Raw genomic sequence first — 57,671 nt, 5'->3', positions numbered from 1 at the left:
GATGGTCATCGTGAAGGTTGGTGTTTATACCATTTAGGCTGTAAGGGGCCTGAAACTTACGGGAACTGTTCCACATTACAATTCTGTGATGTTGGCGGTGTCTGGCCTGTGGCAATTGGTCACCCTTGTTATGGCTGTAATGAGGAAAATGTAGGCTTTCACAAAGCGATCCATCAGTTGGCGAGCGTGGAAAACCCAACACCACGGGTGGATAAACCGGATGTCAATAATCGTGAAGGTGGCCAAATTTCATCTACTGCTGTGGGATTAATCGGTGGTGTTGTCGGGTTAGTGGCTGGCGTCAGCGTGATGGCGGTACGTGAATTAGGCCGTCAAAAACGCCAACAAGATACTGACTCACGGGGAGAATAACCGTGAATAGACGAAATTTTCTGAAACTCTCCGCGGGGGGAGCATTACTTGCGGGAAGTTCACCCAGTTTGGCGGGGCCTGAAAACCGTCCGCCGATTCCCAATTCTTTGGGAATGCTATATGACTCGACCCTGTGTATTGGGTGTCAGGCATGCGTGACAAAATGCCAAGATATTAACCATCCGGAACGTAACCCGGTCGGGGAACAAACTTGGTCAAATAATGACAAACTAACCCCTTATACCAACAATATTATTCAGGTTTGGAGTAGCGGAACAGGCGTTAATAAAGACCAAGAAAAAGACGGTTACGCCTACATTAAAAAACAATGTATGCATTGTGTTGACCCTAACTGTGTGTCGGTTTGCCCTGTTCAAGCCCTGAAGAAAGACCCAAAAACTGGCATTGTTCATTACGATGCCAGCGTATGTACCGGCTGCCGTTATTGCATGGTGGCGTGTCCTTTTAATATTCCGAAATATGCCTACGATGACAAATTTGGCGCAATTCATAAATGCGAGTTATGTAACCAAAAAGGTGTCGAACGTTTAGATAAAGGCGGCTTACCCGGTTGTGTTGAAGTTTGTCCAACGGGCGCGGTGATTTTCGGAACGCGAGAAGAATTGCTCGCGGAAGCCAAAAAACGCTTAACACTCAAAGTGGGTGATGAGTACGGTTACCCACGACAAACCTTACATAGCAATGACCCGAATGTCATTAAAGTACCGAAATATGAGGCTCATGTTTATGGCGAGCTCGAAGGCGGTGGCACGCAAGTTATTGTTCTTTCAGGTGTACCCTATCAAAACCTTGGGCTGCCTGAGTTAGAACAGTTGTCCACAGGAGCCCGTTCTGAGTATGTGCAGCACACGCTTTATAAAGGCATGGTACTGCCATTGGCCGCGTTGGCTGGGTTGAGTTTCTTGGTGTATCGCAATACCAAGAATGACAAACACGAAGGAGATGACTCAAATGACGACGCATCATAAAGAACAGCCGCTAGGCGGGCGTTTAGTCAGTTGGCCAATCATGGTATTTGGGCCCTTAGTGCTGATTTGTGTCATCTTGATAGTTAAACGTTTAGTCTTCGGCCTAGGTTCAGTTTCTGACCTAAATGGTGGCTATCCTTGGGGAATTTGGATTGCTTTTGACTTACTGATTGGAACCGGTTTTGCTTGTGGTGGTTGGGCGCTGGCTTGGGCAGTATATGTATTTAACCGCGGTGAATATCATCCGTTAGTGCGTCCCGCACTATTAGCCAGTTTGTTCGGTTACTCTCTCGGTGGGTTGTCCATCACCATTGACGTAGGTCGCTACTGGAACTTGCCTTACTTTTACATTCCTGGTTTCTTTAACACCAATTCGGTGCTGTTTGAAACTGCGGTTTGTATGACGATTTATATTGGTGTGATGGCATTGGAATTTGCCCCCGCACTGTGTGAACGTTTTGGTTGGAAAGTTTCGTTAAAACGCTTAAATAAAGTGATGTTTTTCATTATTGCGCTAGGAGCGTTATTGCCGATGATGCACCAATCATCAATGGGTTCATTGATGATTTCGGCAGGGTATAAAGTTCATCCTATTTGGCAAAGTTATGAAATGCTGCCATTACTCTCATTACTAACCGCATTCATTATGGGCTTTTCGATTGTCATTTTTGAAGGGTCATTACTCCAAGCCGCATTACGTGGGCAGGGCGCAGATGAACGACCACTGTTTGTTCGTATCACTCGTATCTTGCAGGTACTGTTAGTACTGTTTTTGGTCTGTCGTTTTGGGGAGCTGATTTATCGAGATAAATTGCACCATATCTTCAATACCGATTTCTACGCCATGATGTTCTGGATAGAAACCGCATTAATGGTTTTCCCATTGATTATTTTCCGCATGCCATCACTAAGAAATGATTCACGGTGGTTATATGCAAGCGGTTTAAGCATGTTGATTGGCGCTGCCATGTGGCGGATGAGCTATTCCCTCGTTGCATTCAACCCCGGAGGCGGATACGACTACTTCCCAACAACAGAAGAACTTTTAATTTCAATAGGTTTCGTGGCAATAGAGGTATGCGCTTATATCTTATTGATCCGCTTATTACCTGTTATTCCAGCATTGAAAAAAACAACGATGAGCCATTCAGAGGCCCGAGGTAAAGCATGAGCCAACGTATAACAATAGACCCAGTCACTCGTATCGAAGGTCACTTACGCATTGATTGTGAAATTGAAGATGGAAAAGTCACCAAGGCTTGGGCTTCAGGCACGATGTGGCGCGGTATGGAAGAGATAGTCAAAGGGAAAGACCCCCGTGATGCTTGGATGATTATGCAGCGTATCTGTGGGGTTTGTACTACAGTGCACGGTATTGTATCGGTACGCACCATTGAAAGTGCCTTAAATATTGATGTCCCTGTTAATGCGCAGTATATCCGTAATATGATTCTAGCCGCGCATACCATTCAAGACCATATTGTTCATTTCTATCAATTATCTGCGTTAGATTGGGTGGATATCACCTCTGCGCTGAATGCAGACCCCAATAAAGCGGCCGAAATCCTAAGAGGCGTTTCGACGTGGCCACTGAATAGCCCAGAAGAGTTCACACGAGTTCAAGACAAAATTAAAAAACTGGTTGCCAGTGGGCAATTGGGTATTTTTGCTAATGGGTATTGGGGGCACCCAGCGATGAAGCTGTCGCCTGAGGTAAACTTAATTGCCGTGGCCCACTATTTACAAGCCCTTGAATGTCAGCGAGATGCTAACCGTATTGTGGCGTTATTAGGCGGGAAAACACCGCATATTCAAAACCTTGCAGTTGGTGGTGTGGCAAACCCTATTAACCTTGATGGTGTCGGGGTTCTGAACCTTGAACGTTTGATGTATGTGAAATCCTTTATTGACCGTTTAGGGGATTTTATTGAGCAAGTGTATAAGATTGACGCAGCGGTGATTGCCGCGGGCTACCCTGAATGGCTCGAAGTCGGTCAAGGCGCGAAACATTACATGTGCATGCCTGAAATGCCAATGGATGGTAAAAACGGGAGCTTCCTATTACCGGGCGGTTATCTTGAAAACAGCGATTTTAGTACTTATCGCCCCATTACTAGCCATACAGACGAGTATTTGATCAACGGTATCAAAGAAAGTAGCAAACATGCATGGTACAAAGAAAATGAACCTCAAGCACCGTGGGAAGGTACCACGAACCCAGATTACACCGGTTGGGATGATGACGGTAAATATTCATGGGTAAAAGCACCGACTTTCTATGATAAAACCGTCGAAGTGGGGCCATTAGCAGACTTACTGTGCAAACTAGCGGCAAAACACGAGCCAACGGAAAAACACTTTAATGATGTGGTAAACCTGTATCAAACACTAACGGGCAACAGCATTCGTGTTGATCAACTGCATTCAACATTGGGGCGGATTATCGGACGTAGTGTTCGTTGCTGTGTATTGAATGAAACCTTGTCAATTCAATGGCAAGCGCTGGTGGACAACATCGCAAAAGGGGATCACACCACCTTTGTAAAACCAATTTTCCCAGAAAATGTCACTATTAAAGGTGTTGGTTTTGGTGAAGTACCTCGAGGTTTGTTATCCCACTGGGTGGTTATCAAAGACGGTAAAATTGAAAATTACCAAGCGGTAGTACCTTCTACTTGGAACTCCGGCCCTCGTAATTTCAATGATGAGCCGGGCCCTTATGAGCAAGCATTGGTAGGAACTCCCGTTGCTGACCCATCTAAACCCCTTGAGGTGGTGCGAACCATTCACTCATTTGACCCTTGTATGTCTTGTGCGGTGCACATTGTTGACCCTGAAGGTGGCGAAGTCACTAAGGTTAAGGTGCTGTAATGCGTATTTTAGTCTTAGGTGTTGGCAATATACTGCTCAGCGATGAAGGTATTGGGGTACGCATCGTTGAGGCTTTAGAACAGCGCTATCATCTACCTGAATGCGTAGAAGTACTTGATGGCGGAACGGCAGGAATGGAGCTAATTGGCCCAATGGCGGATAGAGACCATTTAATTATTGCTGACGTCGTGTTATCGAGCCAGCAGGCTGGCTCGATTTTAGTCTTGCGCGATGACGAAGTTCCTGCGTTATTTACGCGTAAAATCTCCCCGCATCAACTCGGTTTATCAGATGTGCTATCGGCTTTGCATTTAACCGATGAATTCCCACAGAAGCTAACATTAGTGGGTGTTGTGCCTGAATCCCTCGAACCGCATATTGGTTTGACAGCAACTGGGCAGGCCGCTTTAGAGCCTGCTTTACAAAAGGTCATTGAGGTTTTGCGAAGCGAAGGCTTGGAAATCATAGCAAAAGAAGAGAGTTTGCATGCCGGATGAAATCTTAGGTTATGACACTAACCCTCGGCCTCTGGTGGAGGCCGCATTTACGCGCGTTGCTGAACAATCAATGCATGATTTGTCATTTTTGCATCCAACGATGCCAGTGCATGCCAGTGAATTCTCACTGTTTGACGGGCAATGGGTGGGCGTGGTGATCACGCCATGGATGCTCAGTGCGATTATTCTACCGGGGCCTGAACAATATTGGCCTCACCGCGTGGTCGGTGACAAGGTTGGGTTAATTCTTCCCTATGGTGAAATGACGTATACCGTGGGTGAATTAGACGGTTTAACTCAATATGTTGCTTGCTCATTAATGTCGCCATTAGAAAAGAAAATGACACCGGAGCAAGGTATTCACCTAGTGGATGATTGCCAGCGAATATTGCTATCGCTCCCAGTGAGTGACCCAAATATTCCTCAAGCACCTGAACGCAGGGCATTGTTTACCCGTCACTTAAGGGGGCAGGATGCATGAGATTTCGTTATGCCAAAGTACGATAGAAATTATTGAACAGCAGGCGAAAAAAAATGCAGTTAGCCGAGTCACTGGTGTTTGGCTTGAAATTGGTGCGCTCTCTTGTGTTGAAGAGAGTGCATTTCGCTTCAGCTTTGATGTCGTTTGCCGTGGTACGGTTGCAGAAGGCTGCCAGCTCCACATCATTTACTCGCCCGCACAAGCATGGTGTTGGGATTGCAGTGAAACGGTGGAGGTAGACAGCCACCAATCGGTTTGTCCACGCTGTCAGGGGCTGAACCTGAAAGTTGTGAGTGGAGAGAGTTTGCGCATCAAAGAGTTGGAAGTGGAATAGCTTTTGGAACTGACTTTGAGGTGTATCAACCAGGCTCAATAGATTATGTATTAATCTAATTTAACAATTTAGCGGTTGGGAGTGAAACTTATGTGTAGTACTTGTGGATGTGCATCGGGAGAGCGAAAAATTGAGGGGGATGACCATCATCATGGTCACGATCATCATCACGACCATGACCAGCATCATGGTCACGACCACCACCACGATCACGACCATCATGACCACCACCATGATCATGAATCTCACGGGCAAACAGTGATTATTCATCACCATTACTATCATCAAGGTGATGTGCATAACCATTATCACCAATATGAACCCGCACCTGCTGAAAATAAATCTAAAAAGCATAAACACAAACATAAGCATAAACATATTTATCAAACGGCAGAGGCGAGTTTTAAACCAGCTGGGGAACACCATGACCTTGATTATGGTCACGGTGAAGCGGGTACCCATGCACCGGGGATCAGCCAAAAGCGCATGCTACAAATTGAGATGGATGTATTAGATAAAAATAACCATCTGGCAGAACATAACCGCGAGGATTTTAACCAGAAAAATATTTTGGTATTGAACCTCGTTTCTAGCCCAGGTTCTGGTAAAACGACCTTACTCACAGAAACCTTATTAAGACTACGTGACAAAATCAATTGTGCAGTGATTGAAGGTGACCAACAAACCACTAATGATGCACAACGGATCCGCGAAACGGGTGTGCCTGCGATTCAAGTGAATACAGGAAAAGGCTGTCACTTAGATGCACAAATGGTACACGATGCAACGGCACGTTTAGATTTAGCAGATAACAGCCTGTTATTTATCGAAAATGTTGGGAACCTCGTGTGCCCTGCCAGTTTTGACTTAGGGGAGCGCCATAAAGTGGCGGTGCTGTCGGTCACGGAAGGGGAAGATAAACCTCTCAAATATCCACATATGTTTGCGGCAGCAGATATTATGTTATTGAATAAAATTGACTTATTGCCATACCTGAATTTTGATGTCGATGCGTGTATTGCCAATGCCAAACAGGTGAACCCCAATATCCAAGTTATTCAAGTGTCTGCGACACGTGGCGAAGGGATGGATGCATGGCTGGCATGGTTGGAGACACAGCTATGTGCTTAGGTATTCCGGGCAAGATAGTTGCAGTTGGTGAAGATATTCACCAACTCGCTCAAGTGGATGTTTGTGGTGTAAAACGCGATGTTAATATTGGCCTAATTTGTGAAGGCGAAACCACTGATTTATTAGGCCAATGGGTATTGGTGCACGTCGGGTTTGCCATGAGTATCATCAATGAAGAAGAAGCACAATCTACCTTGGATGCCTTAACCGCGATGAGTCAATTAGACCATGAAGTTGGTGATTTTAGCAGTTTAAATGCAGGAGCAACAGATGCAGTACGTCGATGAATTTCGCGACCCTGTTCTTGCAAAAGCGCTATTGGCGCATATTCATCAACGGGTGAATGAAATACCTCAAGCGAAACGACGTCCATTACAACTCATGGAAGTCTGTGGAGGCCATACCCACGCGATTTTTAAGTTTGGTATTGACCAGTTATTACCCGCTGAAATTGAATTTGTTCATGGACCAGGTTGCCCTGTGTGCGTTTTACCAATGGGACGAATTGATGGCTGTATTGAAATTGCACAGCACCCAGAGGTTATCTTTTGTACTTATGGTGATGCAATGCGAGTGCCGTGCGAAAAGGGCTCTTTACTTGACGCCAAGCGTAATGGGGCGGATGTCCGCATCGTTTATTCACCGCTAGATGCTTTGGCATTAGCAGAGCAGCATCCCCATCGCCAAGTGGTTTTCTTTGGCTTAGGCTTTGAAACCACCATGCCGAGCACCGCAATCACCTTGCAGCAAGCAAAACGCCGCCAACTAGCCAATTTTAGTGTGTTCTGCCAGCATATTACGATTATTCCCACCTTGCGTAGCTTACTTGAACAACCGGATGTGCGTATTGACGGTTTTTTAGCGCCAGGGCACGTGAGCATGGTGATTGGCGCGCATCCCTACCAGTTTATTACCGAAGACTTCCATAAGCCTTTGGTTGTCACAGGGTTTGAACCCCTAGATATTTTGCAGTCATTAGCCATGTTAATTGACCAAATCGCCGATGGCCGTTGTGAGGTAGAAAACCAATATAAACGCATTGTGGCTAATGAAGGCAACCTGTTAGCACTTAAGGCGCTAGAGGAAGTTTTTGAACTCAAACAAACCAGTGAGTGGCGCGGATTGGGGGAAATTGCAGGTTCAGGGGTTCAATTAACCCAAGCTTATCAATTTTTTGATGCCGAGAGGCGTTTTCAGGTACAGCCCCATAAAGTGGCGGATGACCCGCAAGCGCGCTGTGGTGAGGTTTTAACAGGGCGCTGTAAGCCCAGCGAATGTACGTTATTTGGGCGTCGTTGTACGCCACAAACTGCTTTTGGTGCATTAATGGTTTCTTCTGAAGGTGCCTGTGCAGCTTATTATCAATATCGTCGGGAGGCATAAATGAGTCGTAATGCTAACAATGTAGTGACGATGGCTCACGGAAGTGGTGGGCAGGCGATGCAGCAATTAATTGAACAGTTATTTTTGCAGGCGTTTGCAAACCAAGCATTGAATGAGCGGGAAGACCAAGCTCGGCTAGCATTGTCGGAAATGACCGTATTAGGCGATCGTTTGGCATTCAGTACCGATAGCTATGTCATCGACCCGATTTTTTTCCCCGGAGGTAATATTGGTAAATTAGCCGTTTGCGGCACAGTGAATGACGTCGCAGTCAGTGGTGCTATTCCCAAATACCTTTCTTGCGGTTTTATTTTGGAAGAAGGCTTTCCACTTTCTGAACTTACCTCAATTGTGGAATCCATGGCGGCAACGGCAGCGGCTGCGGGTGTGGATATTGTGACCGGCGATACCAAAGTCGTGCAGCGCGGGGCGGCAGACAAAATTTTTATCAATACGGCCGGTATTGGTGTGATCCCGAGCAATATCCAGTGGGGAGCTCAGCATATTCAAGCGGGGGATAAAGTGATTGTTAGTGGTACGTTGGGTGACCATGGTGCCACTATCTTAAACCTACGCGAACAACTTGGGTTAGAAGCGGAGCTTTGCAGTGATTGTGCAGTATTAACGCCATTGATAGCACCGCTACGTGAAATTGACGGCGTTCGGGCATTACGAGACGCAACTCGTGGTGGTGTAACGGCAATCCTACATGAATTTGCCCAAGCTAGCGGCTGTGGAATTGCTGTTAATGAAGGCGATTTACCTGTCTCTTCTGTGGTTAGGGGGGTGTGTGAGCTATTGGGCTTAGAGCCGTTAAACTTTGCGAATGAAGGCAAATTAGTGATTGTGGTGAAACCTGAAGCGGAAAGTGCGGTGATTGCTGCACTACACCAACACCCATTAGGGAAAGATGCAGCCACGATTGGTTGTGTGACTGAGCAAAAACAAGTCAAATTGGTTGGGATCTTCGGTACATCAAGGTTATTAGATTTACCCCACAGTGAGCCTTTACCCCGTATTTGTTAATTGAAAATGCCCTATAGATAAAACCTATAGGGCGTTCAAATCTATTAACGTCTTAACATACCTTTATCGATAATAAACTCGATAATGGTTTCTAAGCCGACTTTTTTCTTTAAGTTAGTAAACACATAGGGCTTTACTGGGCGCATTCTTGCGGTATCGGCTTCCATCACTTCTAATGAGGCGCCGACATAGGGTGCAAGGTCAATTTTGTTAATCACCAATAAATCGGAATGAGTGATCCCCGGGCCGCCTTTACGTGGGATTTTTTCGCCTTCAGCAACATCGATAACATAAATAGTTAAGTCTGCCAGCTCTGGACTAAACGTCGCGCTGAGGTTATCGCCGCCGCTTTCCACAAACACGATATCAAGGTTTTTATGGCGCATGGCTAACTCTTCAACTGCCGCTAAATTCATTGATGCATCTTCACGAATAGCGGTATGAGGGCAGCCACCAGTTTCAACACCAATAATGCGATCTGCATCTAATGCTTCGGCACGGGTTAAAATTTTGGCATCTTCTTGGGTGTAAATATCATTAGTGACAACGGCAATTTGGTAAGTGTCGCGCATGGCTTTACATAACACTTCTAATAATGCGGTTTTTCCTGAGCCGACTGGCCCACCGACACCAATTCTTAAGGGTTGATTATATTCTTGCATAGCATTTTTCTCATGAACGAAAAAGTCGTGTGTATTGGGTTTCATGCCGACTACTGGCAATAATTTGTGCAGGTGTAAAACTGCCAATATCGTCTATTGGCCAGATTGCCGATTGCGTAACCACTTCGGGTATGCGCTCAGCAAGGGTAAATAAAATATTTTGCCCTGCGCTTTGCCCTAAAGGGATAAGCTTAACACCGGACATCACCGTGTTTTCTAGCCAACCCCATGCATACGCGGTGCACAATTTTTCAACGTCAATCTGCCAATTTACTGCGGCGAGAGCGAAAGCCATTAGCTGGGTTTGTTTCACGCAGGTTTGCAGGTTAGCATCCAGTTCAATACCTAGCTGAGGAAGTAGTCGGGCAAAAGCAATTCCTCGTTGCCGTTCTTCTTGACGCAATTCTTTGGTTTCACGGCTGGCAATCATAAATTCACACCAATATTTCACCGCTTCAATATCACCAAGGGAAAGGGAAGTATGAATTTGCCGTAAAACAGGGAGTTCCAATGTCGCAATGGCATGGGTCATTTGTGCGGTTAGCCAGCCAGCAAGGGTATCAGGTGTCGTTACCCAGCCTTTTTCAATCGCCCATTCTAGGCCTTGTGAATAGGTAAATGACCCAACAGGTAAAGAAGGGCTAACTAACTGGTATAAGCGTAGATCTGCTAACATAGGCAAACTCCCTGAACCCGATTAGTGGTGGTGATCATCGTGGCCGTGATGGTGGTGATGACCACCTGATGAGCCGCCATAGGCCCCTGGTTCTGGTTGGTATTTTTCTAAACCAACACTGACGGTAGCGCCTAATCCACGGGCCATATCATCTAGCACATGGTCATGAAAATAACGGCACCAGCCCGCTTCAATTTGCAATGGAACATGGCGGTTACCTAAGTGATAGCAAACACGAGCAAGCAACAGAGCGTCATCACTGTAAACCGTAGAAACTTGCTCTTTCGCGGCTTCGATGGTGACTAACTCGCCGTCTTCAGTGGATAAAACATCGCCTTCCTTCAGGATGGTTCCGCGCGGCAAAAATAGCCCCGCTTCTTGCCCATCGCTTAAAGTGACTTTTAAACGGCTTTTGGTGCGCTCATCCATGGTTAAGCACAGGGTTAACGCGGTTGGTGAATGCGGTTGTGGAGCAACCACTTTAATAAATTTTTTCATTCTCAGGCTCTTTTAATTAGGGGTCAGAATAAAAAGTAACGTTGTGCCATTGGTAACTCAGTCGCTGGTTCACACACTAGTGGGATGCCATCGGCTTTGACAATATAAGTTTGTGGGTCAAGTTCGATGTGCGGCACATAACTGTTGTGAACCATTGAGGTTTTGCTAATGTTTCGACAGCCTTCAACCCGGCCAATTTTGCTCTGTAGGCCTAATTTTTCAGGAACACCTGCTTCAATACCGGCTTTTGACATAAAAATCATCGAGGTATGGTATTTTGCTTTACCTAACGCCCCAAACATCGGGCGGTAATGTACTGGCTGTGGCGTCGGGATTGCCGCGTTAATATCGCCCATTGGCGCATAGGCGACCATTCCCCCTTTCATGATAAGGGCAGGTTTGATACCAAAAAATGCAGGGTCCCATAACACGATATCAGCTAATTTGCCGATTTCTACCGAACCGACTTCATGGGCGATACCGTGGGCGATAGCGGGGTTAATGGTATATTTCGCCACATAGCGTTTGATACGGTTATTGTCGCTATCGAGAGTGTCGCCTTCTAACGTCCCACGCTGTAATTTCATTTTATGAGCGCATTGCCAAGTACGAGTAATCACTTCGCCAACGCGTCCCATGGCTTGTGAGTCTGAAGACATCACAGAAATTGCACCCATATCGTGTAAAATATCCTCCGCAGCAATGGTTTCACGGCGAATTCGAGACTCAGCAAAAGCCACATCTTCTGGAATCGATGGGTCTAAGTGGTGGCAAACCATTAGCATATCCAAGTGCTCATCAACGGTATTGATGGTGTATGGCATCGTTGGATTGGTCGACGCTGGCAGAATATTCGGTTCCCCAACGGATTTGATGACGTCAGGGGCATGGCCACCGCCAGCACCTTCGGTATGGAATACGTGGATCACTCGCCCTGCAATAGCTTTCACGGTTTCTTCATAAAAACCGCCTTCATTCAGCGTATCTGAATGGATAGCCACTTGCACATCCATTTCATCGGCCACATTCAAGCAGTTGTGAATAGCCATTGGGGTAGCGCCCCAGTCTTCGTGAATTTTTAAGCCTATTGCGCCCGCTTCGATCTGTTCGCGAATCGCTTCGGGTTGACTGACACAGCCTTTACCAAATAGCCCGACGTTGATCGGCAGTTCATCAACGGCTTCTAACATGCGGTACATATTCCAAATACCGGGGGTGACGGTCGTGGCATTAGTACCCGCCACAGGGCCAGTTCCACCGCCTATAAAGGTGGTAACACCGGAAACCAGACCTTCTTCTGCCTGTTGTGGGCAAATAAAATGAATGTGAGTATCAACGCCACCCGCGGTGATAATTTTACCTTCACCAGCAACCACTTCTGTGCCGGGGCCGATAACGATATCAACATTGGGTTGAACATCGGGGTTGCCTGCTTTACCAATCCCCGCAATACGGCCGTTTTTAATTCCGATATCCGCTTTAACAATGCCCCAGTGGTCTAAAATAATGGCATTAGTGATTAACACATCGACACACTGGTCACTGGTGACTTGGCTTTGACCCATGCCGTCACGAATAACTTTACCGCCACCAAATTTGACCTCTTCACCATAGGTGGTGAAATCTTTTTCGATCTCTAGAAATAATTCTGTATCAGCTAAGCGCAAGCGGTCACCGGTTGTGGGACCAAACATATCCGCATACGCTTGACGAGAGATTGTTTTCATTATTAATTCTCACTCTCTAACTTGCCCATGACTTTGCCATGGAAACCATAAATTTCTCGTTTGCCACTAAAAGCGACGAGCTCAACAGTACGACTTTGTCCAGGTTCAAAACGCACCGCCATACCCGCTGGGATATTCAAACGAAAACCCAGTGTGCCTACGCGCTCAAATTTTAGGGCGTCGTTGACTTCATAAAAATGATAGTGAGAGCCAATTTGAATCGGGCGGTCACCATGGTTGGCAACTTGTATTGTTTGGGTTTCTCGACCTGCATTGAGTTCGATATCGCCTAAAGCGTGGTTGACTTTAATTTCACCGGGGATCATGTTGTTACCTATACAATCGGGTCGTGAATAGAAACCAGTTTTGTGCCATCAGGAAATGTACATTCCACTTGAATGTCTTTGATCATTTCTGGCACGCCTTCCATTACCTGCTCTGCGGTTAACACGGTTCGGCCTTCGCTCATTAATTGGGCAACCGTCTTGCCATCACGGGCGCCTTCCATAATCGCACAACTGATCAATGCGACCGCCTCAGGGTAATTGAGCTTTAATCCACGGGCTAAACGCCTTTCAGCAACGAGGCCTGCCGTAAAAAGCAATAATTTATCTTTTTCTCTGGGGGTTAATTCCATTTTTTGCTCCTAAAAAACGTTTAAGTTGCCCAAATACGCGGCGGATCAGGGTAATAACCTAACCAGTATTGTCTTGTTGCCTGCCAAATATGGGCGAAGCAAGCCATCATGGGCTCGGTTTGAGAACCTAATAACCGCAATACTAAAATACCGTCTACATCAGTCAGTCCATACTCAAGCGGCCTCACTTCCGTAGAGAAAAACACGGCCAAACTCTCGTGAAGTTCAGCTTTTAATTCATCGCTGGCGGGGTAGATATACAGGGAACCTACCATAGGAAATTCACGCATGACGGCTGACTGTTTTTGTGAACCCTCGATAAATATGGATTCTGCCAAGGTGAGTTTGTCATCAATATAAAACTGCAAGCGGCCCCGAATATCACCGTTGTCGAATTGCTCGTTTAATACGGGTCGGCCTAAACATTGGATTTCCCAGCCGATAAATTTTGATGAACTTGCGATTCGAACATGAGTTTCTAAGCGAACTTGAGCCTCAGGGAAAAAAATATTTTCTTGAGGTAACCATTCTAAGAACCCATTGGGCGCGACGGTTAAGCTTTGTAGTTGTCGTGCAACGCCGCCCGCACTACGATAAAATTTTGTTGCACCAGGCGTGGTCAATAACGCATGGGCATGTGGTTGAACATCAATATTGATAAGGAGTTTATCCCCCCCGACAACGCCACCGGGTGGATGAAGTAAATACGTGTGTGCAATTCCTTGCTCGGGGTAGAATGGCCGCTGAACCATTAAAGGGCCGATATGTTGTTTGTCCGTTAAGCGGGTGACGCCACGTTTTAGTTCATATCGTAAAAAAATTTCAGCTAACCAGCCTGATCCTGAAAAATCAGACATACTTTCTCCTGCAACTCAGTCAACTAAAAATACGCGAACATGTTTAGCTATACCCCAGCAAAAATTGGGTATTTATGATGTAAAAGCTAATGCAAGTAGGGTAGGGTGTGAGTGAATACCAAAATCATTATTATTATGCAGTGTTGTTGGCTGCATGTGTCTGCCGCGCGATTCTACACCTTATATCGAAAATTGCCTTTCAATTAAACAGCATTTTATTTAGAAAATATAACAACCATCAAAATAACAGTAAAAAATGAGCGTATATCTATATTGCGATTTCAGCGTAACGGGACTATATTCTCATCCGCACTGATATGGGGTTGATATGCTTTTGCTACGTGGCTTTATATCTATTCAACAATCCCTTTTCTTGGGAAGTCATTCTGACATTAACTGCAGTTTATAGAGATTATGGAATATAAATTCTTTCTTTCGGAAAGCCAAATGGTGTTAAAAGCGTTTTATATTGAAAACGCGATGATAGCCATGTTAACTGGCGCGAAAGGAAATGTCGTGATCAACGGTCAATCCATTGAAATTGAAACCGATGTCACCTTAATTATTCCTAAATATAGCCAAGTTTCTTGCAATATTGTGTGTAACACCGTGAATCAGCCGCTTGAATTACACACCTTGTCGATGTCAGAAGAAGAATTACAATCGGTATTTTTATTACTAAAAACATTGATGAAGTCGGGTGAGCCACTGACTAGCCACCAACCCATTTACCATGTTTCTCCCCCTGAAACGGTGAGAGATAACTTTAGTTTATTAAAACAATGCTTACCATTAAAAAAACAGAGTGAATCCCAAGAGGCATTGTTAATGAAACAGAGCCTATATTTTATTTTAATGGCTGTATATCAAGAAGGTATCGATATTCTTAACCTGTTTCGTTTTAATTATGATGAACCGAAAAACCAAGCAATTACCCATTTGATAACCCAAGAACCGCAAAAAAAATGGCATTTAGACGATGTCGCGAAAGCGTTATTTACGACACCTTCAACTTTGCGTCGCCATTTGAACCGTGAAGGGGTGTCATTTCGTCAATTACTGCTAGATGTTCGAATGGGAATGGCGTTGAATTATTTAACATTTTCGAATTATTCTGTTTTTCAAATTAGTCATCGTTGCGGTTTTGGCAGTAATGCCTATTTTTGCGATGTCTTTAAGCGAAAATACAATATGACGCCTTCTCAATTTCGGTTGCAATCAAGGCAGTCGAACGACCCGAATTTTATTACCAATTTGTCCTTGCACTCTAACCCAATTGAATTTGACAAAGAAATTGATGAGTAGTTGTTAAGGTAAGTCAAATAACGGCTTAATTTTGACGGTTTCTCGAATAAATTCGCTGTTCTATTGATGTAGCGCCTAGCAATCAGGGCGTTAAATTTAATATAACTCATATTGGTTACTCTACACATAGTGAATATCTCACCAATAGCGACATTAATGAAAATAACGTCATTAATTATATGAAATAAAAAATAAAATCTGTCTATAGAGGGATGTATGATTAAAAATATCGTTGCCGCAATGTGCTTTATGGGGCTCACACTGCAAGCACAGGCGGCAGAACCGGCTCAATCACAAACTTTACGTTTAGCGATTGGCTCAGAGCCAACAGAGGGTTTTGACCCCATGCTCGGGTGGAGCCACGGCAGCTACCTACTGTTGCATAGCCCATTACTGAAACAAAAGGCTGACCTTTCATGGCATAGCTATATGCTTGAAAGTTATCAACATAATGCAGATGGTAAACAGTGGACACTCAAGCTGAAAAAAGGCTTAAAATTTTCCGATGGCTCACCGTTAACGGCAAAAGATGTTGTATTTACCTATAACAATGCTGCGGCAAGTGGCGGTAAGGTGGACATGGGGAATTTTGCCAAAGCAGAGGAAATTGACCCACTCACCGTAAAAATCACGTTATCTTCCCCACAAAGTACCTTTATTAATGTACTTGGTTCGTTAGGGATTGTTTGTGCTGATAAATATGATGCGAAAACCTATGCACATAACCCAATTGGCGCAGGCCCTTATCGTTTAGTTGCATTCCAGCCGGGGCAGCAACTGATTGTCGAGCAAAATCCGTATTATGCAGGGCCAAAAAATGACTTTGGTAAAATGGTCTTTGTTTTCCTTGATGAAGATGCGGCCTTTGCGGCGGCACAAAGCAATCAACTGGAAATTGTTCGTATCCCTGCTGCGGTAGCGGCGAATGCTAATGATGTGAAAAACATGAAATTGGTTGAGCGCTATAGCGTGGAAAACCGCGGCATTTCTTTCCCAATTCCACCTGCCGGTGAGAAAGATGCTCAAGGTAACCCTATCGGTAACGACATCACTTCAGATGTTGCTGTCCGTAAAGCCATTAACTATGCTCTTGACCGTAAACTATTAGCGGAATCCGTGTTGGAAGGCTTTGCCGTACCGGCTTATACCGGCGTTGCAGGGCTGCCATGGAATAGCCCAGACTCCGCTTTTAAAGATGGTGATCTTGAAAAAGCGAAATCCATTTTAGAAGATGCGGGATGGAAGCTGAATAAAGAGGGCTTACGTGAGAAAAATGGCAAAGTGGCAAAACTGACATTATGGTATGCCAGTGGTGATACCACACGTCGTGACCTTGCGCAGGCAATCCGTTCAAGCTTAAAACCGATTGGTATCGAGATGGATTTAAAATCGGGGAGCTGGGAAACCGTTGAGCTACACATGCATGCTAACCCAACACTTTTTGGTTGGGGAAGCTTAGACCCGATGGAAATTGTCCATAATTACAGCAGCAAAGCAGCAGGTGTTGGCTTTTATAACCCTGGTTATTATAAAAATGCAGTCGTTGATGAGTTAATCGAAAAAGCGTTAGCGCAAGCTGACCAAGACGCAGCGATTCCGTTATGGCAACAAGTAGATTGGAACGGTAGCACGGGAGTTGGTATTAAAGGTGATGCTCCGTGGGCTTGGTTGATGAACCTACAACATATTTATTTACTGAATAATTGTGTTGATTTAGGTACCAGTGCTCCTGAAATTCACGGATCTTGGTCGGTGTTAAATAATGTCGATGAATGGGCGTGGACCTGTCAGTAATGCGAACCGCACTTGGGCTTTTATTGCGATTTTTTGGTTTATTAACCGTAACGGCAGCGGGGATTTTTATCCTGCTGAGTTACTCGCCTATCGACCCAATAAAAGCCTATATTGGCAATGACTTACTGCACGTGCCTCCTGAGCAATATGCGCTAATTGCTGCGCGATGGGGGCTTGATCAGCCTTTATGGGTACAGTTCTGGCGTTGGTTTTCACAAGTATTACAGGGGGATTTGGGCTATTCCATGCTCTATAATACCCCTGTAATTCAAGTGATTGCAGACCGCCTTGTGCCTTCTTTAGCATTGCTTATTTGTGCTTGGTTGTTTTCTGGTATTGTGGGTTTTGCGCTAGGGTTAGTCGCTGGGCGTTATTTAAACCGCTGGCCAGACAAACTTATCTCAACATTATGCTATTTACTTGCTTCAATTCCTGTTTTTTGGGTCGGTTTGCTGTTGCTGTCTTTGTTCGCGGTGACATTACAATGGGCTCCAATATGCTGCGCTTGGCCGATAGGCTTGGATGAGCAAACGGCAACTTTTTCACAGAAACTTCATCACCTAATTTTGCCTGTAATTGCGTTGGGTATGCTAGGCGTGGGTAATATCGCATTGCATACACGAGCCAAAGTTGTTGAGGTGATGAGCAGTGAATTTATTCATTACGCACGGGCTCAAGGGGATAATGGCTGGTCAATGATGGGTTTCCACGTGTTGAAACATGCCATCACCCCCGCAATTTGTTTGCAGTTTGCTTCTGTAGGTGAATTATTGAGTGGGGCATTGCTAGCTGAAAAAGTATTTGCCTATCCAGGCTTAGGTCAGGCAACGATAGATGCGGGGCTACGTGGAGATATTCCCTTGTTGATGGGGATCGTCATGTTATGCGCTGCGCTAATATTTTTAAGCAATACGGTAGCAGACAGCCTGCTAAAAAAAGTGAATAAGGGAGTGATGAGAGGATCATGACCTATAACCCTAATCGCGCCTTATTTAAGTTAGTTTTCTCATTACTTTTATTGGTCATCGTTAGTATTTATGCGTTTGGCCTCCCCCTTAATGATATTGAAATGAATTTACTCGATAGGCGCTTGCCACCTTCGTGGGCGCATCTATTTGGTACAGATAATTTAGGGCGTGATTTATTTGCCAGAACCTTTCAAGGTGTGGCAACAAGTTTGCAAATTGGCCTTATGGCTGCCATTACCAGTGGTTTCATTGCTCTTGTCATGGCGGGGTTATCTTCAATAAGCAAAGTTATGGACTACGTGGTGCGTGGCATTATTGATGCTATGTTGGCATTGCCGCATCTTTTATTACTGGTATTGATTTGTTTTACGCTGGGTGGTGGAAAAATGGGGGTGATTTGGGCCGTTGCACTGACACATTGGCCAAAATTAGCCTTAATTTTACGTTCGGAGTTACAACGAGTTAGTCAGTCAGATTACATTATGTTATCTCAACGTATTGGTAACAGTGCGTTTTATCGTTGGCGTTATCATTATTTACCCATGATTTTGCCGCAATGGATGGTAGGAACGTTGTTAATGTTTCCCCATGCGGTTTTACACAGTGCGGCATTAAGTTTCTTAGGTTTTGGTTTGTCGCCCCATGAACCCTCACTGGGTATTTTATTATCTGATGCATTGCGCTACCTCAGCACAGGTGCTTGGTGGCTGGTGGTTTTCCCAGGCGTTGCATTAGTCGGATTAGTGTTATTATTTGACCAATTTGCTAAGGCCTTGCAGCAGCTATGGTTGAAGGGGGGCGTATGTTGAGTCTTGATAATCTCACCGTAGATGTCGCGCAGTTTCGTTGGTTAGGGCGTAAACGTTGGGCTCCGTTACTACAAGGAATTTCCTTAGATATTCAGCCCGGTGAGATGGTTGCACTCGTAGGTGGGAGCGGGGAAGGTAAGAGCTTGTTATTACAGAGTGTTTTGGGGTTACTTCCCCATAATATGCGCTGTCGTGGCGGTATTCACCTTAATGGTAAAAGGCTGACGGAACAAAACAAAGCTCAGCACCGTGGTAATGCATTATGCTATATTCCTCAAGGGGTTAGCGCGCTTAATCCGCTAATTCGTATCGGCCCACAATTAGAACGTGCCGCAGTGTTAAGTGGGCAGCATATTAAAATGCACGATGTTGCACGGCACTTACAGCAATATAATTTGCAAAGCTCACTAGTGGATAGCTACCCAAACCAGTTATCCGGTGGAATGGCAAAACGGGTACTCGCCAGCAGTGCGACACTTTCCCGCGCACAATATATTTTAGCGGATGAAATTTCATCATGGTTGGATGACGACCATGCGATGCAACTGCTCGAAAATATAAAATCACTGTGTCACGTTGGCCGAGGTGTTTTATGGGTCACCCATGATTTATCCATGGCTGTGCGTTTTGCTGACCGCATCGCCTTATTACGTAACGGAGAGTTGGAAGAAGTGCTAAGCAGCCAACAACTGCAACAAGGCGGTGGTGGAAAATGGCTACAATCGTTGTGGAATGCGTTACCTGAACATCAATTTATGGCAAGTAAATGAGTATTACTGAACCTATTTTACAAGTAAATAATTTATGTATTGATCAAGGTGGGCAACGGCTGTGGGATGACTTTAGTTTGTCACTGGCTAGAGGTGAACGCCTTGGAATATCTGCGCCCAGTGGTTTTGGTAAAACTACGTTAGGCCGAGTGTTAGCTCAGTGGCAAAAAGCATCCCAAGGAACCATTCTATTTGACGGCCAACCATTGCCTCGACATGGTTATTGTCCGGTTCAATTAGTCCCTCAGCATCCAGAGAAAAGTTTTAACCCATACCGTAAGGTCGGTGCGAGTGTATTTGATGCTTGGCAGCCAGACTCTCACTGGTTAGCGTATTTTTCGATTAAACCTGCATGGCTAGAAAGGCTTCCCAGTGAGTTATCCGGTGGTGAGCTTGCTCGTATCGCCTTATTGCGAGCCCTTGACCCGCGAACGAAAATTTTGATTGCTGATGAAATCACCGCACAGTTAGACGCCAATTTGCAAAAAGAGATTTGGCAGTTGTTAGTGAGATTATCGGAAGAGCGGCCACTGGCGATGATTATTTTTAGCCATAATAAAGCGTTATTAGAGAAAGTGTGTAGTCGCGTTTTTAGCCCAGATAAATAAAAGGTTATGTTATGCCATCGGTTATGACGGCATAACTATAATTCAATTATTCAGTAATTTGGGCCAGTTTATCAATTTCTTTTAATAAATCATTGACATTCGGGCGATAGCCAATCCCATCGTTAACACCTTCCGTATAGGTCGATTTTCTTATCAGTTCGCGCATTCCCCAAGCAGATAAAATAATTTGATGTTGTTTAGCATAGCCTTGAAGTAATGCTAATGCGCCTGCACACAAAGGAGTCGCACTAGATGTACCTGAGTAATCTTTTGTGTAATTGCGTTCATTACCGGGGTATTTTTGTAGTGAGCCATACCCTGTGGTTGTAACACTCCAATCTCCCCATGAATTAATTAATGAACTTTTTTGATTGTAATTAGAAAAATAAGCACGACTTCCAGTCTGATTATTACACGCGCCAACTAACATACTGCCATTATCACCGAAATCAGTCATAACTCCGGGTTCACTTAAATCTAACCCACCATTACCGGCTGCCAATATAACCGTTGCACCTTTGTCGACCATAATTTTGATTCTTTCCCACCAATTACGCACAGCTGTGGCAGGAAGTAATTTTTCGCCAAAAGAAAATTGAATGTCTAAGCTTACAATATCACCAGGCTGGGCATCATTAGTAAGTTGATCGAGATCATCAGTATCATAGAAATAAAATTGACAATTGTGTGCAATGCCAGTTACACCAAATGCATTTTTAGTGGCAATAATACAGCCTGTTGATGCGGTACCATGATTACAATCTTGGGTTTCAGGGCGGCTACTAACGACGATCAGATTTGAATTTTTGAGATCTTCATGGTTTTTGTAAACACCAAAGTCTAAATGGCGTACTACGGCTTGCGAACCATCAATGTTTTTTTCCCATGCGTTTCTCACATTCATACCCATTGGTGCATCTAAATATTTTTGTAAATAAGTGAAATTAGGGGTTATCTCATTGCTACTGGTGTCTTCTTCTAGAACTTGACTATTTAAAGGGAGTTTTGGCGGAAGATAGCCGGTCGTGTCAGGACAAATACAGCAATAGCTGACATAATCTAATTGTTCAATCTTTTGTGATAGTTCAAGTAAACGATCAAAATTATCTTCTCCATAAAGGTTTAGGTATTCATATTGTTTAACAGAGGATTCAATATTTGATTTGATTAATATTAATTTTGAATTCATTAGTTCATTTGGTAATATATCCATAATCAAATGCGAACTTTTTATTTCAGATTTAATTTCTAAAAAATATTTATTAATTCCATCTATTTTATGATTTATTGTTTTTGATTTGGATTCTTTTTTAATATTTTGCTTGGTTTTCTGTTGGGTGAAGTAATAGCTAGCAGGGCTATCAATTAGGTGGTGAATGTTTTTATTGCTATCTATAAATGAAATGGTTACGTGGTAGTTCCCCGATTTATCTACCTTGAAAAGATAATGGTCATTATTAGTTGATATGGTTTCTATATTTTCATTATCTAAAAATAAGCTAATGGTGACTGTTTTTTTGTTTCTATTATCAAAGTTAACGACAATGCCATTTGAATATTTATCGATAAATTTAAAGGTTTTTATATTCATATATTCTCTTTTTATATAACATATATTGATATGCTTTTAATTATTTAAGCATTAAGTTGGGTATGTTATTTAAAAGGGAAATTGTATTTACGACAAGATTGATAATTTAATAGAATTTAATGGAAACTATAATTTTAATATAAATAATAAATTAATTTATTTTGGTTTTGACAAATGTCATAGGGATATCTATACCCATCCTCTATTTTAAATGCCTCAAATGAAAATGATAACCATTACTATTATTGGGGTGAATATATGTCTTATCGTTTAAAACGGCACCAATTGGCGCATTGTATTGCACTCACTTTAGGCATAGGTACTTTGGCGACACCAATTGGGTTCGCTGCACCAGCAGGCACACCAGACAAACTGATCGTCACGTCTTCAACAGGCCAAAGCCGTTTGTCACCGAGTGAACAGCAAGAAAAAGATAAACTTGAAAAAGTAGCTGGTGGAACCAATTTAGTTGTTATCGAAAAAGAAACTCGCCTTGCTACCTTACAAGACGCCTTGGATTACCAGCCTGGGTTGGTTATCCAAAATTTCTTTGGGGGGATTGACCAGCCGCGTTTAAATATTCGCGGCTCTGGCGTGCAAAGTGCACCGCTTGCTCGTGGTGTATTGCTGCTGCAAGATGGCTTACCCGCAACGGATGCAGACGGCAGTTTTCACATCAGTACCTTAGAAATGCGTGATGCGCGGATGGTGAGCGTACGCCGCGGCGCAAATAGCCTTAACCCACAAAGTAACAGCTTGGGCGGTGAATTGGATGTGCTCTCTTACACTGGCCGAAGTGAGCAAGGGCGCCTACGTTATGAGTACGGCTCCCATGGGCGCGAAGGGCTACAAACTGCCTTCGGTGGTGTTTCTGATGATGGGTTATTTGATGGGCGTATTAATTTCACTTATGACCATTTTGATGGTTATCGCAAACACTCTGCTTCCCAACGTAAAACGTTACGCAGCAACTTTGGTTATGTGACTGATAACTTTGAAAACCGAACTTGGCTGAGTTGGACAGATTTGCGCTTTGACGTTGCGGGGCCAGTTTCTGAAGAGGTATTAAATAATAACCCAACAGAGGTGTACCCAATGGTTTGGTTGCGTGATCCTCACCGTAATGTTGAGCAATTCCGAGTGGCTAACCGCTCTGACTGGCAAGTGGATAACCAAGCAATTGGTGCAGGAGTTTGGCACATTCGTACTCATGATAATTTTACTACTCCCGCTTACTACCGGTTTAGCCGCAGCCACAGTGAAGGGCTGCAATTTACCTATAATATTGAAACTGAGCCCGTGACATATCGTACAGCTCTTGCATGGGACCAAATGACCTTGCAGACTGAATTAATGCAAAATCGTAAAGGGACACCCGCAGATAAAACAAAAATAGGTAAATATGATGGCCGAGCTGAAAACCTCTACGGCAGTGTTGGGGTAGACTTACATATTACGCCAACAGTGACCGTTAATTTAGATGTGAAAGGCACACATGCGCGCCGTGATGTAGAAAAACGACAGAGTCATTTGTCGTTAGACCAAAGTTGGACATTTTGGACACCAAAAGCGGGAGTGATTTGGCGACCAACGGAAAGCCAGCGTTACTTTGCTAATATCAGTGCGAGTGAAGAACCTGCAACATTTTGGGAAATTATTAACTCCAGCAATGGAAAATTGACGAAACTCTCACCACAAAAAGCCATTACTTATGAAATTGGGGGAGAAGGCGATGTCACCGATGGGTTGAAATGGAGCCTTGCGCTGTACCGTAGCCAAATTAAAGATGAGTATATTACCACTTATGACAGTGCAGGAACTGTCGTTGGTGTGTTTAATTATGCCGCGAAAACTCGCCATCAAGGCTTAGAAGCTGGGCTTACAGGACGTGTTGGCGCAGGTCCGGGGGATATCAATTACCGAGTTTCTTGGACTTATAATGATTTCCGTTTCATGGGCGGTGAATATAATGGCAACTATATCGCGGGTATTCCACGTAATATTGTTGCTGCCGAGGTGTTATATGAAATTGGGGATTGGAGTGTTGGGCCTAATATTCATTGGGCACCTACGGATATGGCAGTTGACCACCAAAACAACCTTGATATTCAAAAACGTAAACATTATGCCGTACTGGGGCTGAAAGGCAGTTATAAGCTAACAGAGCAGTGATCTGTGTATTTATCGATGGATAATTTAACCGATGAGCGCTATGCAACAACATCGGTTGCCAACCAAACCGTCACAGCAAAAGACAGCACTTTATTCCCCGGTATGGGGTTTAATGTGAATGGTGGCGTAACCTATAATTTCTAATAATAAATAAACGCATTAATATTGGTTAATGCGTGGTTGTTAAAATGGGCGCTGTGCAGAAATAGATAATTGCGTTAAGTAGTTTTCATTATGGATATGCACAGTGTCTTTCTCGATATCAATAAACCCTTTTTGCCGCCACCCTGAAACCAACCGGCTGAGTGTTTCGTAGCGTATGCCTAATTTAGCGGCGAGCTGGCCCCGAGATAAAGGTAAAACAATATCTGAAGTTAGTTGTTTATGTTTTAAATCAAGAATATAAGCAGCCAAGCGTTGTTCAGCAGAACTTGAAGTTAGCCAATCAATATGGTTAATGTTTTCATACAGTTTGCTACTAAAACGCATGAGTAGCTTTTCCATAATTTGTGGGCAGGCATGGCAAAGCCGTAAAATATCACGTTTATCGAGTAGCAAGGCTTCACCGTCGGTTTTTGCCCGTAAACTCATAGGATAGCGGTTATGTGGCATAAAAACGGCTGCGATGGCAACAATTTCCCCTGTGCAAAATAAACCAAAAATTTTTTCCTCGCCCAAATAAGTGTGGCGATACACCTCGATTTGCCCGCTTATCATCAAAGGGCAATGCTTAAATGGTTCTCCTTCATGGTTCAGGATTTCACCACTTTTAAAGCGAATATGGCCACAATTTTCCAGCAGTAATGCCAGTTTTTCATCTTCTATCCCATTAAACAGTAAGCACGATTTTATGGCATTGAGTGATTGTGTATGGGGGAAAACGTTTTTGACAAATGTCATAGGTCATCCTCTTACGCCGTCTTAGAATGGCATAAGTATAAATGATAATCATACACATTATCAATTGAGATCTTAGCAGAGAGCTGAATAACCCTATGATAAATAATGCTTTTAGACTCATCGCCGTTTTTCTGACCTTGTGGGGGATGGGCAACGTATATGCATCACAAGCCGTTGATTTCACAGATATGTCAGGGGATAAAATTCATTTGTCAGCCCCTGCAAAACGTATTGTCGTGATCCCAATCCCTGCCGCTTCGATGTTAGTTGGTATGGATGAAAGCAGTGAAAAATTAGTTGGAATGCATCCTTTTGCAAAGGTTGCTGCGCGAGATGGCATGTTAAGCCAAATGTTTTCTTCTGTTTTACAGGTGAATTCAAATGTCGTAGGTAACAACTTTACACCAAATATTGAAGCATTGCTTAATGTGGAGCCCGATCTGGTATGGCAATGGGGTCATCGAGGGGATGATATTATTTCCCCTATGCGTGATGCAGGGCTGACTGTTGCTACGTTAGATTATGGGCAAGAACGCTATACGCAAGAGTGGGTTCGCCTAATGGGACAAACACTTGGCCACAATGATAAAGCACAGAAGATGATCCAGTGGCGCCAAGAAGTTGTCGATACACTCTCAGCAACTACCGCTGAAATACCAGAAGCGCAGCAGCCTCGTGTTCTGTATCTCTCCCATTTTAACCAGAGTATTCAAACATTTGGCTCAACATCACACAACAACGCGGATTTTGCATTGGCGGGTGGAGTGAGTTTAAACCGCGACCTCACTGGGCCAAGAACGCTCAATATTGAGCAAATTCTTGTTTGGGACCCTGACATTATTCTATTGGGTAATTTCGAAGAGGGGTTATCGCCAGCTGACGTTTATCGCAATCCCATGTTAAGCGAAGTCACTGCAGTGAAAAACCAGCGCGTATATAAGCTTCCTATTGGTGGTTTTATCTGGGATGCACCAAACCAAGAAACACCGCTGTATTGGCAATGGTTATCAATGATTTTTCATCCAGAAACGATGAAAATGCCATTGCGTGAGGAAATTCGCCTGAGATATCAGCAACTTTATAGCTATGACGTGTCTGATGAGCAAATTGACGGCATTTTGCAAATGGAGATGAACAAAAATAGCCAGCACTACATCTCTTTAATGGGGAAACCGCATGCGTAAGCCCCAATATCTTTGGCTCGTTTTCGCCATTTGCCTATTGTTGACGTTTGTTTTGGCACTAAGTTGTGGCCGCTACCCGGTTTCGTTTTCTGCGGTTTGGCATATTCTCTATGACACCATTTTGGGTAACGAGATGATGGGGAACTATAGTCGTACGGAACAAAATGTCGTGTTAAATGTGCGCTTACCACGAGTTCTGATAGCAGGTACAGCAGGGGCTGGGTTGGCGGTTGCGGGGGCGGCTTTGCAAGGCATTTTCCGTAACCCATTAGTTGGGCCGCAAATTATTGGCGTCTCATCTGGAGCCGCATTGGGTGGCGCGCTAGCTATTTTGTTATTTTCTTCTTTGTTGATCACCATTTCATTGGCTTTTGTCGGTGGGTTGTTAGCTATCGTGCTAGTTTTTTTACTCGGCTTGAATCGCCAAGGCAGCCAGCTATTAATGTTAATCCTTGCGGGGGTGATTATTAATGCTTTTTTTGCTGCATTAATTTCGTTAATTACCTATTTTGCAGACCCTAATAATACTTTGCAAACCATTGTTTTTTGGCTTATGGGCAGCTTTGCCAGTGCGTCTTATCTTAAACTTAATATTGTTTTTCCTGTTGTTATGGTCTGTGTTTTAGTCATTTTTGCACTGCGTTTTCGTATCAATGTGCTCTCCTTAGGGGAAGAAAATGCACAAGCCTTAGGGATGAAAATTAATAGAACCCGTTGGGCCGTGTTACTCAGCGTGACCTTGATCACTAGTGCGACAGTGGCGGTATCCGGCACCATCGGCTGGGTAGGACTGATTGTTCCGCATATTGCACGGCTAGTGGTAGGACATGATCACCGGATATTACTGCCCGCTAGTGCAGTTATTGGTGGGATTTATATGGTAGCTGTCGACACCTTTGCCCGCAGTATGACGAATGCGGAAATTCCATTAAGTGTGATCACCGCACTAATCGGTGCTCCCATTTTTGCACTACTGATCCATACATTAAATAAAAAGGTGGCCAATTTATGATCCAAGTTGAACACCTTAATTTCAAAATTGCACAGCGCCAGTTATTTACGAATTTAACTTTTCAGCAGCCCAAAGGCAGCATTGGCGCGATTTTAGGGCCGAATGGCCGTGGAAAAACCACCTTATTAAAACTCTTGCTCGGTTTACAAAAAGGATCAACAGGCAATATTTCACTAAATGCCCCCGTCGCTTATGTTCCACAGCTTAGTGGTTCACTATTTCATTATTCTGTTCGCACCATGGTGAGTCTCGGGCGTATTCGTCACTTGCCGTGGTATGCCTCACCCAATGAAAAAGATAACCAAATTGTAGAGCGGTGTTTAGCGTACTTAGGCATAAGTAATTTTGCGGACCAACCCTTTAACTGTCTCAGTGGAGGGGAAAAACAAATGGTTATGATTGCGAGAGCATTAGCCAGTGAACCAAAAATTTTGATTCTGGATGAACCGACATCCGCGTTGGATCTTGCCAACCAAGACAGTGTGCTCAGCGTTTTACGTGATTTAGCCATACATCGCGGAATGACCATCTTATTTACGAGTCATTATCCACAGCATGCGCTGCATATCGCTGACTATTCATTATTGCTGTTTAACAGTAGCGGCTGTTTATTTGGTGAAACTGAACAAATTTTAACGGAAGAAAACCTGACACAACTGTACCAATTACCTGTTGCAATTATGCCAATGGACTATCAAGGCCGGCAGACCCAAGGGGTCATTCCGCTATTTAGATAACTGAATGAAAATGATTAAATTAAGGAATATAAACGATGAGCAATAACACAATAACACCCGCAGAAGCGCTGATTATCAATCAGTTAATTAATTATACCGAACAAGGTATTGCAAGCCGTGTATTAGCGAAAAATGGTGGGGGGAATATCACCTTATTTGCTTTTGATAAAGGCCAAGCGCTATCTGAGCACAGTGCCCCTTTTGATGCCATTGTGATGGTTGTAGAAGGGAATTTACAACTCACGATCGAAGGTAAGTCAGTGATGGCTAAACCAGGGGAAATTGTCAGAATGCCGGCTAATATCCCTCATGCGGTAGATGCGCTTGAACCAGCAAAAATGCTGTTAGTTATGTTACGTGAGCCTGAAATAGCTTGTACACACTAACTTGGAGGTGTGAATGGACCAATCATTTACTGCCCATGAAGCAGGGCACAAATTTCTAGCTCGTTTGGGGAAAAAACGCCTACGCCCAGGAGGGAAAGAAGCAACCGAGTGGTTACTTAGCCAATCAGGATTACATAAGAACAGCCAAGTTCTTGAAGTTGCGTGTAATATGGGAACCACAGCTATTGAAATTGCCTCTCAATTTCATTGCCATATTACAGGTATTGATATGGACAAACAGGCGCTTGCACAAGCACAAAAAAACGTTGCGAATAAAGGGTTAACAGAATTAGTGACAATTCAAATGGCAGATGCATCGAAATTACCGTTTGAGGATAACAGTTTTGATGTGGTCATTAATGAAGCCATGCTAACCATGTACGCTGATAAAGCGAAAGCAAAGCTATTGCAGGAGTACTATCGAGTACTAAAGCCAGGCGGATGTTTATTAACCCATGATATTGCATTTAAGGATGCCCAAGCTGTCCAAAATGTCGTTTCTCAAATGCAACAAGCGATTAATGTCAAAGCGCAACCATTACCGGAAACACAGTGGGTGGAATTATTCCAACAAGTGGGCTTTCAGCAAGTGGTATCCCATACTGGCCCAATGACGCTATTATCGCCAAAAGGGTTAATTTACGATGAAGGTGTATTCGGTGCGCTAAAGATTATCCGCAATGCATTGAAGAAAGAAAACCGTCCTCAATTTTTGCGTATGTTCCGTCATTTTCGGCAAAATCGTGGAAAATTGAATTATATTGCAGTCGTTAGCGTGAAGTAACCTATAGGAAGATCTTACGCAGGGATGCGTGATTTGTATTTTTATGTTGAATAACCTTATATTTTATATTGCTAATAATAATAATTCTTATATTTATCTTGATTCTTAGTTACTGTTGATAATAATTATTTGATAAAATAATAAATAGTAATTTAATCATGCATTGTGATTTATTTTTTAGATTCAATAACAGCAATTCTAATAATGTAAAGGTTTAATTTAATGAAAATAAAGCATTTTTTTATTATCTCTCCTTGCTTTTTCCCTTTTATTTCCCCCTCCGTATTTGCCGCTGATAAAAAAGAAGAATCCATAACCGTATCCGCTACACGTGGTTATAAAACCGTTTCAGAAATGGCGCAAACCACATGGGTGATTGATAATGCTGAAATTGAACAGCAAGCTGAAGGTGGAAAAGAGTTAAAAGATATTTTAGCGCAGCTTATTCCAGGAATGAGTGTCAGTGGCCAAGGGCGGACAAACTATGGCATGAATATGCGTGGCCGTTCAATGATTGTGATGGTGGACGGGGTACGCCTTAACTCTTCTCGTAGTGATAGTCGCCAATTAGATTCCATCGATCCTTTTAATATCAATCATATCGAGGTTATTTCAGGTGCAACGGCGATGTACGGCGGTGGCAGTAGTGGTGGCTTGATTAATATCGTGACGAAAAAAGGCCAAGAAGAAAAACAGGTTTCTCTGCAATTAGGTGGAAAAACAGGCTTTAACAATGGTAAAGATCACGATGAAAATGTTGCCGCAGCAGTAAGTGGTGGTAATGAGAACGCTCACGGACGAATTTCTGTTGCTTATCAACGCTATGGCGGTTGGTATGATGGCAAAGGTAATGCGATTAATATTGATAATACCCAAACAGGGCTGCAATTTTCTGATCGTCTTGACGTGATGGCATCAGGTACTATCAAAATCGATGAAAAACAACAGCTTCAAGCCGTTTATCAGCATTATAAAAGTGAGTCTGATGGTAAACACGGCCTCTATTTAGGAAAAGACTTTTCCGCGGTTAAAGGACAAGGTGAAGCTTATAACAGCAGTAAATTAAGCTCTGATCGTTTGCCAGGAACTGAGCGCAATTTGCTCAATTTACAGTATTCAAATGCAGATGTGTTTGGGCAAGATTTTGTTGCTCAAGTTTATTATCGTGATGAATCACAAAAGTTTTATCCCTTCCCAACCTTGACTGGCAAGGATGTTACAAGTATCAGCTCATCGGATCAAAAAACCAATTTTTATGGAACCAAGCTGACATTCAATAGCCAACCTATCGATGAATTAACGTTAACTTATGGTGTGGATGCAGAGCATGAGCAATTTCGTGCGAATCAAATGTTTTTTGATTTAGATAAAGCGAAAGAATCAGGAGGAATGGATTTAACTAAAGCTTTCCAAATCGGCCGCTATCCAAGTTATACCACCACCAATATGGCGACATTTTTACAAAGCAGTTATGACATTACGCCGATGTTCACGTTAAGCGGTGGTGTGCGTTACCAATATACTGAAAATAAAGTGGATGATTTTATTGGTTATGCGCAGCAAGAAGCGATTGCTAATGGTAAAGGTAAATCAGCGGATGCAGTACCGGGTGGGAAAACGGATTACAACAACTTACTGTTTAATGCAGGGCTGCTGGTTAACCTAACTGAAGAGCAACAAACATGGTTTAATTTCTCTCAAGGCTTTGAAATTCCTGATATTGCTAAGTATTACGGAACAGGTGACTATGCGAAGACCCCAGATGCCAATGGTCACTACCATCTCAATAAAAGTGTTAACATTAATGATACCAAGGTAAAAGGAATTAAGGTTAACTCGTTTGAGTTAGGATGGCGTTACACAGGGGAAAACCTGCGCACACAAGTTGCCACCTATTATTCGTTGTCTGATAGAAGTTATGGCATTAATAAAGATGATATGACCATCTATATGAAAACCGATAAACGCCGTATTTATGGGGTTGAAGGCGCGGTGGATTACTTCTTTGCTGATTCAGATTGGAGCGTAGGAAGTAATTTCAATCTACAAAAATCAGAAACTAAAGTGGATGGTAGCTGGGAAAAATGGAGCGTTGACTTCGCGAGCCCGTCAAAAGTGAATGCTTATATTGGTTGGGAACCGAATGATTGGGCACTACGCTTACAAAGCCAACAAACATTCAATTTAACGGATTCGGCAGGTAAGAAACTTGATGGTTATAATACCGTTGATTTATTAGGAAGTTATATGCTGCCAGTGGGTAAAGTTAGCTTTGCAGTGGAAAACCTACTAGATAAAAATTACTCCACAATTTGGGGGCAGCGGGCACAAAGTTTATATAGCCCGAAATACGGAGCTGCAAACCTGTACGATTATAAAGGCCGTGGTCGAACCTTTGCCCTTAATTACAGTGTGACATTTTAATTAATTGAAAATAAGTCACTATGTATTAGTGGCTTATTTCTAGCAGATTATTAGCAATAAAAAGTAATGAGATATTCCATGAAATCATTTCTTATAGGGTTATTTTGCTTGCTCAGTTTTTGGTCGCAGGCAAAAACATCAACGGTGATCACTGACTTACAAGGTCGTGAAGTTACTGTTAATCTTCCCGTCGAAAAATTATTTTTGGTGGATAGCCGTGATATTTTGCCAGTGGATATTGCTGCTGGTAAAGAAGGGATATCACGCATTGCGGGTTGGAGTGATTCGCTTACGCAATACGCACCAGATTTAAAACAAGCTTATTTCAGTGTGTTGCCTGAATTAGGCAAAATACCCACGTTAAAGAAAACACGTGAAGCCGGTCTCCAAGTGGAAAAGTTGATCGAGTTAATGCCTGATGTGGTAGTTATGCATAAGGCTAATTATGGTGCGATGCGTGATAGTCAAATTTTACCGCAACTCGAAGCTGCAGGTATCCAAGTCATTTTTATTGATTTTCGAATGGATATTGCGAAAAATACGCCGAAAAGCATTTTATTATTAGGAGAATTATTAGGAACACAAGAAAGAGCGGGGCAGTTTGCAACGCTGTATCAAGAGAAATTAGAGGCCATTGAAAGCCAACTATCTCAGCCATTTCCAACTGTTTTGATTGAAGCAAATGCCGGGCTATTTGCGGATAGTTGCTGTCAGCTTTATGGGCGTTCAGGTTATGGTGTTTTAGCATCCTTGGCAGGTGGAAATAATCTTGTTGCAGATAGCTTTCCTGCAAAAGGGGCTGAAAGCTCCATTGAGAATATTATTACATTAAACCCAGAATTCTATTTACTGACTGGCGCTGATTGGCACAATTTTAATCGTCGCTCGCTCGCAGTAAGCTTAGGATATAATGCAGATAAAGCTAACGTGCAGAAGCAGTTATCGGTATTAATGGATAGGCAAGGGATTTCATCATTAACGGCAGTTAAAGAAAAGCGCGTTATGGCGATTTACCATAATTTTTACAACAATCCGATGAACATATTTGCCATTGAAGCTATGGCTAAATTTATGCATCCAGAGCGATTTAGCGCATTAAATCCAGAACAAAACTTAATTGACTTTCAAAAGCAGTTTACAGAGATCCGAGAAACGGGGGTGTTCTGGGTGAATCTATAAAAATAGGATCGCTAACTTTTTGTCGGGAATAGAAACTAACAAAAAGTTAGGCGGCTAGTTTATCTCTATATAGCTTTCCATTCATTAACAAACTCTCTGAAATCCCTTGTTCTATCTTATCTCCCAGTTTTTTTATAAACTGGGATTATTGCTATGTTAGTCATGGCAACTAAAAATTTGTTAGCTAGAATCAAGATATAGATCACAAATTGCTCAAATCTTGATTGAGTCTCCATTATGATCTAACTAATATTTAGTTAGGCTTAAAATAAGTTTGGTAGAAAATGAAAATTATCCAAGACAACTTTGAAATGTTATTGGCAGTTATGAAAGGGATTGCGGGCCAATTTGGCGACACTTGTGAAGTGGTATTACATGACCATAGTAAAGGGCTAGAAAGCAGTATTGTTGCAATTATTAATGGTCATGTAACGAAGCGAAAGGTGGGAGACCCAAGTAGTAATTTAGGGCTTGAGGTATTGCGCGGCACTGATGTTGATGGCGACAAATACAATTATTTTACCCAAACCAAAGATGGGAAAATGTTGCGTTCAACTTCAATCTATTTACGTGATGAAACTGGCAAAGTTTCTGGGGCACTTTGTATTAATCAAGATATTTCAGAATTTATTGCTGCAGAAAAAGCTATTCAAGGCATTACACAGCGCAATAGCATTGAGCAGGATACGGTTAAGGAAGTTTTTGTCACGGACGTTAATGAAATATTAGATCACCTTATTCAAGAATGTATGCAGGTTATTAAAGTCCCCGTCATCAATATGGGAAAAAAAGAAAAAATGGATGCAATTAAATTCTTTGATGATAGAGGTGCGTTCTTAATCAAAAAAGCAGGTGAGAAAATCTGTGAATTTTTAAATATTTCCAAATATACCCTTTATACCTATTTAGCGGAATTAAAAGGGGAAGACAATAATGAAGAATAAGAGAGGTTTTTATGCCAATAACGCCTTATGTTGCTTTAGATTTACAGCAACTTGAAAAAAATGTCAGAGGCATGATAGGCAAGCTAACACAGCAAGATATTGAACACTGGCCACATATAAAAACGCATAAATCAGTAGAATTAGCAAAATTTGAGATTGCCTGTGGTGCAAAAGGAATTACGTGTGCCACATTGCAAGAAGCGACAGTTATGGCGGAAGGCGGAATTGATCATATTCTACTTGCTTACCCAATGATCGGTGAACAAAAGTGCAAGCAATTTATTGAGTTAGCTAAAAAAATCAGATTAAGAACAATTATTGATAGCCTACAAGGTGCTGAACAATTATCAGCAGCAGCAAAGCAAGAAAACCAAATTATTGAGGTCTATATTGCTGTTGATTATGGTGCTCACCGAGAAGGAATTCAATTAGATGACTTAGAGCCATTTGCACTGGCAATACAAAAATTACCTAATTTGAAAATTATTGGTGTATTTACTTATGCAGGAACAATATACCAATACCGTACAGAGCCTGAAATACGTAAAGCGGCAAAAGCAGATGCAGAGCTTTTATTATCTTGCCAAAAACGGTTAGAGAAATTGGGTATCGAAGCGCCTCGGACATCTGGCGGCTCAACATTATCTTCATTCTATGCTGATGAATTAAAAGGGATTACAGAGTCACGGGCTGGGAACTTTATTTTTGGCGATATGAATGCTATCTATGGTGGTATTTATACGCCTGAAGATTGCGCTTTAACAATAAGAACAACGGTTGTGAGTATTCCTATTGAGGGGTATGCAACAGTAGATGCAGGGACAAAAACATTAACTTCTGATCAATCCGCAGAACCAGGGTTTGGTTATATAGTGGAAGACCCAAATATAAAACTAGTTAAATTAAATGAAGAGCATGGCTATCTTCGCTATGACCCAAAACAAATTAAATTAAATATTGGTGATGTATTAAATATTATACCGAATCACAGTTGTGTTATTCCTAACTTAACAAACAAAATATATGCATTAAATAATAATGAAATAGACCATATTATTATACCAGACGCACGATATTAAATATCGGAGAATAAAATGTATAAATTAAATGAACAGCAACAACATGAGTTGCTAGAGCTTCTTTGTGCCTTAATTCGGCATAAATCTGAAAACCCACCAGGGGAAGAACAACAAGTTGCTGAATTTATATATCACTACTTTAAACAAGAAAATATTGATGTTGAAATGCAAGAGGTTGCTCCTGGACGTCCAAATGTTATTGCACATTTAAAAGGTTCAGGAAAAGGTAAACATTTATTATTCAACGGTCATATAGATGTTGTGCCTTGTGGTTGTGGTTGGAGCACCGAGCCATTCGACCCAGTGATTAAAGATGGCAAAGTTTTTGGGCGAGGAGCCGCAGATATGAAGTCTGGTGTTGCTGCAATGATGTATGCGGCAACATTATTAAAGCGTAATCAAGATGCATTTTCAGGTAATTTAACATTAGTATTTAATGTGGATGAGGAGAGAATTAATCTTGGCATGCTGCATTACATTAAAGATGGAATTTCTGCAGATTATGCCATTATTGGTGAACCAACGTCTCTTGGTGTTTGTATCGCACATAAAGGCGTTAGCCGTTATAACTTAAGTACTAAAGGCACCGCGGGTCATGCAGCAAAAACTCGTTATCCTGATAGTGCCATTTCTAAGATGGCCAAAATACTACCTGCGATAGAGCAACATCGCACTTCTGTTGAGGAAATTAGTCACCCACTATTAGGAAATGCTTCAATGATTATTACCACCATAAATGGTGGTACAGCTCCGAATATCGTTCCGCAGCATTGTGATATTGAAATAGATAGAAGACTCGTTCCAGGGGAAGAAAAGCAAGAAATAGAGGCGAGATTGCATCAAGCTATTGCGCAATATAATAAAGGTGAAGAGATAGATTATCACTTAGATAATTACTTATTTATTCCCGCTTCAGATATCCCAGCAGATCACGAATTAACTAAAGTTGCATTAGATACAGTGAGCCGTTTTACAGAAAAAACAGCGCAACCAGAAATATTTGAAGCGACATGTGAGGCGCCTTTTTTCTCGGTTACCAGTGAGATCCCTACACTTATTATGGGGCCAGGGGGATTAGCTCAAGCTCATGTTAAAGATGAATTTGTTGAAATAAAAGAATTATACCTTGCTGCGGAAATTTATTATGACATGGCTAATATCTTGCTCAATAAATAGGAAAATTGAATGAATATTGAAAAAAAATTAGAAGATAAAGGGATTAAACTTGCCACACCAGGGGCACCAAAATTTTCATATGTATCCATTAAGCAGTATGGGGATTTATTATATACATCAGGCCATGATTGCCAAAAAGATGGCGTTTTAATTTATAGTGGTACATTAGGTAAAGAATTAACAGTCGAGCAAGGTCAAGAAGCAGCAAAACAGTGCATTGTTAATATATTTTCCTCGTTGAAAGCATATTTAGGAGATTTAGATAGAATTGATGAATGTATAAAATTATTAGGTTTTGTACAAAGTACTAATGATTTTAAAAACCAACCACAAGTCATGAATGGAGCTTCAGATTTTTTAATTGAAATACTCGGTGATAAAGGTAAGCATGCACGTTCAGCAATCGGTACGAATACATTACCTTTTGATACGCCAGTGGAAATAGAATTAATATTAAAGTTAAAGTCGTAAATAATAGATAAAAAATAAAGATTATTAATAAAATAAATCTGCGGAGTAAATATTATTCCGCAGGGTCCTGTTACGTCTTAAAGGTACTTAATTATGTCACTACATGCGAGTAAAAGGCTAAAGCGCTGGCAGCTTATTGCGCTTACATTTTTGTTGATAGCAGGTATCATTAATTTTTTAGATAGAGCATCACTCTCTATTGCTAACTCTACAATCAGTAAAGAATTAGGATTTAGTGCAACTCAAATGGGATTACTGTTATCGGTATTTTCATTTGGCTATGCGTTATGCCAACTACCTATAGGTATGGTAATGGAACGCTTTGGGGTTAAAAAGATCTATGGCTTCGGTTTGTTCTTATGGTCGTTAGCACAAACGGTTACAGGGCTATTATCTTCATTTACCCATTTAATTATTGCACGGGTTATTTTAGGTATTGGTGAAGCACCGCATTTACCGACAGGCGTTAAAGTCGTTAATGATTGGTATAATATCCGTGAGCGTGGTCTGCCAATGGGGATTGTAAATATGTCCTCTACTCTAGCTCAAGCATTAGCGCCACCTTTGCTCATTGCATTAATGTTAGCTTTTGGCTGGCGTACAATGTTTATTATTATCGGTATTAGTGGGATTATTCTGTCTATACTTTGGTTTATTTTCTATCGTAATCGTGAACAATTAGAATTAACAGATGATGAATTAAACTATTTAAATGACGGTGCTCCACCATCTTCAACGAATAAAGTTTCTTTCAAGGAATGGGCGTCATTATTTAAACAACGTTCTTTATGGGGAATGATCATTGGGTTTAATGGTGTGGGTTATATGGTTTGGTTATACCTCACATGGTTGCCTGCTTATCTTGAAAACTCCAGAGGTTTAAGTCTAGAAAAAACCGGCTGGGTTGCAGCAATACCCTTTTTATTTGGTGCGCTGGGAATGCTGGTAAATGGTGTTGTTGCAGACTATGTGGTGAAACGTGGTGCTGACAAAATGAAAAGCCGTAAGTGGATGATTTGCTTAGGCTTGTTATTCGCTGCGATGTTTACATTGCCTGCCGCTTATACTGACAGTACCTTTTCAGCCGTTGCGTGTATTAGTATGGCACTATTTTCTATTCACTTTGCGGGGACTTCTGCTTGGGGATTGATTTTAGTTTCAGTGCCTTCTCGCTTAATCACTTCTGTGAGTGGCATTCAAAATTTCGGTGGTTTTATTGGAGGGTCGTTTGCTCCGATTATTACCGGTATTATTATTGACCAAACACATTCATTTACCTTAGCCCTTGTGGTTTGTGCAACTGTCGCATTCCTAGCATCATTGGTTTATTTCTTCTTTGTTAATGAACCAATTAAAGATCCTGCTGAGATGGAAGTAAAAACAGTCTAATTAAATAATCATAGCCACTTTGTATAAGTGGCTTTTTTATAAAAAAATATATCGTATATTGATGGTCTAATTAAGTAATTGTTCATAGTTATTTGTTTTTATTATTTATTATTCGAATTTTTGACTCGGTATAAATTTAATCATCAAAATTAGAATATGTAAGTTCCATAAATAATATGCTAATAATATTCCGGCACATGATTCTGTGTTTTTAATTTTCAAAGGAGTTCAAAATGAGAAAGGTTATTATATCTAGCGTATTACTTGCTGTATCTACAATTTCATTTAACTCAATGGCGGCAGACAAAAATACGGTTACACCTGAAAATATGACTTGCCAACAATTTATTAATTTAGACCCTCAGAGCTGGGCACCTATTGCGTTATGGGTAACAAATCAAGAAACGCAATTTAAAGGTGGAGATTATGTTGCGCTAACAGAGCAAAGTGTTGCCGAAGTCCCTCAGATTGTTGAGTTTTGTAAGAAAAAGCCGGAAGGCACTCTACAAGATTATTTAGCATCTAAGAAATAAAGCAAACTATTATGCCATGGAGGGCATAATAGCCATTTCCGATTAGGAAAATAGCTATTATACTGTGGTAGATTAGAAATCTCTATTTTAGAAACATTGAACCGACCTATCTTTATTTCTTTGCCGCTAATTTATCGGTTAAGAAATCGATAAATGCACGTGTCTTAGCCGGTAAAACAAAAGTATTTGGGTAAAGTAATTGAATATTTTGTTTCGGCAAACGGTATTCAGGTAATACATGAACTAAGCGTTCATACCGCAAGTCATCATCAACCATCCAAGCTGGGCATATTGCAATACCTAATGAGGCTAACACCATATGGTGAATAACGGCGGCAGAATTAGACTCATATTGGTTTTTAATTAAAGGTAAGTAATATTTTTCATTTTTTGAATTCTGTAAAAAATATTGAGGATCTTGCCAGTTTAATAGCGCATGGTTAATCCATGGAACATTTGCTAAATCAGTGAGTTGTTTGATTGGGTGTTTTTTTAGAAATTCAGGGGTGGCAACTAAGTAAATTTCATATTCACCCAGTTTTTTCATTTTATGGGATGAATTTTTTAAATTACCTAACCGAATAGATAAATCGAGTTTCTCTGTGATAAGGTCATCTAAGGATGAGTTAAATGAATACTGTAACCTTAGCTTAGGATAAAGGCGGCAAAATTCAGGTAGTAGTGGCAAAATAAAACGTTGGCCAAATTCACTTGTTGATGAAAAGCGCAGCAAACCTACAATATTAGTTCCTAAATTTTGGCTTTTTTCGAAAGCTTCATCTATTTGACTTTGAATACGTTTAAAGTCGTCATAAAAATGTTTTCCCACCTCTGTTAATGCAATATTTCGCGTATTTCGTGTTAGCAAGCTTACATTAAGCTGAGCTTCTAATTGTTTGATATCGACACTCACCATAGAACGGCTTAGCCCTAAAATATCTGCGGCTTTAGTGAATGAGCCCGAATCAACAACTTGTAGAAAACTGATAATCTTTTTGAGATTTTTTTGCATAATAACAATGATTGTTCTTATTTATTAAACAATCATGTTACCTCCCTTGTATCGACAAAGAAAGGACTAAAACTTATTCTTTGCCACCGGAGGAAGTCCATGACTTATCGATACAAAATTGCCACAGTATTTTTACTTGGTTTCTTTATTGATTGTATTAACATTTTTATGTCAGCGATAGCATTACCTGATATTGCATCGTCCTTTTCAGTAAGCCAATCTCAAGTTGCATGGGTTGCCAATGCCTATATTTTAGGTCTAGTTTTAGTGATGCCAATCAGCTTATGGCTAGCAGGTAGGTTAGGCAATCAAAAATTACTGTGTTATTCCATGTTACTTTTTTCTGTTGCTGCTTGGTTTAGTGGAAGCAGTGGTTCAATTTATAGCTTAATTTTTTGGCGCTTTATCCAAGGTGCAGCAGGAGGGTTATTAATTCCGGTAGGTCAGGCGTTAGTTTTCGCATTATTTCCCAATAATGATCGCCAGCGTATATCAACATTGATTATGACTGTAGCGTTAATTGCTCCCGCATTTTCGCCTGCAATTGGCGGCCTAATTATTGATTCTCTGTCTTGGCATTGGGTGTTTTATTCTAATTTGCCTTTCTCATTACTAACAGCAGTTCTAGCCTGGAGTTGGATAAAAAATGAAGGAGTAAAAATAAGAGAAAAACCAGATATTTTGGGATTAATAATGGTGAGTTTAAGTTTGTTAAGCCTATTATTATCATTCTCTTTTTATAATGATTATCACAATTTATTATTGGCTTTGGTGAGTTTTTTTACTTCAGCCCTCGTATTTATTGTTTACCTTAAATACGCTAAAAAATGCCGAGAACCTATTTTAAATTTTCAGTTATTAAAGAATTCCAACCTACGCAACGCTTTTATTGTTTACTATGCTGTTCCCGGTATTTTTACGGGAGTTAATTTACTCAATATTTTTAATCTACAAGAAAATATGGGGTTCAGTGCGGCACAAACCGGGCTATTTATGGTGCTATATGCATTGGGGGCAGTAATATCAATGCTAACCGGTGGACGCCTTTATTTGCAGATAGGAAAAAAGCGATTATTTATTATTGGTATTACACTGCATAGCTTTGGTATTTTTCTGCTTTATTGGGTTTCATCTTCAAACCAGCTCAGTTTATTAATAATCGCTTATTTATTGATGGGGATGGGGGGGGGATTGAGCGCCAATACTGCACAAATTAGCTCGTTAATGGATTTTAAAGACAAAGATTTACTTCAAGGTAGCGTATTGTGGAATATTAATCGACAAGTCGCATTTAGTGTTGGTGCAGTCGTATTTATTTCTATATTTAGCTTAACGACTTTCTCGAATGATTTAATACGTTATCAATATACGTTTTTTATCGCATCAATACTCGGGTTACTTTCATTAATTTCAGTGATCAAGGAAAAATAAATGAGTGAAACAATGAAAAGAGCGCTGCAAAGCGTAGTGGATTTACATGTTTTAATTGAAGATGTATTTAAGGGACGAAATAGCGATAAAAGCTTATCTCTTTTATTAAGCAGTTTTGATGACAACTTCAAAATGGTCACAATACAAGGCTATTGCATTGGTTTAAATGACGTCACCACGTTATTTAGCCAAAATATTGGGACTCGAGCATCATTTACGACAAGATGTACTAATCTGGTTCCATTAAGAGAGGATAATGGCTATTGCTGGATTCAATATCAAGAGAAACAGCAAATTAGTGATATAGAAACATTACGAACTTCCGTTGTTTGCATTAGAGTGGAAGCGGAGAAATGTTATTGGGTTTATCTACATGAAACTCCGGTACTTTCAACTCAAACGGATTAAAATAAGAATAAAACGGCTAAAGGCCGTTTTTTCAAAGAGTAAAAAAATATAAGTGATAAATGATATCTATTCTCATTTTTATTGACCGTCGGTCGGTCGAATATTATCATATTGCTATGATCGATGATGAGGTATAAAAAATGAGACGGCTTTTTTTGATCCTAGCAGTTTGCTTGGGTACCTTTATGGCAACGTTAGATATCAGTATTGTAAATGTTGCACTACCTGCTATTGGGCGTGACCTCAAGGCTCATATGTCAATGCTACAATGGATTATTGACGCCTATGCGTTATGTCTGTCAGCGTTGATCCTATCTGTTGGCCCGATAAGCGACCGTTATGGGCGTAAAAAAATTTGGTTAACAGGGATTGTTATCTTTACTCTAGGATCTGCAATTTGTGCATTTTCTGCGTCGCCACACATGTTGATAGCGGGGCGGGTTATCCAAGGAGTCGCTGCTGCTGCTTTAATTCCAGGGGCACTTTCTATTATTACGCAAGCTTTCTCGAATGATATCGAGCGCATCAGAATTATTGGTATTTGGTCAGCAGTGAGTGCACTTTCGTTAATTATTGGTCCTATTTTAGGGGGCTTTTTAGTCGATAGCTTCGATTGGACAACGATATTTTTAATTAATATCCCGATTGGACTACTGACATTACTGTTAGGCTGGTTAGGTATACAAGAAAGTGCAGATCCAGATAAAGCCGCATTAGATCCAATGGGACAAGTTTTAAGTATCATTGCGTTAGGTGGGTTAACTTTTGCTTTAATCGAAGCTGGAGAACACGGTTGGGGCAGTTACCTCACATTGAGTGGGTTAATCATTGCGATTTTTGCATGCTTAGGGTTTATTTGGGTTGAACTTCACGTAACTCGGCCATTATTACCGCTTTTTTTATTCAAAAAAAATCCTTTTTTCTTTCAATATAATATGGCGTCTTTTGCTTTGGGTTTTGCAACTTACAGTAATGTATTCTTCATCGCACTATTTTTGCAAAAAGGCCAAGGGTGGGGGGCATTTGAAGCCGGGATCCGCATGGCTCCTGAGTTTATTGCCATGGCTATTTTTTCATTTTCTTTTGGTAAACTGTCTCGCCGTTTAAGCGTGCGAAACCTCATGATTTTGGGTTTTATTTTAATTGCATTGGCTTCATTATTATTAACTCGTGTGAATACTGAAACACCTTATATTCCTATTGCGATAACCTTATTTATTTTGGGGGCTGGAATGGGGATGTCTACCCCAGCAATTGGGGCACTGGTTATGGCGAGTGTTGATAAGGCCTATTCTGGTATTGCTTCTGCGGTCATGAACGCATTAAGGCAAACAGGTATGACCCTTGGCATTGCTTTTTTAGGGACATTGATGACACATCGCGCTGTAGAGCAGCTATTACAGGATAACAAGCTGGCCATGATGTTGTCGGCACAGGAAATCGAACGTTTGATTCAAACTTCCTCGGTGATGCCATCAACATTTATTGAGCAGGCAACGCGTTCTGCTTTTGTTTCCGGTTTTAATCTGGCGATGTTAGGTGGCGCGATAGCGATATTGATAACGTTATGTCTGATGGCAAGGAATAAATCAGAGAATTAGCGAATATTGGGTAGTAAGCATAAAAAAACACCTGCCGGAGCAGGTGTTTTTAGATATAAATGAATCAATTATTCGTCAAGGAAGCTGCGTAGCACTTCTGAGCGGCTTGGGTGACGTAATTTACGTAACGCTTTCGCTTCAATCTGACGGATACGTTCACGGGTAACATCAAACTGTTTACCAACTTCCTCAAGGGTGTGGTCAGTATTCATGTCGATACCAAAACGCATACGCAGTACTTTTGCTTCACGAGCGGTTAAGCCTGCTAACACTTCGTGAGTTGCAGAGCGTAAGCTTTCTGATGTTGCAGAGTCTAAAGGCAGTTCTAAAGTGGTATCTTCAATAAAATCACCTAAATGTGAATCTTCATCATCACCAATAGGGGTTTCCATTGAAATCGGTTCTTTAGCAATCTTCAGTACTTTACGAATTTTATCTTCCGGCATTAGCATGCGTTCTGCCAGTTCTTCTGGCGATGGCTCACGGCCCATTTCTTGCAGCATTTGACGAGAGATACGGTTCAGCTTGTTGATAGTTTCAATCATGTGAACCGGGATACGAATAGTACGTGCTTGGTCAGCGATTGAACGCGTGATAGCCTGACGGATCCACCAAGTCGCATAAGTTGAGAACTTATAGCCACGGCGATATTCAAACTTATCAACGGCTTTCATCAGACCGATGTTACCTTCTTGAATCAGGTCAAGGAACTGCAAGCCACGGTTGGTATATTTCTTAGCAATAGAAATTACCAGACGTAAGTTTGCTTCAACCATCTCTTTTTTCGCACGGCGTGCTTTCGCTTCACCGATAGACATACGACGGTTGATATCTTTAACTTGTTCGATTGTCAGACCCGTTTCTTCTTCAATTTGGCGCAGTCTTTGTAGGCAACGCAGAATTTCTTCTTCAACTTCAAGTAATTTTTCTGACCAAGGCTTGTTCATTGCTTTTGCAGCAGTTAACCAAGTTTCACTGGTCTCATTACCACTAAATAAAGTAATGAAGTTTTTCTTCGGCATTTTACATTGTTCAACACACAGTTTCATGATGGTACGCTCTTGTAAGCGAACTCGGTCCATCATTTCACGCATGTTATTGACCAAATAGTCAAATTGCTTAGGAACTAAACGGAACTCTTTAAATACTTCGGAAAGCTGCTCGATAGCGGCAGCCGTTTTCGCGTCACTACGACCATATTGTTTAATATGTTGACGCGTTTTTTCATATTGCTCACGAAGATCAGAGAATTTTTGACGCGCTAATTCAGGATCGATGCTGTTATCGTCATCGCTATCGCTGTCATCGCCGTCTTCATCTTCTTCGTCTTCGTCATCGTCTTTATCAAGCTCTTCTTGTGGTAATTCAGAGCCAACGTGAGTCGCTGTTGGTGCGAGATCTTCTTCCGCGTTAGGGTCAACAAAGCCGGTGATTAAATCAGATAAACGGCTTTCTCCTGCTTCAACACGGTCATACTGCTCAAGAAGATAGGTGATAGCCTCAGGGTATTCAGCTACAGAGCACTGAACCTGATTTATCCCATCCTCGATACGTTTTGCAATGTCGATTTCGCCTTCTCGAGTGAGAAGCTCGACGGTTCCCATTTCGCGCATATACATGCGGACAGGGTCGGTTGTACGGCCGATTTCACTTTCAACACTGGACAGCACTTGTGCAGCGGCTTCAGCTGCATCTTCATCAGTATCGGAAGTATTTTCAGCCAAAATTAAATCATCGGCATCAGGTGCTTCTTCCATGACCTGGATGCCCATGTCATTAATCATCTGAATGATATCTTCGATTTGATCTGAATCGACGATATCTTCCGGCAGATGGTCGTTGACCTCAGCATAGGTTAAGTAACCTTGCTCTTTACCCTTGGTTACGAGTAGCTTAAGCTGCGACTGCGGGTTTTGCTCCATAAGACGGTATCCACACTTCTGAGTATTTAGATTGGTGTCGGTCGGCGAAACATTCGGCCAACAAGAACATACAAAGGGAACATTTATTATTTGCTACGCCCTTTATTTTTCGTAGCATTTTACAGGCATCTGCCTTGTGTTTATCGGCACTTAAGCCGTTTAAAATACTAATTCTGTTTTGGGTTGATACTATGTTTTCACTCTAGAAAGAGTGATTAAGCGGACTTCTTCGCGCTCTTCTGGGGTCAGCCCTTCAGTTCGTTCTTTTGCTATTAAGTAGTCAAAACGTTCGTCGAGTGCGCTGTTAAATAGATGGTTTAAGGCATCTATAAAAGTATTTTCCGCTATCTCCTCTATTTCTATATCGTTCCACGTTGCGAGTTTTTCAAGCTGTTTCGCAAATTTATTATCACGATAACGCTCTAGCAACTGCCCAGTTGACATTCCGGGGGTGGAACGGCAGACATCGACCAATTCCTGAAATAGAGAAAGCCCCGGCATTTGAATATGGGCAATTCCCTCTAACGAGGGAACAAGTTCCGAAAAGTTCGGATTCTGTACCAACAGCGCGATAAGTATTCGCATTGTGGTTGGTTTTAATTTGGGCGCCTGATAGTTAACTTGTTCTGTGCTCTCTCTATCAATCATAGCAAGAACTTGAGAAATATCCGGTATACCAATAAAATTTCCTAGCTCTTGTGCCATATAAAGGCGCAGTGTTTCACCAGGTATTTGTTTAATCAAAGGGATAGCCAGTTTACTAAATTTTGCTTTCCCTTCTTGTGTTTTTAAATCTACCTGTGGCACAAGTGAATCAAATAAAAAAGCAGAAAGGGTTTGAGCATCTTTCATACGTTGCTCAAAAGCGTCTTTGCCTTCTTTTCGTACTAATGAATCTGGGTCTTCACCGTCGGGTAAAAACATAAAACGCAATTGACGGCCGTCAGTCAGATAAGGCAGTGCTGTTTCAAGTGCTCGCCATGCCGCTTCTCGGCCAGCGCGGTCTCCATCATAACAGCAAATAACCGTATCTGTTGAACGATAAAGTAACTGAATATGTTCTGAGGTTGTTGATGTGCCAAGTGAAGCAACCGCATAGCGGATATCGTACTGAGCAAGTGCAACAACGTCCATATAGCCTTCAACTACCAGTAATTTTGATAATTCATTACTGTTTTGTGTTGCTTCATAGAGGCCAAATAACTGACGGCCTTTATGGAAAATATTTGTTTCGGGGGAGTTTAAGTATTTAGGGAGAGCATCTCCTAATACGCGCCCACCGAAGGCAATCACACGACCGCGCCTATCCCGAATTGGGAACATGACACGCTCTCTAAAGCGGTCATAGACTCGGCCATTATCATTTGTCACTAACATGCCTGCATCATCAAGCTGTTTACGACTTTCTGGGTTTACAGCGAATTTTTTGAGCAAATTGTCCCAGCCCGCAGGGGCGAAACCAATTGAAAAATGCTCAATAATTTCGGCACTTAAACCACGTTGGCTTAAATAATCTTTCGCTTTATTAGCTGAAGAATGACTTAAGGCAGCACAGTAAAATTGATTAATTTTTTCCATCAACTGATATAAATTTTGTCGTTGATGAAGTTCTATTTGGCTTGAACCCGTTCCTTTTTCGTAAGGAACATCAAGGCCATGTAGTGCAGATAATTCTTCAATGGCTTCAACAAAATCGAGTTTGTCATAGTTCATTAAAAAATCGATAGCGTTGCCATGAGCACCACAACCAAAACAGTAATAAAATTGTCTTTCACCATTTACGGTAAAAGAAGGTGTTTTTTCATTATGGAACGGACAACAAGCGTGATGGTTTTTACCCTGTTTTTTTAACGGGACTTTTGCATCGACTAAATCAATGATGTCGGTTCTTGCTAACAAGTCATTGATAAATGAACGCGGAATTCGTCCAGCCATAAGCCTCTTTTTCGCCTGTTGATGAACGATAATAAGCCGCGCTTCCTTTAGGAAAGCACGGCCTTTAACTGCTTAGCTATGTACTACTACAAAAACTGGAGTGACTACAAGAGAAACTAAAGTTTTGTATTAGCTATCGTCTACAATGAATGCGGCTTTCACCGCAAACAATTAATACAGACGAGTACGGCGTGCGTTTTCGCGAGCCAGTTTCTTAGCGTGACGCTTTACAGCTGATGCTTTAGCGCGTTTACGTTCAGTCGTTGGTTTTTCATAGAATTCACGACGACGAACTTCAGCTAAAACACCTGCTTTCTCACAGGAACGTTTGAAACGACGCAGTGCAACGTCGAATGGCTCGTTTTCACGTACTTTAATTACCGGCATGTGCCTCTCACCTCAATAGAAATCGGTTTGTTGCTGGTACTGATTCACCAGCCTTCATTTAAAATGGTGCGGAATTTTACTTCAATGAGTACGGGTTTGTAAAGTGCCGTATAAAATTGAATCACACAAGATTACCTGATTTGCAGTTCATTTGATGAAAAAGCAAACAAAACCAGATAATAATGAGAATTAGCCACACGAAATTTTTATTACAGGGGACTGATTATAGACTATACAGTCAGGAAAGTCAGCCTTTTGACAACATTAATTACGCGATTGAACGAAAATAGTGATAGACTTGCGGTTATGCAATAAACAAGGGTAGTGCAATGCGTGTTTTAGGTATCGAAACCTCTTGCGATGAAACTGGTATCGCAATCTATGATGATGAGCATGGCTTATTAGCCAATCAATTATACAGCCAAATTAAAGTTCATGCAGACTACGGTGGTGTCGTGCCTGAATTGGCTTCACGCGATCATATTCGTAAAACAGTGCCGTTAATTCAAGCAGCGTTGAAAGAAGCCAATTTAACAAGTCAAGACATCGACGCTGTAGCCTATACTGCGGGGCCAGGTTTGGTTGGGGCTTTAATGGTTGGTGCAACAGTAGGGCGTTCATTAGCTTTTGCCTGGAACGTTCCCGCCGTGGCCGTTCACCATATGGAAGGCCATTTATTGGCACCGATGTTAGAAGAGAAAAGCCCTGAATTTCCTTTTGTCGCGTTACTGGTTTCTGGTGGGCATACTCAGCTTATCAGTGTGACCGGAATTGGTGAGTATGAGCTGCTAGGCGAATCCATCGATGACGCAGCAGGCGAAGCGTTTGATAAAACAGCAAAACTATTAGGTTTAGACTACCCAGGTGGCCCAGTGTTATCTCGCATGGCGGAGCAGGGTACTGCGGGTCGTTTTGTGTTTCCTCGCCCAATGACCGACAGACCAGGGCTGGATTTCAGCTTCTCTGGGCTAAAAACCTTTGCAGCCAATACCATCCGTGAAAATGCGGATGACGACCAAACTCGTGCGGATATTGCGAGAGCCTTTGAGGATGCCGTGGTCGATACTCTGGCAATTAAATGCAAACGCGCTTTAGAACAAACAGGTTTTAAACGTTTGGTGATGGCGGGGGGTGTTAGTGCTAATCGCGCACTTAGAGCTAAAATGGAAGATGTTCTCAAGCAGCGTGGCGGTGAAGTTTTTTATGCTCGCCCTGAATTTTGTACGGATAACGGCGCAATGATCGCGCTGGCGGGGCTTATTCGCCTTAAAGGTGGAACCACTACAGGGCTTGGGGTGACGGTTCGCCCACGTTGGCCTTTGGCAGAATTGCCCCCGCTAGAAAAATAGTGTTGTTGGTGTATCTCTATTTTTGTAAAAGGGCTGGGATGACAGCCCTTTTGTTATTCAGTTAAGTACTAATGTAAAATAACGACCGCATCTTCCAGCCGGCTTGACCGTTCTTTTACCATTTTCGATGTCTCTGTGCTTTGTTCTACCAGTAATGTGCTTTGTTGTGTGATGGTTTCGAGCTCACTGACTGCTTGGGTAATATCGGCTATCCCTGCCGCTTGTTCAGAGGTTGCTTGGCTAATATGGGTGATCAATTGCGTGACGTTTTGTATTTGGTCAACAATCTCCTTCATGGTATCCCCTGCCGTATGGACTTGATTTTTCCCTGAATTGACTTTCTTTTCACAATCATTAATTAATTCACGAATATCATTTACTGCACTTGCACTACGGCTTGCTAGGCTACGAACCTCATTTGCGACAACGGCAAAGCCTTTGCCTTGTTCACCTGCACGTGCGGCTTCTACCGCGGCATTTAACGCGAGTATATTGGTTTGAAATGCGATGTCTTTAATCACGTCAGTGATGGAGTTAATTTTGCTGGTGCTACTGACAATTTCATCCATGGTATCCACAACAGCTTCCATCATGGCGCCCCCATTCACTGCTGTTTTGCTCGTTGTATTCGAAAGTTGGTCAACTTGAATCGTGTTATCAGCATTCATTTTTACGGAAACGGCCATTTGGTTCATTGTTGCAACGGTTTGTTGCATATAGCCGACGGTTTGTTGAGAGTGAGTGTCTAATTCATGACAATCGGAGACTAAAGATTCACTGCCTTTGCGAACGTTATCAACTTGTTCGGAGACATCTTTGATTAACCAACGGCAGATTAGCCCAAGTTGCCCGATAGAACGTAATATTAAGCCAATTTCATCTGTGCGCTGCATATGGTTAACGCTATGTCGATTTCCTCGTGCAATACCAAGTGCCTGTTTGGTCATGTTTTCCAGTGGAGTTGCTAGCATTTTTTCAAGTATCACATCACCGACCAATAGTATGATAAATGTACAGGCACTCATCAGCAGTAGAGGCACGCTTGGCTGCAAAATAAAGCTAGCCGTAATGAGCCAAAGGATAAATAACAGACTCATGATGAGTCGGATACGTGAACGTGTTGAATATGTTGAGAAGTGAAATGGTAATTTTTTAGAAAGCACAATCCCCTTGAAAATTTTTTGTTGGCTTTTATTTTCATTCATTGCTGCATAGAGTGGTTCTACCGTTGCAATTTCTTGGCGTGTTGCTCGAGTACGAATGGACATATAGCCTGTAATAACGCCTTTGCGTTCCACTGGGACAATATTAGCTCGAACCCAGTAGTGGTCACCATTTTTCCGACGATTTTTCACAATGCCAGTCCAGGGTTCTCCTTTTTTAAGTGTTGCCCACATGTCGGCAAAAGCTTCTTTGGGCATATCTGGATGGCGGATAATATTGTGTGGACGTGTTAATAATTCATCTAATTCATAACCACTAACCTGCACAAAGAAATCATTAGCGTGAACAATGTTTCCTTGTAGATCGCTGGTTGTCATTAATGTGATGTTTTCATCTAACACATATTCATTTTGAGTGATATAAGGGGTTCTGCTCATTATAAATACCATTATTATAGTTTAATTTTCCTTTTATATAGTCGACAGCTTTTAAATATTCCTTAGTAATAAATTTGCAATAATTTAACTTTTTTTTAAAAGTGTGCGCTAGTTATGGCAAAAATGTAACGTAGCACAAATTACTACTAGTACAGTTTTAAGGAGGGATATCACGCTGTTGTTATCAATGAGGATTTTTGGGAAATTTTAAACAAGGCAAGTAACATAAAAAAAGAGCTGAAATCAGCTCTTCTTAGAGAAAATCAAATGTCACCATTAGTCATCGAGTTCTTGTTCTTTAGCTTCTTGGGCTATTTCTTTATTGGTTTTTCGTTTTTTATTTTTCAGCTTTTGCCAAATACGACTTTCTTGACCACGCCAAAGGCGTTGTATATTACCGTGATGGCGAACTAACACTAAACAAGATAGCATAGCGACCGGAAAGGTGAATTCAGGTTTAAACCACCAAACATAAAAGGGAGCAAGTAAGGCGCTGACAATCGCTCCTAGTGACGAATAACCACTAAGTAACACCGTCAGTAACCATGTTCCTGCGACTAAACCAGAAAGATCCCAACCAATAGCGGCAATTGAACCAAATGCGGTTGCTACCCCTTTTCCGCCTTTGAAACGAAAGAAAATGGGATATATGTGCCCAAGACAAGCTGCAATTGCAACAAAGCCAAGATAGAATGGTTGCACATTTAAATAATAAGCAAGCCAAACTGGGATCATCCCTTTTAATACGTCACAAATGAGTACTCCGGCAGCGGCTGCTTTACCGCCTACACGTAATACGTTAGTTGCACCAGGGTTACCAGAGCCGTGTTGACGGGGGTCGGGTAGTCTCGCCAAACGGCAGATCAGTATCGCACTCGAAACTGAGCCGCAAAGATAGGCGAAGATTATCATGCCAAGCGCGGTTGCACTCATAGCTAGCTCCAAAAACGGTTAAGGCCATAAATTCACTTCAGTCTTGGATAATACGCATATTTTTGCTGAAGTGGTATCAATTCAGTACATAAATGAGAAAATGACGTGATGGATATCGTATTTATTGAGCAATTATCAGTCATCACCACGATTGGTGTATATGACTGGGAACAAGATATTGAACAGAAATTGGTGCTCGATATCGAAATGGGATGGGATAACAAACGCGCGTCTATGAGCGATAATGTTGAACATTGCTTAGATTATGCCAAAGTTAGCCAAGCTATCCTTGCTCATGTTGGGAATAATAAATTTGGTTTAGTTGAACGTGTTGCCGAAGAAGTTGCACAATTATTGCTAACACAGTTTGATAGCCCATGGGTTCGCATTAAAGTGGCTAAACCGGGGGCAGTAGCACGCGCTAAACAAGTTGGGGTTGTTATCGAAAGAGGCACGAAAACCGCTTAAATGTTGTCTGGCGGTGTTTAACCGCCAGTTTTGTATCTATTAGGCAACGACAACTATGATTTTTTGTCGCTGTTGCCAATTGCCGACCGCTTCTATACGTTGTCGAGTGAGTTCTTGACGAATTTCAGGGCCTTTAAACCCTTGCTCAACAATAGGTTTGACTTCAACAGCTTGCGCAATAGCAAAAGCTTGCCTGAAATATACCCCTTGTGGGTACGGCTGTTGTTCAAGACCTAACCGACCTCTGGCATCCGCTTCACTGATTAAACTTAGTTGTTCAATACGTTCTGGTTTACGCCAACTATCAAGTCCATCAAAAATCGCAATTAGATCATTAGCATGTAATTTATTGATAACATGGATTTTATCATGATATCGTGCCGCTAGACGAGCTAAGTCACGAGCCGTGGTTGGTACTTTTAATCTTACACAGAGTGTTTCTATTAATGGAATACCTGCTTCACCATGGTTTGGATGGCTTGGCCAAATATCGGGTGGTGTTAGAGCCTTGCCTAAATCATGGCACAATGCGGCAAAGCGAATATCCACATCCTTAGATAAGCGGGAAATCACTTTCATTACCATTAGAGTGTGGATACCTGTATCAATTTCAGGGTGCCATTTTTCAGGGGCAGGAACGCCAAATAGCGCATCAATTTCAGGAAAAAGTACAGCTAAAGCACCGCATTGGCGTAAGACATCAAAATACACCTGTGGGGAATTTGATTTCAGCGCTTTTTCTGTTTCGGTCCAAACTCGCTCGGCGGTGAGATGAGATAATTCCCCTGTAGCGGCCATCGTTTGCATCAAGGCGAGTGTTTCTGGTGCGATAGTAAAACCATGCTCAAAGTAGCGAGCGGCAAAACGAGCAACCCGTAAAACCCGTAAAGGGTCTTCAGAAAATGCATCGGAAACATGGCGTAAAATACGCTTATCGAGATCAATGACACCGTGGAATGGATCAATAATTTCACCTGACTCATCTTGAGCTATCGCATTAATCGTCAAATCACGACGCAGTAAGTCATCTTCGATAGTGACATCCGGTGCGCTATAGCAGCTAAAACCGGTATAGCCTGCACCAATTTTACGTTCTGTTCGGGCTAAAGCGTATTCTTCATGGGTTTTTGGGTGCAAGAAAACAGGAAAATCTTTTCCGACTTGTTGAAAACCTTGCGATAGCATTGCCTCGGGGGTTGCGCCAACCACCACGTAGTCTCTGTCTGAAATAGGCAGCCCAAGCAGTTGGTCACGTACTGCTCCACCCACGAGATATACTTTCATTCGAATGGCCTCAATTACATCCAGCCGTCATTACGTTTTTTACGACGTGGAATAATGTGCGGTAAAATTAGGCCTAAAATTAAGCCAACACCAGCAACACCACCACCATACATAAACCATTGTAAGATCAATTCGCGACGGCGATCGTCTAAGTTAACTTCTGCAATTTCGAGTTTCTTACCTGACTTGATCAACTCGTTTTTTAATTTTTCATTTTCAGCCTTCAGTTGGCTGACGATATTGTCATTATCAGCGACTTTTTGCTGCATATCAGCCGTTCGTGTATTCCACGTGCTGTCAATATTGTCGAGCTGTTGGCGTAATTTTTGGTTCTCAGCTTCAAGTTCTGGAATTCGGGTTTTCATACTTGGCGTATTGCTGAGTTGGTCAACAGGTAACCAGACTGTTCTGCCTTTTTCATCACGGACTTGCGCGAACTTGTTATCTGTGGAGAGCAATTCAACCGCTTCCCCTGCATTGAGCGTACCTACAATACGATATTTTGTGCCAGGTCCACTATGAACGTATGTGGATAAATCATCTGACACATAACGTTTTTCTGCTGCGTGTGAATTTAAGGAAAGGCCTAGCCCCATGATTGAAATTAATAATAATGGAATTTTTCGCATGGTATTTACAGTCTTTTGGTGGTGAGTGAGTTTTATATTATTTGAATATTAATGAGTAAAGTGTATGGGTGCAAACCCTAAACGCAGATGTCTCTACACTCTAAAGGAGAATGAGAACTATCCTAACTGTCTAAATTACCCTTATTTTTACTCTATTTTCAATATAACTCACTGAAAGAAATATGACAGGTAGAATTTTTGATTACCATACAGTTTCTTTTCTCAGCTTAGCTCGATTGGGGTAATATGAGTGAAGTGAAATAATTAAATAAGGATATGTATGAGCCACGTAGAGGTTGAACTCAAACTTGCTGCTAAGAGTTCCGCAATAGAGGCTGTACGACAGTGTTTATCGACATTGTCTCACCAATACAGTGAGCCGACAAAGTTAACTAATATCTACTTTGATACGGCAAACAAGCAGTTACGTCAGTGGGATATGGGCTTACGCATCCGAGGTTGTGATGGGCGTTATGAAATGACCATGAAAACTGCTGGGCAGGCGATTGGTGGTTTACACCAACGGCCTGAATATAATGTTGACATTGATTCGCCAGAACTTGATTTAGCGGCATTACCCGCTGAAATTTGGCCCGAAGGAACTGATATTTCTCAGCTTCAGTCTGAATTAAATATCCTCTTTAGCACCAATTTTACCCGTGAAAAATGGTTAGTGACTTTTGAAGATAGCGAAATAGAAGTAGTTTTTGACCAAGGCGAAATTTCCTCAGGCGCAAAGGATTTGCCTATTCAAGAGTTTGAATTAGAGCTTAAAAAAGGCTTTATTGCTGATGTACTTAATTTAGCAAAGAAATTTGCAGATATCGATGGTCTGCATTTGTCATCACTTAGCAAAGCTGCGCGCGGATATTCATTGTTATCGCCGCTAAAAGAACCATTAACCCGCCCAGATTCGTTGTTTGACTATGAAGAGCAACCTCTCGAAAAGTCATTAACTCATATGCAATTACTTTGCCAGCAGCATGAAGCTTATTGGTTAGCCAATGGCAGCAATGCACGCCAAGGCTTTAGTGAATTTTTACGCTTTGTTCAGGCATTTTTAGTCCATTACCAAAATTCAGCGCCTCACTTTATTCATGACACTCCGCTAGAGCAATTACGTTCGGATATTGCCAATGAAGCGGTTAGTGCTGAGGATTTTTGCTATAGCAGCCAGTGGTTAAAATGTAAATTAGCCTTTATCCAATGGTTAAGTGCTTTAACCTATCAAGAAGCCCATTAAGGTACTGATAACATGCATGCTTTTCCTGAATTATTGCAAAGCCAAGGTGAACGCGTTTTAAGACAATTAGCAGAACAAGCGAATGAATTATTACCGTTAAATGAACAAGAAATTCAAGTACTTACCTTTAGTGATTTTGTGTTAAAGCAGGTATTGGCACATTCACGGTTTTTACTTGAAATTCGCGCTCAACCACCCAAAGCCGATGAATGGAAAAGTTATGCGTCATGGTTAGCTCAAGACTTGTTATCTGTTAGCAACGAAGATCACTTGATGCAAGTGTTACGCTCATTTCGTCATCATATGTTAGTGCGCTGCGCCTGGATGCAAGTACTGGAAATAAGCACGCAAAAAGAAACGATTTATCAGCTCAGTGTATTGGCAGAAACCTTGGTTGTTGCGGCGCGAGACTGGTTGTATCAAGAATATCGTCAGTCATGGGGAACGCCTTGTAATGCAGAAGGCAAGCCTCAGCCGCTATTGATTTTAGGAATGGGGAAATTAGGGGGCAGAGAGCTCAATTTTTCTTCAGATATTGATCTGATTTTTGCATACCCAGAAAATGGAGTTACTCAAGGTGGCAGAAAAGAGTTAGATAACGCGCAATTTTTTACCCGTTTAGGGCAAAAATTAATTCGCGTACTCGACCAAGTGACTGAGTATGGTTTTGTCTATCGGGTCGATATGCGTTTGCGGCCATTTGGTGATAGCGGGCCGCTGGTTTTTAGCTTTTCCGCGCTTGAGGATTATTACCAAGAACAAGGGCGTGATTGGGAACGCTATGCGATGGTTAAAGCTCGTATTATGGGCGCTGATAGCCTCCATTATGAGGAGTGTTTACGAAAACTTTTGCGTCCTTTCGTTTATCGCCGCTATATTGACTTTAGCGTGATCCAATCCTTACGCAATATGAAAAATATGATTGAGCGGGAGGTTCGGCGCCGTGGTTTGGTCAATAACATCAAATTAGGGGCTGGAGGTATTCGTGAAGTTGAATTTGTTTCACAGGTTTTCCAGTTAATTAGAGGGGGACGGGAACCTGTTTTACAGTCACAATCCTTATTTTCAACGCTACAAGGTATCCGAGAGCTCGCATTATTAACCGAAGATCAAGTTAATATTCTGCAAAATAGCTACCTTTTCTTGCGTAGAGCCGAAAATTTACTGCAAAGTATTGATGACCAACAGACACAAACGCTCCCTGAAGAGGCTTTAAACCAAGCGCGTTTAGCGTGGGGAATGGGTTTTGCTGATTGGCCTGCATTTTATCAGGTTTTGAATCAGAAAATGTCGGCAGTGCATCAAATATTTACTGAGCAAATAGGCCAGGAAGATGACACCGAGAACACTGATGCATTTGATGAAATCTACATCACATTATGGCAAAGTGAATTGTCAAAAGAAGAATTAGCCACCTATTTGCCGTCTAAAAATGAAGAGATTGCACAACGTATTATCCACGGCATAGTGATGTTCCGTCATGACCTCAATAAACGCACAATTGGCCCTCGTGGACGGGATGTACTTGATGAATTAATGCCTAAATTATTGGCAAAAGTCGGTGAGCGCGATGATGCAGGGCAAGTCATTGAACGTATCACACCACTGTTATTGAGCATTGTTAGCCGCACAACTTACCTCGAGTTAATGCTTGAATTTGACGAGGTTTTGACGCACGTTATTCGCCTATGTGCGGCTTCACCAATGATAGCAGAGCAGTTAGCCCGTCACCCATTGTTACTTGATGAGTTGCTCGACCCTCAATCGTTATACCAACCTCTACCACTAACCGCTTACCGTGATGAATTGCGCCAATATTTAATGCGCGTTCCTGAAGATGACGAAGAACAACAACTGGAAGCATTACGTCAATTCAAACAAGCCCAGTTATTGCGTATCGCTGCTGAAGATATTTCAGGTGTTTTACCCGTAATGAAAGTTAGTGATCATCTGACTTACCTTGCAGAGGCGATTATTGATGCGGTGGTACACCAAGCATGGCAAAAAATGGTAAAACGTTATGGTGAGCCAGCACATCTAGCGCAAAGTGACAAAAAACAATATGGGTTTGCGGTATTAGGTTATGGAAAGCTAGGCGGCTGGGAATTGGGTTATGGCTCTGACTTAGATCTCGTTTTTCTTTTCGATTGCCCTTTAGATGTGGTTACCAATGGCGAACGCTCCATTGATGCACGCCAATTTTACTTACGTGTTGCTCAGCGTATTATCCATTTGTTTAGTACTCGAACACCTTCAGGCGTGTTGTATGAAGTTGATGCGCGGCTCAGGCCTTCCGGTGAGTCAGGAATGTTAGTCAGTACGATACAATCATTTGATGATTACCAAAAAAATGATGCTTGGACATGGGAGCATCAAGCGCTCATACGAGCCCGAATGGTATTTGGTGATGAGGATTTACAACGGCAATTTATACAGACTCGCCACGAAACTCTGTGTATGCCAAGAGACCCTCACACCTTGCAGCAGCAAGTGCGTGATATGCGCTTGAAAATGCATCAGCACTTAGGAAGCCATCAAGCCAATGAGTTCGATTTAAAAGCCGATCCCGGTGGGATCACTGATATTGAATTTATCGCACAATACTTAGTTTTGCGTTTTGCCACAGAAAATAATGTGTTAACGCGTTGGTCCGATAATGTGCGTATTTTCGAGCTGATGGCGCAATATGGCTTTATGCCAGAAGATGAAGCAAATGCCTTAACTCAAGCGTATGTTACGATGCGTAATGAACTTCATCACTTAGCATTACAATCATTGCCAAGCCGTGTTGAAATGACCCAATTTACTCAACAACGTGAACAAGTTTTAGCGAGTTGGCAAAAATGGCTTGAGGAATAAGGAATAAACGCATTTTATTTAGCTAAATAGCGCAATATGCTAGTATTGTTGCTAATTATTATCAGATTTCCTTTTTAAAACTGGAGTGCAGGATGAAAGTAACTCTTCCGGATTATAAACAAGCCGGTGTGCTGGTGGTTGGTGATGTTATGTTAGACCGTTATTGGCATGGTCCTGCAAACCGTATTTCGCCAGAGGCCCCTGTTCCGGTCGTTAAAGTCACGATGGTAGAAGAGCGTCCCGGTGGTGCGGC

At 41.9% G+C, this 57,671-nt stretch carries 57 protein-coding genes (2 of these 57 cut by a window edge); 40 read left to right on the top strand and 17 right to left on the bottom strand.

Annotated elements, in window-relative coordinates; translation table 11 throughout:
• From hybO to hypE, 11 genes are all read left to right on the top strand, one after another.
• Positions 1-372: the final stretch of a hydrogenase 2 small subunit gene (gene hybO, locus PR725_RS00780; RefSeq protein WP_004908437.1), read on the top strand. The gene continues 747 nt to the left of window position 1, outside the view; only the last 372 of its 1,119 coding nucleotides appear in the window; its start codon lies beyond the left edge, outside the window; it ends in the stop codon at positions 370-372.
• Between the two features lie 2 nt (positions 373-374).
• Positions 375-1,361, top strand: coding sequence for a hydrogenase 2 operon protein HybA (hybA, locus tag PR725_RS00775; protein WP_110731714.1), 987 nt, complete (start codon positions 375-377; stop codon positions 1,359-1,361).
• Positions 1,345-2,532: a Ni/Fe-hydrogenase cytochrome b subunit gene (hybB, locus tag PR725_RS00770; protein ID WP_109911742.1), complete on the top strand. Its 1,188-nt coding sequence runs from the start codon at positions 1,345-1,347 to the stop codon at positions 2,530-2,532. Before hybA ends, hybB begins: the two co-directional genes overlap by 17 nt.
• Complete coding sequence (hybC, locus tag PR725_RS00765; protein ID WP_196718183.1) at positions 2,529-4,232, top strand: hydrogenase 2 large subunit; 1,704 nt, start codon at positions 2,529-2,531, stop codon at positions 4,230-4,232. The genes hybB and hybC overlap by 4 nt, the downstream gene beginning before the upstream one ends.
• Positions 4,232-4,729, top strand: a complete 498-nt coding sequence (locus PR725_RS00760; RefSeq protein WP_004908450.1) for a HyaD/HybD family hydrogenase maturation endopeptidase — start codon at positions 4,232-4,234, stop codon at positions 4,727-4,729. Before hybC ends, PR725_RS00760 begins: the two co-directional genes overlap by 1 nt.
• Positions 4,719-5,210 (top strand): hydrogenase-2 assembly chaperone, encoded by a 492-nt coding sequence (hybE, locus tag PR725_RS00755; RefSeq protein ID WP_004908451.1) that lies wholly within the window; start codon positions 4,719-4,721, stop codon positions 5,208-5,210. The genes PR725_RS00760 and hybE overlap by 11 nt, the downstream gene beginning before the upstream one ends.
• A complete protein-coding gene (gene hypA / locus PR725_RS00750) occupies positions 5,203-5,544 on the top strand; it encodes a hydrogenase maturation nickel metallochaperone HypA (RefSeq protein ID WP_117162544.1) in 342 nt (113 codons plus the stop codon). The genes hybE and hypA overlap by 8 nt, the downstream gene beginning before the upstream one ends.
• Positions 5,545-5,634: 90 nt before the next feature.
• Positions 5,635-6,675 carry a hydrogenase nickel incorporation protein HypB gene (hypB, locus tag PR725_RS00745; protein ID WP_117162543.1) on the top strand — a complete coding sequence of 347 codons (1,041 nt, stop codon included), beginning with the start codon at positions 5,635-5,637 and terminating at the stop codon, positions 6,673-6,675.
• A complete protein-coding gene (gene hybG / locus PR725_RS00740; RefSeq protein ID WP_117162542.1) occupies positions 6,666-6,962 on the top strand; it encodes a hydrogenase maturation factor HybG in 297 nt (98 codons plus the stop codon). Before hypB ends, hybG begins: the two co-directional genes overlap by 10 nt.
• Positions 6,946-8,058, top strand: coding sequence for a hydrogenase formation protein HypD (gene hypD / locus PR725_RS00735; protein ID WP_272567119.1), 1,113 nt, complete (start codon positions 6,946-6,948; stop codon positions 8,056-8,058). Before hybG ends, hypD begins: the two co-directional genes overlap by 17 nt.
• The gene (gene hypE, locus PR725_RS00730; protein ID WP_117162540.1) at positions 8,059-9,084 is read left to right on the top strand and encodes a hydrogenase expression/formation protein HypE; all 1,026 of its coding nucleotides are present in this window, start codon (positions 8,059-8,061) and stop codon (positions 9,082-9,084) included.
• Between the two features lie 44 nt (positions 9,085-9,128).
• Here the strand turns inward: hypE and ureG are convergent, their stop codons facing one another.
• From ureG to PR725_RS00695, 7 genes are read right to left on the bottom strand one after another with little or no spacing between them, the layout of a single operon-like run.
• Positions 9,129-9,746 (bottom strand): urease accessory protein UreG, encoded by a 618-nt coding sequence (ureG, locus tag PR725_RS00725; RefSeq protein WP_004908472.1) that lies wholly within the window; start codon positions 9,744-9,746, stop codon positions 9,129-9,131.
• A 10-nt stretch (positions 9,747-9,756) separates the two neighbouring features.
• Positions 9,757-10,422: an urease accessory protein UreF gene (locus PR725_RS00720; RefSeq protein WP_109911747.1), complete on the bottom strand. Its 666-nt coding sequence runs from the start codon at positions 10,420-10,422 to the stop codon at positions 9,757-9,759.
• Between the two features lie 21 nt (positions 10,423-10,443).
• Positions 10,444-10,920 carry an urease accessory protein UreE gene (gene ureE / locus PR725_RS00715; protein ID WP_109911748.1) on the bottom strand — a complete coding sequence of 159 codons (477 nt, stop codon included), beginning with the start codon at positions 10,918-10,920 and terminating at the stop codon, positions 10,444-10,446.
• Between the two features lie 23 nt (positions 10,921-10,943).
• On the bottom strand, positions 10,944-12,647 hold the full coding sequence (gene ureC / locus PR725_RS00710) for an urease subunit alpha (RefSeq protein ID WP_117162539.1): 1,704 nt from the start codon (positions 12,645-12,647) through the stop codon (positions 10,944-10,946).
• 2 nt (positions 12,648-12,649) lie between these two features.
• Positions 12,650-12,973, bottom strand: coding sequence for an urease subunit beta (locus PR725_RS00705; RefSeq protein WP_004908481.1), 324 nt, complete (start codon positions 12,971-12,973; stop codon positions 12,650-12,652).
• A gap of 8 nt (positions 12,974-12,981) precedes the next feature.
• Positions 12,982-13,284 (bottom strand): urease subunit gamma, encoded by a 303-nt coding sequence (locus PR725_RS00700; RefSeq protein ID WP_004908484.1) that lies wholly within the window; start codon positions 13,282-13,284, stop codon positions 12,982-12,984.
• Between the two features lie 20 nt (positions 13,285-13,304).
• Positions 13,305-14,141: an urease accessory protein UreD gene (locus PR725_RS00695; RefSeq protein WP_117162538.1), complete on the bottom strand. Its 837-nt coding sequence runs from the start codon at positions 14,139-14,141 to the stop codon at positions 13,305-13,307.
• 414 nt (positions 14,142-14,555) lie between these two features.
• Here PR725_RS00695 and PR725_RS00690 point away from each other — a divergent pair, with 414 nt between their 5' ends.
• The 6 genes from PR725_RS00690 (at position 14,556) to PR725_RS00665 (ending at position 20,395) form a co-directional block, all read left to right on the top strand.
• Positions 14,556-15,446: an AraC family transcriptional regulator gene (locus PR725_RS00690; RefSeq protein WP_196723876.1), complete on the top strand. Its 891-nt coding sequence runs from the start codon at positions 14,556-14,558 to the stop codon at positions 15,444-15,446.
• A 240-nt stretch (positions 15,447-15,686) separates the two neighbouring features.
• On the top strand, positions 15,687-17,240 hold the full coding sequence (locus PR725_RS00685) for an ABC transporter substrate-binding protein (protein ID WP_272537950.1): 1,554 nt from the start codon (positions 15,687-15,689) through the stop codon (positions 17,238-17,240).
• Positions 17,240-18,208: an ABC transporter permease gene (locus PR725_RS00680; protein ID WP_123382280.1), complete on the top strand. Its 969-nt coding sequence runs from the start codon at positions 17,240-17,242 to the stop codon at positions 18,206-18,208. Before PR725_RS00685 ends, PR725_RS00680 begins: the two co-directional genes overlap by 1 nt.
• Complete coding sequence (locus tag PR725_RS00675; RefSeq protein WP_210850331.1) at positions 18,205-19,017, top strand: ABC transporter permease; 813 nt, start codon at positions 18,205-18,207, stop codon at positions 19,015-19,017. Before PR725_RS00680 ends, PR725_RS00675 begins: the two co-directional genes overlap by 4 nt.
• Positions 19,011-19,787, top strand: a complete 777-nt coding sequence (locus PR725_RS00670; RefSeq protein ID WP_004908500.1) for an ATP-binding cassette domain-containing protein — start codon at positions 19,011-19,013, stop codon at positions 19,785-19,787. Before PR725_RS00675 ends, PR725_RS00670 begins: the two co-directional genes overlap by 7 nt.
• A 14-nt stretch (positions 19,788-19,801) precedes the next feature.
• The gene (locus PR725_RS00665) at positions 19,802-20,395 is read left to right on the top strand and encodes an ATP-binding cassette domain-containing protein (protein ID WP_272520417.1); all 594 of its coding nucleotides are present in this window, start codon (positions 19,802-19,804) and stop codon (positions 20,393-20,395) included.
• Positions 20,396-20,441: 46 nt separating this feature from the next.
• Here the strand turns inward: PR725_RS00665 and PR725_RS00660 are convergent, their stop codons facing one another.
• Entirely contained in the window at positions 20,442-21,986 is a 1,545-nt protein-coding gene (locus PR725_RS00660) for a S8 family serine peptidase (RefSeq protein WP_272567107.1), read from the bottom strand.
• 258 nt (positions 21,987-22,244) lie between these two features.
• On the opposite strand from PR725_RS00660, the gene PR725_RS00655 reads away from it, so the two are divergent.
• Positions 22,245-24,158 (top strand): TonB-dependent receptor domain-containing protein, encoded by a 1,914-nt coding sequence (locus PR725_RS00655; RefSeq protein WP_272567104.1) that lies wholly within the window; start codon positions 22,245-22,247, stop codon positions 24,156-24,158.
• 15 nt (positions 24,159-24,173) lie between these two features.
• Entirely contained in the window at positions 24,174-24,302 is a 129-nt protein-coding gene (locus tag PR725_RS00650; protein WP_272567103.1) for a hypothetical protein, read from the top strand.
• 39 nt (positions 24,303-24,341) lie between these two features.
• Here the strand turns inward: PR725_RS00650 and PR725_RS00645 are convergent, their stop codons facing one another.
• Positions 24,342-25,058, bottom strand: coding sequence for a Crp/Fnr family transcriptional regulator (locus tag PR725_RS00645; RefSeq protein ID WP_109911756.1), 717 nt, complete (start codon positions 25,056-25,058; stop codon positions 24,342-24,344).
• A gap of 95 nt (positions 25,059-25,153) precedes the next feature.
• On the opposite strand from PR725_RS00645, the gene PR725_RS00640 reads away from it, so the two are divergent.
• The 13 genes from PR725_RS00640 to PR725_RS00580 all read left to right on the top strand — a co-directional run bounded on the left by PR725_RS00640 (position 25,154) and on the right by PR725_RS00580 (position 38,356).
• On the top strand, positions 25,154-26,242 hold the full coding sequence (locus tag PR725_RS00640) for an ABC transporter substrate-binding protein (protein ID WP_228367216.1): 1,089 nt from the start codon (positions 25,154-25,156) through the stop codon (positions 26,240-26,242).
• Entirely contained in the window at positions 26,235-27,254 is a 1,020-nt protein-coding gene (locus tag PR725_RS00635; RefSeq protein ID WP_004908512.1) for a FecCD family ABC transporter permease, read from the top strand. Before PR725_RS00640 ends, PR725_RS00635 begins: the two co-directional genes overlap by 8 nt.
• Positions 27,251-27,991, top strand: a complete 741-nt coding sequence (locus PR725_RS00630) for an ABC transporter ATP-binding protein (protein ID WP_109911759.1) — start codon at positions 27,251-27,253, stop codon at positions 27,989-27,991. The genes PR725_RS00635 and PR725_RS00630 overlap by 4 nt, the downstream gene beginning before the upstream one ends.
• Before the next feature lie 35 nt (positions 27,992-28,026).
• The gene (locus PR725_RS00625; RefSeq protein WP_211889238.1) at positions 28,027-28,377 is read left to right on the top strand and encodes a cupin domain-containing protein; all 351 of its coding nucleotides are present in this window, start codon (positions 28,027-28,029) and stop codon (positions 28,375-28,377) included.
• 13 nt (positions 28,378-28,390) lie between these two features.
• Positions 28,391-29,161 carry a class I SAM-dependent methyltransferase gene (locus tag PR725_RS00620; protein WP_109911760.1) on the top strand — a complete coding sequence of 257 codons (771 nt, stop codon included), beginning with the start codon at positions 28,391-28,393 and terminating at the stop codon, positions 29,159-29,161.
• 222 nt (positions 29,162-29,383) lie between these two features.
• The gene (locus PR725_RS00615) at positions 29,384-31,585 is read left to right on the top strand and encodes a TonB-dependent siderophore receptor (RefSeq protein ID WP_198635230.1); all 2,202 of its coding nucleotides are present in this window, start codon (positions 29,384-29,386) and stop codon (positions 31,583-31,585) included.
• Positions 31,586-31,663: 78 nt separating this feature from the next.
• On the top strand, positions 31,664-32,764 hold the full coding sequence (locus PR725_RS00610; protein ID WP_004908526.1) for an ABC transporter substrate-binding protein: 1,101 nt from the start codon (positions 31,664-31,666) through the stop codon (positions 32,762-32,764).
• A gap of 284 nt (positions 32,765-33,048) precedes the next feature.
• Complete coding sequence (locus PR725_RS00605) at positions 33,049-33,708, top strand: helix-turn-helix transcriptional regulator (protein WP_109911762.1); 660 nt, start codon at positions 33,049-33,051, stop codon at positions 33,706-33,708.
• An 11-nt stretch (positions 33,709-33,719) separates the two neighbouring features.
• The gene (locus PR725_RS00600; protein ID WP_272567093.1) at positions 33,720-34,787 is read left to right on the top strand and encodes an alanine racemase; all 1,068 of its coding nucleotides are present in this window, start codon (positions 33,720-33,722) and stop codon (positions 34,785-34,787) included.
• A gap of 15 nt (positions 34,788-34,802) precedes the next feature.
• Positions 34,803-35,963: a M20 family metallopeptidase gene (locus PR725_RS00595; protein WP_109911764.1), complete on the top strand. Its 1,161-nt coding sequence runs from the start codon at positions 34,803-34,805 to the stop codon at positions 35,961-35,963.
• Positions 35,964-35,972: 9 nt separating this feature from the next.
• Positions 35,973-36,434 carry a RidA family protein gene (locus PR725_RS00590; RefSeq protein ID WP_109911765.1) on the top strand — a complete coding sequence of 154 codons (462 nt, stop codon included), beginning with the start codon at positions 35,973-35,975 and terminating at the stop codon, positions 36,432-36,434.
• Positions 36,435-36,527: 93 nt separating this feature from the next.
• Positions 36,528-37,823, top strand: a complete 1,296-nt coding sequence (locus PR725_RS00585; protein WP_004908541.1) for an MFS transporter — start codon at positions 36,528-36,530, stop codon at positions 37,821-37,823.
• 233 nt (positions 37,824-38,056) lie between these two features.
• Complete coding sequence (locus tag PR725_RS00580; protein ID WP_004908543.1) at positions 38,057-38,356, top strand: HdeA/HdeB family chaperone; 300 nt, start codon at positions 38,057-38,059, stop codon at positions 38,354-38,356.
• Positions 38,357-38,468: 112 nt separating this feature from the next.
• On the opposite strand, the gene PR725_RS00575 is transcribed toward PR725_RS00580, so the two are convergent.
• Complete coding sequence (locus PR725_RS00575) at positions 38,469-39,368, bottom strand: LysR family transcriptional regulator (protein ID WP_004908546.1); 900 nt, start codon at positions 39,366-39,368, stop codon at positions 38,469-38,471.
• Positions 39,369-39,467: 99 nt separating this feature from the next.
• On the opposite strand from PR725_RS00575, the gene PR725_RS00570 reads away from it, so the two are divergent.
• The 3 genes from PR725_RS00570 to PR725_RS00560 all read left to right on the top strand — a co-directional run bounded on the left by PR725_RS00570 (position 39,468) and on the right by PR725_RS00560 (position 42,808).
• Positions 39,468-40,799, top strand: a complete 1,332-nt coding sequence (locus tag PR725_RS00570) for an MFS transporter (RefSeq protein ID WP_117162532.1) — start codon at positions 39,468-39,470, stop codon at positions 40,797-40,799.
• A complete protein-coding gene (locus tag PR725_RS00565) occupies positions 40,800-41,207 on the top strand; it encodes a hypothetical protein (protein WP_109911767.1) in 408 nt (135 codons plus the stop codon).
• 140 nt (positions 41,208-41,347) lie between these two features.
• On the top strand, positions 41,348-42,808 hold the full coding sequence (locus tag PR725_RS00560; protein WP_109911768.1) for an MFS transporter: 1,461 nt from the start codon (positions 41,348-41,350) through the stop codon (positions 42,806-42,808).
• A 68-nt stretch (positions 42,809-42,876) separates the two neighbouring features.
• Here the strand turns inward: PR725_RS00560 and rpoD are convergent, their stop codons facing one another.
• From rpoD to rpsU, 3 genes are all read right to left on the bottom strand, one after another.
• A complete protein-coding gene (rpoD, locus tag PR725_RS00555; RefSeq protein ID WP_109911769.1) occupies positions 42,877-44,817 on the bottom strand; it encodes an RNA polymerase sigma factor RpoD in 1,941 nt (646 codons plus the stop codon).
• 102 nt (positions 44,818-44,919) lie between these two features.
• Positions 44,920-46,665, bottom strand: a complete 1,746-nt coding sequence (gene dnaG / locus PR725_RS00550; protein ID WP_272567084.1) for a DNA primase — start codon at positions 46,663-46,665, stop codon at positions 44,920-44,922.
• A gap of 171 nt (positions 46,666-46,836) precedes the next feature.
• Positions 46,837-47,052, bottom strand: coding sequence for a 30S ribosomal protein S21 (gene rpsU, locus PR725_RS00545; protein WP_001144069.1), 216 nt, complete (start codon positions 47,050-47,052; stop codon positions 46,837-46,839).
• A 329-nt stretch (positions 47,053-47,381) separates the two neighbouring features.
• Between rpsU and tsaD the strand changes: the two genes are divergently transcribed.
• Complete coding sequence (gene tsaD / locus PR725_RS00540; RefSeq protein WP_004908561.1) at positions 47,382-48,401, top strand: tRNA (adenosine(37)-N6)-threonylcarbamoyltransferase complex transferase subunit TsaD; 1,020 nt, start codon at positions 47,382-47,384, stop codon at positions 48,399-48,401.
• A 68-nt stretch (positions 48,402-48,469) separates the two neighbouring features.
• On the opposite strand, the gene PR725_RS00535 is transcribed toward tsaD, so the two are convergent.
• A complete protein-coding gene (locus PR725_RS00535; protein ID WP_272567081.1) occupies positions 48,470-50,002 on the bottom strand; it encodes a methyl-accepting chemotaxis protein in 1,533 nt (510 codons plus the stop codon).
• A 276-nt stretch (positions 50,003-50,278) separates the two neighbouring features.
• Positions 50,279-50,935, bottom strand: a complete 657-nt coding sequence (plsY, locus tag PR725_RS00530) for a glycerol-3-phosphate 1-O-acyltransferase PlsY (RefSeq protein ID WP_004908566.1) — start codon at positions 50,933-50,935, stop codon at positions 50,279-50,281.
• 108 nt (positions 50,936-51,043) lie between these two features.
• On the opposite strand from plsY, the gene folB reads away from it, so the two are divergent.
• Positions 51,044-51,403, top strand: a complete 360-nt coding sequence (gene folB, locus PR725_RS00525) for a bifunctional dihydroneopterin aldolase/7,8-dihydroneopterin epimerase (protein ID WP_004908569.1) — start codon at positions 51,044-51,046, stop codon at positions 51,401-51,403.
• 39 nt (positions 51,404-51,442) lie between these two features.
• On the opposite strand, the gene PR725_RS00520 is transcribed toward folB, so the two are convergent.
• Together PR725_RS00520 and PR725_RS00515 are read right to left on the bottom strand one after the other, a co-directional pair.
• Positions 51,443-52,687 carry a multifunctional CCA addition/repair protein gene (locus tag PR725_RS00520; protein WP_272517665.1) on the bottom strand — a complete coding sequence of 415 codons (1,245 nt, stop codon included), beginning with the start codon at positions 52,685-52,687 and terminating at the stop codon, positions 51,443-51,445.
• Positions 52,688-52,701: 14 nt separating this feature from the next.
• Positions 52,702-53,316 (bottom strand): TIGR04211 family SH3 domain-containing protein, encoded by a 615-nt coding sequence (locus PR725_RS00515; protein ID WP_036958005.1) that lies wholly within the window; start codon positions 53,314-53,316, stop codon positions 52,702-52,704.
• Between the two features lie 280 nt (positions 53,317-53,596).
• Here PR725_RS00515 and PR725_RS00510 point away from each other — a divergent pair, with 280 nt between their 5' ends.
• From PR725_RS00510 to hldE, 3 genes are all read left to right on the top strand, one after another.
• Positions 53,597-54,559 (top strand): CYTH domain-containing protein, encoded by a 963-nt coding sequence (locus PR725_RS00510; RefSeq protein ID WP_117162530.1) that lies wholly within the window; start codon positions 53,597-53,599, stop codon positions 54,557-54,559.
• Positions 54,560-54,571: 12 nt separating this feature from the next.
• Positions 54,572-57,418: a bifunctional [glutamate--ammonia ligase]-adenylyl-L-tyrosine phosphorylase/[glutamate--ammonia-ligase] adenylyltransferase gene (gene glnE / locus PR725_RS00505; protein ID WP_117162529.1), complete on the top strand. Its 2,847-nt coding sequence runs from the start codon at positions 54,572-54,574 to the stop codon at positions 57,416-57,418.
• Between the two features lie 92 nt (positions 57,419-57,510).
• Positions 57,511-57,671 carry the beginning of a bifunctional D-glycero-beta-D-manno-heptose-7-phosphate kinase/D-glycero-beta-D-manno-heptose 1-phosphate adenylyltransferase HldE gene (hldE, locus tag PR725_RS00500; protein WP_004908578.1) on the top strand. It continues 1,267 nt past the right edge of the window, so the window shows 161 of its 1,428 coding nt (coding positions 1-161); the start codon lies at positions 57,511-57,513; its stop codon lies off the right edge, out of view.

Origin of the sequence: Providencia sp. PROV255 (genome assembly GCF_028478065.1) — a bacterium.
Lineage (GTDB): Bacteria > Pseudomonadota > Gammaproteobacteria > Enterobacterales > Enterobacteriaceae > Providencia > Providencia rettgeri.
Note: the sequence above shows the minus strand (reverse complement) of the source record. Positions and strands in the feature narration are given on the sequence as shown.

Excerpts from the sequence above, each read along its gene's own strand:
- hypB (WP_117162543.1), top strand. The coding sequence starts at position 5,635 with ATGTGTAGTACTTGTGGATGTGCATCGGGAGAGCGAAAAATTGAGGGG.
- PR725_RS00615 (WP_198635230.1), top strand. The coding sequence starts at position 29,384 with ATGAAAATAAAGCATTTTTTTATTATCTCTCCTTGCTTTTTCCCTTTT.
- PR725_RS00645 (WP_109911756.1), bottom strand. The coding sequence starts at position 25,058 with ATGACATTTGTCAAAAACGTTTTCCCCCATACACAATCACTCAATGCC.
- PR725_RS00640 (WP_228367216.1), top strand. The coding sequence starts at position 25,154 with ATGATAAATAATGCTTTTAGACTCATCGCCGTTTTTCTGACCTTGTGG.
- PR725_RS00565 (WP_109911767.1), top strand. The coding sequence starts at position 40,800 with ATGAGTGAAACAATGAAAAGAGCGCTGCAAAGCGTAGTGGATTTACAT.
- PR725_RS00675 (WP_210850331.1), top strand. The coding sequence starts at position 18,205 with ATGACCTATAACCCTAATCGCGCCTTATTTAAGTTAGTTTTCTCATTA.
- hybG (WP_117162542.1), top strand. The coding sequence starts at position 6,666 with ATGTGCTTAGGTATTCCGGGCAAGATAGTTGCAGTTGGTGAAGATATT.
- PR725_RS00515 (WP_036958005.1), bottom strand. The coding sequence starts at position 53,316 with ATGCGAAAAATTCCATTATTATTAATTTCAATCATGGGGCTAGGCCTT.
- PR725_RS00600 (WP_272567093.1), top strand. The coding sequence starts at position 33,720 with ATGCCAATAACGCCTTATGTTGCTTTAGATTTACAGCAACTTGAAAAA.
- PR725_RS00760 (WP_004908450.1), top strand. The coding sequence starts at position 4,232 with ATGCGTATTTTAGTCTTAGGTGTTGGCAATATACTGCTCAGCGATGAA.
- PR725_RS00575 (WP_004908546.1), bottom strand. The coding sequence starts at position 39,368 with ATGCAAAAAAATCTCAAAAAGATTATCAGTTTTCTACAAGTTGTTGAT.
- PR725_RS00630 (WP_109911759.1), top strand. The coding sequence starts at position 27,251 with ATGATCCAAGTTGAACACCTTAATTTCAAAATTGCACAGCGCCAGTTA.
- hypA (WP_117162544.1), top strand. The coding sequence starts at position 5,203 with ATGCATGAGATTTCGTTATGCCAAAGTACGATAGAAATTATTGAACAG.
- PR725_RS00650 (WP_272567103.1), top strand. The coding sequence starts at position 24,174 with ATGGATAATTTAACCGATGAGCGCTATGCAACAACATCGGTTGCCAAC.
- plsY (WP_004908566.1), bottom strand. The coding sequence starts at position 50,935 with ATGAGTGCAACCGCGCTTGGCATGATAATCTTCGCCTATCTTTGCGGC.
- PR725_RS00705 (WP_004908481.1), bottom strand. The coding sequence starts at position 12,973 with ATGATCCCCGGTGAAATTAAAGTCAACCACGCTTTAGGCGATATCGAA.
- glnE (WP_117162529.1), top strand. The coding sequence starts at position 54,572 with ATGCATGCTTTTCCTGAATTATTGCAAAGCCAAGGTGAACGCGTTTTA.
- PR725_RS00695 (WP_117162538.1), bottom strand. The coding sequence starts at position 14,141 with ATGTCTGATTTTTCAGGATCAGGCTGGTTAGCTGAAATTTTTTTACGA.
- ureC (WP_117162539.1), bottom strand. The coding sequence starts at position 12,647 with ATGAAAACAATCTCTCGTCAAGCGTATGCGGATATGTTTGGTCCCACA.
- PR725_RS00590 (WP_109911765.1), top strand. The coding sequence starts at position 35,973 with ATGAATATTGAAAAAAAATTAGAAGATAAAGGGATTAAACTTGCCACA.
- rpsU (WP_001144069.1), bottom strand. The coding sequence starts at position 47,052 with ATGCCGGTAATTAAAGTACGTGAAAACGAGCCATTCGACGTTGCACTG.
- PR725_RS00610 (WP_004908526.1), top strand. The coding sequence starts at position 31,664 with ATGAAATCATTTCTTATAGGGTTATTTTGCTTGCTCAGTTTTTGGTCG.
- PR725_RS00595 (WP_109911764.1), top strand. The coding sequence starts at position 34,803 with ATGTATAAATTAAATGAACAGCAACAACATGAGTTGCTAGAGCTTCTT.
- hypD (WP_272567119.1), top strand. The coding sequence starts at position 6,946 with ATGCAGTACGTCGATGAATTTCGCGACCCTGTTCTTGCAAAAGCGCTA.
- PR725_RS00685 (WP_272537950.1), top strand. The coding sequence starts at position 15,687 with ATGTGCTTTATGGGGCTCACACTGCAAGCACAGGCGGCAGAACCGGCT.
- folB (WP_004908569.1), top strand. The coding sequence starts at position 51,044 with ATGGATATCGTATTTATTGAGCAATTATCAGTCATCACCACGATTGGT.
- ureG (WP_004908472.1), bottom strand. The coding sequence starts at position 9,746 with ATGCAAGAATATAATCAACCCTTAAGAATTGGTGTCGGTGGGCCAGTC.
- hybE (WP_004908451.1), top strand. The coding sequence starts at position 4,719 with ATGCCGGATGAAATCTTAGGTTATGACACTAACCCTCGGCCTCTGGTG.
- dnaG (WP_272567084.1), bottom strand. The coding sequence starts at position 46,665 with ATGGCTGGACGAATTCCGCGTTCATTTATCAATGACTTGTTAGCAAGA.
- PR725_RS00520 (WP_272517665.1), bottom strand. The coding sequence starts at position 52,687 with ATGAAAGTATATCTCGTGGGTGGAGCAGTACGTGACCAACTGCTTGGG.
- PR725_RS00660 (WP_272567107.1), bottom strand. The coding sequence starts at position 21,986 with ATGAATATAAAAACCTTTAAATTTATCGATAAATATTCAAATGGCATT.
- tsaD (WP_004908561.1), top strand. The coding sequence starts at position 47,382 with ATGCGTGTTTTAGGTATCGAAACCTCTTGCGATGAAACTGGTATCGCA.
- PR725_RS00620 (WP_109911760.1), top strand. The coding sequence starts at position 28,391 with ATGGACCAATCATTTACTGCCCATGAAGCAGGGCACAAATTTCTAGCT.
- ureE (WP_109911748.1), bottom strand. The coding sequence starts at position 10,920 with ATGAAAAAATTTATTAAAGTGGTTGCTCCACAACCGCATTCACCAACC.
- PR725_RS00700 (WP_004908484.1), bottom strand. The coding sequence starts at position 13,284 with ATGGAATTAACCCCCAGAGAAAAAGATAAATTATTGCTTTTTACGGCA.
- PR725_RS00720 (WP_109911747.1), bottom strand. The coding sequence starts at position 10,422 with ATGTTAGCAGATCTACGCTTATACCAGTTAGTTAGCCCTTCTTTACCT.
- PR725_RS00670 (WP_004908500.1), top strand. The coding sequence starts at position 19,011 with ATGTTGAGTCTTGATAATCTCACCGTAGATGTCGCGCAGTTTCGTTGG.
- PR725_RS00635 (WP_004908512.1), top strand. The coding sequence starts at position 26,235 with ATGCGTAAGCCCCAATATCTTTGGCTCGTTTTCGCCATTTGCCTATTG.
- PR725_RS00605 (WP_109911762.1), top strand. The coding sequence starts at position 33,049 with ATGAAAATTATCCAAGACAACTTTGAAATGTTATTGGCAGTTATGAAA.
- PR725_RS00570 (WP_117162532.1), top strand. The coding sequence starts at position 39,468 with ATGACTTATCGATACAAAATTGCCACAGTATTTTTACTTGGTTTCTTT.
- PR725_RS00690 (WP_196723876.1), top strand. The coding sequence starts at position 14,556 with ATGGAATATAAATTCTTTCTTTCGGAAAGCCAAATGGTGTTAAAAGCG.
- PR725_RS00580 (WP_004908543.1), top strand. The coding sequence starts at position 38,057 with ATGAGAAAGGTTATTATATCTAGCGTATTACTTGCTGTATCTACAATT.
- PR725_RS00535 (WP_272567081.1), bottom strand. The coding sequence starts at position 50,002 with ATGAGCAGAACCCCTTATATCACTCAAAATGAATATGTGTTAGATGAA.
- PR725_RS00625 (WP_211889238.1), top strand. The coding sequence starts at position 28,027 with ATGAGCAATAACACAATAACACCCGCAGAAGCGCTGATTATCAATCAG.
- PR725_RS00655 (WP_272567104.1), top strand. The coding sequence starts at position 22,245 with ATGTCTTATCGTTTAAAACGGCACCAATTGGCGCATTGTATTGCACTC.
- PR725_RS00560 (WP_109911768.1), top strand. The coding sequence starts at position 41,348 with ATGAGACGGCTTTTTTTGATCCTAGCAGTTTGCTTGGGTACCTTTATG.
- hybB (WP_109911742.1), top strand. The coding sequence starts at position 1,345 with ATGACGACGCATCATAAAGAACAGCCGCTAGGCGGGCGTTTAGTCAGT.
- hypE (WP_117162540.1), top strand. The coding sequence starts at position 8,059 with ATGAGTCGTAATGCTAACAATGTAGTGACGATGGCTCACGGAAGTGGT.
- PR725_RS00510 (WP_117162530.1), top strand. The coding sequence starts at position 53,597 with ATGAGCCACGTAGAGGTTGAACTCAAACTTGCTGCTAAGAGTTCCGCA.
- PR725_RS00585 (WP_004908541.1), top strand. The coding sequence starts at position 36,528 with ATGTCACTACATGCGAGTAAAAGGCTAAAGCGCTGGCAGCTTATTGCG.
- hybC (WP_196718183.1), top strand. The coding sequence starts at position 2,529 with ATGAGCCAACGTATAACAATAGACCCAGTCACTCGTATCGAAGGTCAC.
- PR725_RS00680 (WP_123382280.1), top strand. The coding sequence starts at position 17,240 with ATGCGAACCGCACTTGGGCTTTTATTGCGATTTTTTGGTTTATTAACC.